Raw genomic sequence first — 56150 nt, forward strand, 5'->3', positions numbered from 1 at the left:
GTCCGCCAGGAAGCCCGCCGCCAAGAAGACGGGTGCGAAGAAGGCTCCGGCAAAGGCGAAGGAGTAGCCCTTGGCGCGAAAGATCTCCGGGCGAAAGTCTGCCGCGCCGGCGAAGCGGCCAGGAGCAGCCTCGTCCGGCGACTTCCGTCCGAGCCGCGATGAACTCCTCGCCTATATCGCCGAAAACCCGGACCTTTCCGGCAAGCGCGAACTCGCCAAGGCGTTTCGCCTCAAGGGCGAGGATCGCGTCTGGCTGAAGGACATGCTGCGCGATCTCCAGGATGAAGGGCTTCTGCAAAAGTCGGCCAAGAAGAAACTGAAGCGGCCCGGCGACCTGCCGCATATGGTGGTACTGGACGTCGTCAGCCGCGACCCTGACGGCCTGCTGATCGCGCGCCCGGCCGAATGGCCCGCCGATCTCGGCGCCGCGCCGCTGGTCGCGATCCGCACGCAGCGCCAGGGCCGCGGCCCGGCGCCGGGGATCGGCGACCGCGTCCTCGCCAAAACCTTTCCCAACGAGGAAAAAGGCGGCCCGACCTATACGGCGCGCGTCGTCAAGATTTTCGACAAGCAGCGCGACGCGGTGCTGGGCGTGCTGCGGCATCTGGCCGATGGCGGGTTCCGCATGGAACCGGTGGAGCGCCGCCAGCCCGAACTGATTATCGACGAGGACGATCTGAACGGGGCGAAGCCCGGCGATCTGATCGAGGTCGCGCCGCTGCGCCATGCCCGCTACGGCCTGCCGAAGGGCAAGGTCGTGGAGGTGGTCGGCTCGCTGACGAGCGAGAAGGCGGTCTCGATGATCGCCATCCACAGCCATGACATCCCGCATGTTTTTCCGAATGCGGTGATTGCGGAAGCGGAAGCCTGCCGCCCGGCGACGCTCGATAGCCGCGAGGACTGGCGCGACCTGCCGCTGATCACCATTGACCCGGCCGACGCCAAGGACCATGACGACGCGGTTCATGCGGCACCGGACGAGGACGAGGCGAATCCCGGCGGCATCGTCGCGACCGTCGCCATCGCCGATGTCGCGGCCTATGTGCGCACGGGGACCGAACTCGACCAGGAAGCGCTGAAGCGCGGCAATTCGTGCTACTTCCCCGACCGCGTCGTGCCGATGCTCCCCGAGCGCATCTCCAACGACCTCTGCTCGCTGCGCGAGAACGAGGACCGCCCTGCGCTTGCGGTGCGCATGGTCTTCAGCGCCGAAGGCCGCAAGATCCGGCATTCGTTCCATCGCGTGATGATGCGCAGCCACGTCAAGCTGTCCTACAATCAGGCGCAGGCGGCGATCGATGGTGCGGCTGACGAAAAAGCGGCACCGTTTCTCGACCATGTGCTGAAGCCACTCTGGGACGGTTACCGCGTCCTGAAGTGCGGCCGCGACAGCCGCCAGCCGCTCGATCTCGACCTGCCCGAGCGCAAAATTCTGCTGAAGGAGGACGGCACGGTCGACCGTGTTGTCGTTCCCGACCGGCTGGACGCGCACAAGCTGATCGAAGAATTCATGATCCAGGCGAACGTGGCGGCCGCCGAGACGCTGGAGGCCAAGCGCCAGCCGCTGATCTACCGCATCCATGACGAACCCTCGATGGCGAAGCAGGAAGCGTTGCGCGAATTCCTGACGACGGTGGGCCTGTCGCTGGCGCGTGGCGCGAATTTGCGCCCTTCGCAGTTCAATGGCATTCTCAAGGCGGTCGAGGGCAGCGAGCATGATGAACTGGTCAACCAGGTCGTGCTGCGCAGCCAGAGCCAGGCGATCTATTCCAAGGACAATGCCGGGCATTTCGGCCTGAACCTGCGCCGTTACGCCCATTTCACGTCACCGATCCGCCGTTATGCCGATCTGATGGTCCATCGCGCCCTGATTTCCGCGCTCGGCCTTGGCAAGGACGGCCTGACCAAGGCCGAAGAAGGCCGGCTGGAGGAGATTTCGGCGCTGATCTCGGCAACGGAGCGCCGCGCGATGGCGGCCGAGCGCGACACGGTCGACCGACTCATCGCCGCGCATCTGGCGACGCGGATCGACGAGACCTTTACAGGCCGCATTTCGGGCGTCACCAAGGCGGGGCTCTTCGTCCAACTGCCGCAGTTCGGCGCAGATGGCTTCGTGCCGGTGTCAACGTTGGGCGACGACTACTATATCTACGACGAAGCGGCGCACGCGATGGTCGGCGAAAAAACCCGAAAGGGCTTTCGGCTCGCCGATACGGTCGAGGTGAAGCTGGTCGAGATCGCGCCGATGGCAGGCAGCCTTCGGTTCGAGATGATGAGCGACCCGGAGCCCGTCTCGGGATCGCGCGCCTCGCTTCACAAAGCCAAGGGCCGGCGACGCGCAGACCAGTCGCGCCGGCCGGGCGGACGTGGATCGACGAGGAGCAGGCGATGAGCGAAATCCATTATGGCGGGGATGCCGCACAGGCAAACCGGCCCCTGATCCGTTCGATGTGGCGCGGCTTTCTCTGCCGCTGCCCCAATTGCGGCGAGGGCAGGCTTTTCGACCGCTTCCTGAAGGTCACGCCGGAATGTGCGAAATGTGGCGAGGAACTGCACCACCACCGGGCCGACGACCTGCCGGCCTATCTGGTGATCTTCATCGTCGGCCATATCGTCATTGCCGGCTTCATGGGCGTCGAGATGACAAGCGGTCTCGGCCTCTGGCAGCATCTTGCGATCTGGGTGCCTCTAACGATCGTCGGCTCGATCGTGCTTCTCCAGCCGGTGAAGGGCGCCGTCGTCGGCCTACAATGGGCGCTCCACATGCACGGTTTCGGCGGCGAGAAGGACATACTCGACGATCATCCGGAACTTTGATCGAACCGTCGCGAGGGGAGTGACATCTTGGAAGGTTTTACGCGCGCCCAGATCGACAAGGCCGAAAGCAAGGATTTCGCGCTCGGCGCCGGCCCGAAGCGGCCGCGCGACGCGGCGACGCTGATTCTGCTCGACCGCCGCGGCAGCGACATCTGCGTGCTGATGGGCCGCCGGCACATGAAGCACGCCTTCATGCCCGGCAAGTTCGTCTTTCCAGGCGGGCGCACCGACCCGAACGACAGCCGCATCGACGTTGCGACGCCGCTCGAACCGGCGGAGGAAACCAAGCTGATCGGGACCGGAAGCCGCGCGACCGCCGCCCGCGCCCGCGCCATCGCGCTTTCCGCCATTCGCGAGACCTACGAGGAAGCCGGGCTCCTGATCGGCCGCCGCGGTCCCTTCACGACCAACAAGGCCGACTGGCAGGGCTTCGCCGAGCACGGCATCCAGCCTTCGCTCGCGGGCCTGCGCTTCGTTGCCCGCGCGATCACGCCGCCCGGCCGCGTGCGCCGCTTCGACACGCGGTTCCTCTCGGTCTGGAAGAACGAGGTCGCCCTCGAACTGGAAGACGGCGGCCCGACGCACGAACTGGAAGAACTGGTCTGGCTGCCGATTGCGGACGCCAAACAGGCCGACATTCCGACCATTACCCGCACCGTTCTCGGCGATCTCGAAGCCCGGTTGAAAGCCGACCCGGACCTGAAACCCGGCGGCGAGGTTCCGTTCTATCGGCTACGGAACAACCGCTTCGAACGCAACATCATCTAGCGCCGGTTTCCCATGCATTCCGGCCTGTCGGTTCCCGGTGACGAGACCATAAGGTGGCTGTCGGTGTCGGCGGCCATCGCCTCGATCAGCGTGGTGGGAATCGCAATCGGCATCGGAATGCCGCTCTTGAGCGTCATCCTCGAGGGCCACGGTCACTCGGCGACCATGATCGGGCTCAACACGGCGATGGCCGGCCTCGCCTCGATCGTCGCCGCCCCATGCGCGACGCCCCTCGCGGCCCGCTTCGGCGTCGTCTGGACGATGCTGGCGATGATCGTCGTCGGCGCGTTTTCCTTCATCGGCTTTTATGCCGCGCCGGAATTCTGGATGTGGTTTCCGTTGCGCGCGGCGCTGCATTTTTCGATCACCATCGTCTTCATCCTGTCGGAATTCTGGATCGCGACGTCGGCGCCTGCGGCGCGGCGCGGCTTCATCCTGGGAATCTACGCCACCGTGCTCTCGCTCGGCTTTGCCTTCGGACCCTGGCTTTTCGCACAGGTCGGCAGCCAGGGCTTCCTGCCTTTCGGTATCACCTTCGCCATTGTCATGTTCGCGGCCCTGCCCGTCCTTGCGGCCTTGAAAGAAAGTCCGCGCATCGACGCCGCACCGACCGGCACGCGCTTCGTCGGCTATATCTGGCTGGTGCCGATGGCGACGGCGGCCGTCCTCGTCTTCGGCGCGGTCGAAACGGGCGGCTTCGCGCTGTTTCCCGTCTATGGCACCCGGATCGGCTATTCGGAAGGCGACGCGGCGTTGCTCCTGACCGCTGTCGGGCTCGGCAACGTGCTGCTTCAGATCCCGCTCGGACTGATCAGCGATCGCGTCAGTGACCGGCGGCATCTGCTGATGATCTGCGCGGCGATCGGCCTTGCGGGCATGGTCGCCCTGCCCTTCGTCGCTCATGACTGGTATCTGACGGCCGGCGTGCTCTTTGTGTGGGGCGGCGTCGTCGCCGGGCTCTACACGGTCGGCCTTGCCCATCTCGGCTCGCGGCTTTCGGGGCGCGACCTGGCCTCGGCCAACGCCGCCTTCGTCCTGTGCTACGGAATCGGCATGTTGCTCGGGCCTCAGGCGATCGGCATCGGCATGGACATCTTCGGCCCGAACGGCTTTGCCTATGCGATCATGATCTTCTTCGCGGCCTATCTCGGGCTGGGCGCGGTGCGGCTGGGTTCGGGCGTCGGGCGGGGTTGACAAACCGCGCCGATCCAGTATGTCTCGCGCCAAGCTTTCCGCCGCCGGGCCCGGCTCCCGTTCGTATGCGGTGATCTCTCTTTCAAAAAACGGACGACCAAAATGGCCAAGGCGACAACCATCAAGATCAAGCTTCTGTCGACCGCCGACACCGGCAGCTTCTACGTCACGACGAAGAACAGCCGCACGATGACGGACAAGATGACGAAGCGGAAATACGATCCGATCGCGCGCAAGCACGTCGAATTCAAGGAAACCAAGATCAAGTAGGCTTCACGCTTCCGATCGATTTCGAGCGCCGCCTTCGGGCGGCGTTTTGCGTTTGAGGATTGTCCAAATGAAAAGGGGCCGGCCGACGGCTGACAGTGGTACGAGGAGGCCACTTGAGTGTCAGTGTCGACCGGCCGACCCCACGGACCCAGGAGATGCGGCGGACCTGAGCATCATGGGGTAGCTTGCCGGGCAGATGCCCTCGTTTGCTGCCCTGATGGCTTCACAGTCGCGCAAGACCGATTGAAAATCAATAATTTCTTAACTTTGTCGCCAAGAGTCGCGCGTTAAGGTAAACACGCGCGGGGACAGACACTGACTGTCTAGAAGACGCCTTGACTAGGCTGCACTTGCGACGACACGATTGCGGCCGGCGTTCTTCGCCTGATAGAGCGCGACGTCCGCCCGCTTCATCATGTCGCCCGCCGTGTCGGGTTCCCCCTTGAGCGACGCAACGCCGATCGAGATCGTGACTTCGAGCGTTTTTGCGCCATCCTCGATGGTGAACGGGTTTCGCGCGATCTGCTCGCGGATGCGCTCGGCGACCTTTTCGGCCAGCGCCGGATCGGTGTCCGGCATGACGATCACGAACTCCTCCCCGCCATAGCGGCAGGCAAGGTCGAAGCCGCGCACGCTCTGGCGAAGGCGCATGGCGAATTCGCGCAAAATGTCGTCGCCGGCGTCGTGGCCGTGCGTGTCGTTGATCGACTTGAAGCGGTCGATGTCGGTGATCAGCACCGAGAGCGGCCTGCCCCGGCTGCGCGCCTTGGTGGCGAGACTCGCCAGATGGCTGTCGAGATAGCGGCGATTGTGCAGCCCGGTCAGCCCGTCGGTCACGGCCATCTCGATGGTCTGCGTGACGGACGAACGAAGCTGGTCGTTATAGCGCTTGCGCTTGACCTGTGTGCGCAGCCGCGCGATCAGTTCCTGCCGGTCGACGGGGCGGGTGACATAGTCGTTGATGCCGAGCTCGAGCGCGCGCACGAGGCGCTGTGTCTCGTCCGGCCCGGCGATCAGGATGATCGGCAGGAAACGCGTGCGATCGAGCGTGCGCAGTTGCGAGCAAAGCCGCAGCGGATCGTGCTCTTCGAGCGTGGTCGAGATCAGAACGCACTCATAGGGTTTTTCCGCCGCTTCCAGAAGGGCGGCTTGCGGATCGGACACGATTTCGAGCGTGCAGATGCCGCGCAGATATTTCTCGATCTGCTCGACCGAAGACGGACGATCATCGACCAGAAGGGCGCGGATCGGCGCATCGGCCGAGATGTCGCGCTTCTTCAGGAGTTCCTCGATGCCGATATTGCGCGTCGTCGAGGCGCGCATCCGCAACTCGTCGGTCAGCATCTTCAGGCGAACGAGACTCTTGACCCGCGTCATGAGTTGGAGGTCGTTGGCGGGCTTGGTGAGAAAATCGTCGGCGCCGACTTCGAGCCCGCGCACGCGGTCGGCCGCCTGGTCGAGCGCGGTGACCATGACGACGGGGATGTGAGCGGTTGCCGAATCCGTCTTCAGGCGGCGGCAGACCTCGAACCCATCCATGTCGGGCATCATGACGTCGAGCAGAACGACGTCGGCGCGGCCGGCCTCGCAGATTTCCAGAGCGTCGCGGCCATTGCTGGCGGTGAGCACCTCGAAATATTCGGCCAGCAGCCGGGCTTCCAGAAGCTTCACATTCGCCGGAATGTCATCGACAACAAGTATCCGCGCCGTCATTTCAACCCCTCGTCCGGCCGCCCGACCGGCTCCTCACGCATCGCCCAGATAGGACTTGATCGTCTCGATGAAGCGCGCGACCGAGATCGGCTTGGAGATGTACGCCTCGCAGCCGCCCTGCCGGATTCGCTCCTCGTCGCCCTTCATGGCGAAGGCCGTCACCGCGATGACCGGGATCGAGCGCAGATCGTCGTCGTCCTTCAGCCATTTGGTGACCTCCAGTCCCGAGACTTCGGGAAGCTGGATATCCATCAAGATGAGGTCGGGACGGTGCTCGCGCGCAAGGTCGAGCGCCTCGAGCCCGTTGCGCGTGCGCACGGTCTCGTAGCCCGACGCTTCGATGAGGTCGCGAAAGAGCTTCATGTTGAGCTCGTTGTCCTCGACGATCATCACCTTCTTGGTCATAAGTCCTCGACAGTCCAGGCGCCGAACGGTTTCGACCCCGCCGAAATGCTAGCGTGATTTGATTGACGAAACGCAAACTCTTGAAAACTAAGCCGACGACGATGCTTGATCGTAACCGGAACGCAGGCTAACCCAGCCGCATGAACAGGACCATGTCGGATTCGGGGCGCAGCGACAAGAAGTTGGCGCGGGAAACAGCCGATGGCATCGCCATTCAGGCGCTCCGCTTCATCGCCGGCGACGCACAATTGCTGCCGCGCTTCCTCGACTTGACCGGCATCGCCGCGCACGACATCCGCCGCGCTGCGGGCGAGCCGGGCTTCATGGCCGGCGTGCTGCAATTCATTCTGGCGCACGAGCCGACATTGATCAAATTCTCCGAGACGAGCGGCGTCGCGCCGCAGGATGTCGGGCGGGCTTTGCGCGCTCTGCCGGCGGGCGACGACAGATACGAGATGTCCTCATGAGCGACGACCCCGAGACGCTGCGCCAGATCGAGGAACTTGCAGCGGACGACCGGCCGCTGCTGATTCTCGACGTCGACGACGTCATCCTCGATTTCATCAAGCCGTTTCCGCGCTATCTCAAGTCGAAGGGCTTCGACCTCAGGCTCGACAGTTTCGCGCTGCACGGCAACATCTTCCATGTCGAGAACGGCAACGTCGCCGAAATCGAGCATGTGCGCACGCTGGTCGACGATTTCTTCCACGGCCAGGCCGACTGGCAGACGGTGACGGACGGCGCTGCCGATGCCATGACGCAGATCGCGCGGAGCGCGGAAATCGTGCTCCTGACGGCGATGCCGCACCGCTTCCGCGATGCGCGGCGGCGCCATCTCGACGCGCTCGGCCTGCCCTACCCGCTCCTGACGACGGAGATGGCCAAGGGTCCGGCCGTCGCGCGCCTGCGCGGCGAAACGCCCCGTCCGGTCGCCTTTGTCGACGATCAGCCGCGCAACCTGATCTCGGCGCATGAAAACGTTCCCGACGGCGCATTCTTCCATCTGATGGCCGACAACAGCCTGCGCGAACTGATGCCGCCGCCGCCAGACTTCGCCATCGTCGTGCATGACTGGGCCGAGGCGCTGCCGAAGATCGAAAATGCGCTCGGCATCGGCCGTCACGACACGGCGGCAAGCGCGTAGCGCATCAGCGGCCGGCCGGCCTTGCGTTCGATGACGGTCTCGAACCCCGCCTTTTCGAAAACGCGCGCCGAGCCAACGAAAAGCCCGATGGAGCGCGAGTCCCTGGACTGCACCATCGGGCACGCCTCGACGAGGCGCGCGCCGTTCTGGCGGGCGAAGTCGAGCCCCGCCGCGACCAGCCGATGCGTCAGTCCCTTGCCGCGCGCGGACGCGCGCAGGAAGAAACAGGAGATCGCCCAGATGGCCTCATCGGCGGACTCGGCATCGAGAGGTGCGGACGCCCTGCCCTTGTTGTTCCATTCCGGTACGTCGGCGCGCGGGCCGATCTGCATCCAGCCGACCGCGCGGCCATTGTCGAATGCCAAAAGACCGGGCGGCGGGCCATCCTCGATCCGCCGCTTGATGAACGCCTTGTTCGCCTCACGGTCGTTGACGCGCCGGGCCGCGGGCGGCAACCTGAAATGAACGCACCAACAGCCGTAGCACGCGCCCTGCTTGCCGAAGAGGTCCTCGAAGGCGGGCCAGAACTCGGGCGTCAGGGGAAGGATGTCCTTTTCCATTGGCTCCTCCATGCCAGTCGATGATGCAACGCAATTCGCTTGCGGTGCCTTGAACATCGGCCTAGGATATTTGTTCCCTTTATGTTCACATCGATGCGCCAAGCTGTCAATCATCCGCTATATGGATTCTGCCGCGATTGCCTGACGCTCCAGCGCGGGAAGGCACCGCGCTGCGATGCCTGCGGAAGCCCGCGCATCGCGCGCCATCACGAGCTTTATTCGCTGCATCTGGCCCATATCGATTGCGACGCCTTCTACGCCGCGGTGGAAAAGCGGGACAATCCGGCGCTGCGCGACAAGCCGGTCATCATCGGCGGCGGCACGCGCGGCGTGGTGTCGACCGCCTGCTACATCGCGCGCATCAAGGGCGTGCGCTCGGCGATGCCGATGTTCAAGGCGTTGCAAGCCTGTCCCGAAGCGGTGGTGATCAAGCCCGACATGGAGAAATATGTCCGCGTCGGGCGCGAGGTCCGCCAGATGATGGAGGCGCTGACACCTCTGGTCGAGCCGCTTTCCATCGACGAGGCATTCCTGGATCTTGGAGGAACCGAGACGCTGCACGGCAAGCCCCCGGCGCTAGTCCTCGGCCAGTTCGCGCTGTCGGTCGAACGCGAGATCGGCATTTCGGTCTCGGTCGGATTGTCCTACTGCAAGTTCCTCGCCAAGGTGGCTTCCGACTTGAGGAAGCCGCGGGGGTTTGCCGTGATCGGCGAAGCCGAGGCGGTGGAGTTTCTGGCAGGACAGCCCGTTTCGATGATCTGGGGCGTGGGCAAGGCGTTCGAGGCGGTGCTCGAACGCGACGGCCTGCGGACCATCGGCCAGTTGCAGAAGATGGAGCGCGGCGATCTCCTGAAACGCTATGGAACGATGGGTTACAGGCTCTACCATCTGTCGCGCGGCGAGGACATTCGGCGCGTCTCCACCGACCGGGAAGCCAAGAGCGTGTCGGCCGAAACGACCTTCGACACCGACTTGTCGCGCGCCGACGATCTCGTTCCGGTGCTGCGCGCATTGAGCGAGAAGGTCTCGCGCCGCCTGAAAAGCCAGGATGTGGCAGGGCGAACCGTCGTCCTCAAGCTGAAGACGCCCGACTTCAAGACGCGCACGCGCAATCGCGCGCTCGCCGACCCGACCCGACTTGCCGAGCGAATTTTCCAGACCGGACTGGAAATGCTGAAGCACGAACTCGACGGCACGCGGTTCCGCCTGCTCGGCATCGGCGTCAGCGATCTGGCGGACGCGGCGCGGGCCGATCCTCCCGATCTGGTCGACCTGCGCGGAGCGAAGGCCGCGAAGGCCGAAGGCGCGATGGACCGGCTGCGCGAGAAGTTCGGCAACACGATCGTCGAGACCGGCTACACGTTCGGGCGGCCGCGCAACGGGCGGCCGCCGAGAGCGAATTGACTATTGGCGCTCGAAGGAAAGCTGCGCGGTGACGACCGGCTCGCCGGTTTCGGGATGCGCTTCGGTCGTCACGATCTGCAAGGCGTTGCCGGTGGACGAGAGTTCCATGCTTGCCTCGCGGCCCGTCTCCGGCCAGGCGACGGCGAGACTGACCGTATCGCCGTTGCGATTGCCCGAAAGGCTGGCCGGACCGCGCGGCGAGCCGATATATGTTCCCGAGTAGCTTGCGCCATTGACCGTCAGGTCCGCTCCGATGGCTCGCGACATGACGATCATCGCGCTGCAACTGCCGTTCATCGACAGGCTGGCGGCGGCGGCATCGGACGCGAGTTCGCAATTCACGTTGACGGGATTCTGTTCGGGTTTGAGGCGGATGGAGCCACCGCCGGACCAATTGCCTTCGAGCGTTTCCAGAAACTCGGCTTCCGATGCGTTGGCAGGGATTGCAACCGTCATGGCTGCAACGATCACACTGGCGTACAAGGCGCGCATGTCGAATCCTCTCGAATTTTGATGTCCTTCGAGACGGACAACGCGCCAAACCGGCGTTTTGGCAACTGTCGACCACACTTAACATGAAGCGACGATACGCCGTGTGATCCTCAGACCAGTTCGACGTCGACCACGCCCGGAACGGCCTTCATCGCGGATGCGATCTGCGGCGACAGGCGGTAGCGGTCGGGAAGCTCGACCTCGATCTCCCCCTGCCCGCCCTCGCGGATGACGACGAAGCTGACCTGCCCCTCGCCGCGCTGCGACAACTGGCCGGTGAGAATCGGGAGGGGCGAGGTATCCCGCAGGAAGATGCGCAGCGCCTTCTGGATGCGGCTCGCCTCTTCTTCGAGCGATACCATGGTCTGGACGCGCAGATTGACGCCTTCGGGCCGGTTTTCCGCAGCGACGGTCACCACCACCGACTTGCCGGGTTCCAGAAGGTCGCGGTACTGCGCCAGCATCTCCGAGAAGAGCACCGCCTCGTATTGCCCGGTCGCGTCGGACAGCATGATGATGCCCATCTTGTTGCCGGTCTTGGTGCGGCGCTCCTGGCGTGAGGTGATCGTGCCGGCGAGCCGCCCCGCCGAGGCGCCGCGCTTGACGGCCGCCTGGAACTCCGCCCAGCCCTGCACGCGCAACTTTTCCAGCGTCGCCTTGTATTCGTCGAGCGGATGGGCCGACAGGTAGAAGCCGACGGCGTTGAACTCGCGGTGGAGCCGCTCAGCCGGCAGCCACGGTTCGGCGAGCGGCAAATGCAGCTTTTCGGGCTCGGCGCCGAGCGCCTGTCCGAAAATGTCGGTCTGGCCGCTGGCGGCATTCTCGCTGGCGCGAGCGGCGAGCCCCATCATCCGGTCGATCCCGGAGGCGAGCGCCGCGCGATCATGGCCGAAGCAGTCGAACGCGCCGGCCGCGATCAGGCTTTCGAAGACGCGCTTGCCGACGATCTTGGGGTCGATGCGCGAGCAGAAATCCTCGAGGCTCTGGAACGACTTCTCCTTGCGCAGCGCCACGATATGATCGACCGCGCCCTCGCCGACGCCCTTGATGGCGGCGAGCGCATAGAAGATTTTCTTTTCGCCGACCTCGAAGGGACGATGGCTCGTCATCACCGATGGCGGCACGACCTCGATCCCCAGACGCATGGCGTCCTGTCTGAAATCAGACAGTTTCTCGGTGTTGTTCATGTCATACGTCATCGACGCGGCGAGGAACTCGGTCGGATAATGCGCCTTCAGATAGGCCGTCTGGTAGGAGACGATGGCGTAGGCGGCGGCGTGCGATTTGTTGAAGCCGTAATCGGCGAATTTGGCGAGGAGGTCGAAGATGAAATTCGCCTGCGGCTTGGTGACGCCGCGCTCGATCGCGCCGTCGACGAAGCGCACGCGCTGCTTGTCCATCTCGGCGCGAATCTTCTTGCCCATCGCGCGGCGCAAAAGATCGGCTTCGCCGAGCGAATAGCCCGAAAGCTCCTGCGCGATCTGCATCACCTGTTCCTGGTAGACGATGACGCCCTGCGTTTCCTTCACCAGATGGTCGATCTTCGGATGGATCGACTCGATCTCCTCCTCGCCATGCTTGCGGGCGTTGTAGGTCGGGATGTTTTCCATCGGACCGGGACGGTAGAGCGCGACGAGGGCGATGATGTCCTCGATGCAGTCGGGCTTCATGCCGACCAGCGCCTTGCGCATCCCTGCCGATTCCACCTGGAACACGCCGACCGTTTCGCCGCGCGAGAGCATGGCGTAGGTCTTCTCGTCGTCGAGCGGGATGGTCGCGAGGTCGATGTCGACGCCGCGTCGCTTGATGAGATCGACGGCGGACTGGAGGACGGTCAGCGTCTTCAGGCCGAGGAAGTCGAACTTCACCAGCCCCGCCTGCTCGACCCATTTCATGTTGAACTGGGTGACCGGCATGTCGGAGCGCGGATCGCGATACATCGGCACGAGTTGCCAGAGCGGCCGGTCGCCGATGACGATGCCTGCGGCGTGCGTCGAGGCGTGGCGGTAGAGCCCTTCGAGCTTCATCGCGATGTCGAGGAGATTCTGGACGATCGGTTCCTTCTCGACCTCCTCGGCAAAGCGCGGCTCGCCCTCGATGGCGTCCTTGAGCTTGACCGGGTTGGCGGGATTGGCCGGCACCATCTTGCACAGCCGGTCGACCTGGCCGTAGGGCATCTGGAGAACGCGGCCGACGTCGCGCAGCACGGCGCGGGCCTGAAGCGTTCCGAAGGTGATGATCTGGCCGACCTGCTCGCGGCCGTACTTGCCCTGGACGTAGCGGATCACCTCCTCGCGCCGGTCCTGGCAGAAGTCGATGTCGAAATCGGGCATCGACACGCGTTCGGGATTGAGGAAGCGCTCGAAGAGCAGCGAGAAGCGCAGGGGATCGACGTCGGTGATCGTGAGCGCGTAGGCGACGAGAGATCCTGCCCCCGAGCCGCGGCCGGGGCCGACCGGAATGCCCTGCGCCTTGCCCCATTTGATGAAGTCCGCGACGATCAGGAAGTAGCCGGGGAACTTCATCCGCGTGATGATGCCGATCTCGAATTCGAGCCGTTCACGATACTGCTCGACCGTATAGCCCTTGGTGGGGCCGTGCGCGGCAAGGCGCGAGTCGAGCCCTTCGCGGGCCTGGCGGGCGAGTTCGTCGGCCTCGGCCTGGAGTGCGGCATCGGCATCGGCCGCGTCGTTGCCGGTGAAGCGCGGCAGGATCGGATTGCGCGTCTGCGGATAATAGGAGCAGCGCCGGGCAATCTCGATGGTGGAGGCAAGGGCTTCCGGAAGGTCGGCGAAGAGGGCGGCCATTTCCTTTTGCGTGCGCAGATAGTGGTCCGGCGTCAGCCGTCGGCGGTCGTCGACGGCGACGACCGAACCCTCGGCGATCGCCATCAGCGCATCATGGGCGTCGTAGTCGGCGGCGGCGGGGAAGAAGGCTTCGTTGGTGGCGACGAGCGGCAGGTCGTGCGCGTAGGCGAGTTCGATCGTCGCCGCTTCCAGCGTGCGGTCGTAACCTGTGGGGCGCTGGAGTTCGACATAGAGCCGATCACCATACCATGCCTTCAATTGAAGAAGGCGCTGTTCTGCAAGCGCCGGCTGCTCGGCCCTGAGCGCCGCGCCGACCGGGCCGCGGTCGCTGCCGGTGAGGCAGATGATGCCGTCCGAGCGGGTCGAAAGCCATTCGGCGAGCACCTGGACGGGCTCGCCCGCAGGCACGTCGAGATAGGATTTCGAAACGAGGTCGACGAGATTGGCATAGCCGGTTTCGGTCGCCGCGATCAGCACCAGTGGCGTCAGCCCGCGATCGTGCTTGCGGCCGTTGCGGCCATTATCCTGCAAATCGCCGAAATTGACGTCGATCTGGCAGCCGACAATGGGCTGCACGCCGTCCTTGACCGCCTTTTGCGCGAATTCGAGCGCTCCGAAGAGATTGTTTGTGTCCGCGATGCCGATGGCCGGTGCCTGGTCCTTGACCGCGTGGCCGACGATCTTGCCGATGGGCAGCGCGCCTTCGAGAAGAGAATAGGCCGAGTGGACCCGAAGATGGACAAAGCGGTTCGAAACAGCGCTGGTCGGGCTGACGGTCATGTCGGGCTTTCGCAAGAAGAGTCGGCAGTCATTGTGTGAGCGGGCGGGAGCGATGTCCACCCTGCCCGCGACCTTTCAACACAAGAGCCTGCTTGAACGCCAGCCGGATTCCTGAAACGTTGCAGCAACAGAAAATCGCCGAGGACACAGGATGAAAACCCGCGCCGCCGTCGCCACCGCCGCTGGAAAGCCGCTTGAGATCATGGAAGTCGACCTTGATGGTCCGCGCGCCGGCGAGGTGCTGGTCGAAATCAAGGCGACGGGCATCTGTCATACGGACGAATTCACGCTGTCGGGCGCCGATCCGGAAGGCATCTTCCCGGCGATTCTCGGCCATGAGGGCGCGGGCGTCGTGGTCGACGTGGGGCCGAGCGTGACGAGCCTGAAGAAGGGCGACCACGTCATCCCGCTCTACACGCCCGAATGCCGCTCCTGCCCCTCCTGCCTGTCGCGCAAGACGAATCTCTGCACCGCGATCCGCGCCACGCAGGGCCAGGGGCTGATGCCGGACGGCACGTCGCGCTTCTCGATCGGCAAGGACAAGATCTTCCACTATATGGGCTGCTCGACCTTCGCCAATCACACGGTCCTGCCCGAAATCGCGCTCGCCAAGGTCAACCCGGACGCGCCCTTCGACAAGATCTGCTACATCGGCTGCGGCGTCACCACCGGCATCGGGGCGGTGATCAACACGGCCAAGGTGGAGATCGGCGCGACCGCCATCGTCTTCGGGCTCGGCGGCATCGGCCTCAACGTCATCCAGGGACTAAGGCTGGCTGGCGCCGACATGATCATCGGCGTCGATCTGAACGACGCGAAGAAGGAATGGGGTGAGCGGTTCGGCATGACCCATTTCGTCAATCCGTCGGAAGTCGACGGCGACATCGTTCCCCATCTCGTCAACATGACCAAGCGCGGCGCGGACCAGATCGGCGGCGCGGACTATACGTTCGACTGCACCGGCAACGTGAAGGTCATGCGCCAAGCGCTTGAATCGGCTCATCGCGGATGGGGCGAATCCATCATCATCGGCGTCGCCGGCGCAGGTCAGGAAATCGCCACGCGACCGTTCCAACTCGTCACCGGGCGAACCTGGAAGGGCACGGCCTTCGGCGGCGCGCGCGGGCGCACGGACGTCCCGAAGATCGTCGATTGGTACATGGACGGCAAGATCGAGATCGACCCGATGATCACGCACACACTGTCGCTCGACGAAATCAACAAAGGCTTCGACCTGATGCACGCAGGCGAATCGATCCGCAGCGTCGTCGTTTATTGACGAAAGTGGCGGCGGCACTTTTCGCCGCGCCGCGCGTTAACGCGCGAGCCGTCCGCCGCGGACGGATCAGCCGCTTTCGCAATCGGGAAAAACAGATGTTCGCAAACAAAGTCCTGCTCGCTGCCGCGGGCGTTTCGCTAATGACACTCGCTGCCTGCGGCGAGGACGAGACGACGACCTCGCAGGCCCAGCCGACGCCGCCGGCGCAGACCGAACCGGCCAATCCCGACTTCGATCGGACATTGGACGACGCCGAGGATGCGGCCACAGACGCGCTCTCCCGGATGCGCGAGGCAGCAGAGGAAGCGGCGAGCGAAGCGGGGCGTCTGGCCGGAGAAGCGCGCACCCGCGCCGAGCAGGCGCTTGAAGATGCTGGGCCGACGCTCGACAGGGCCAGCGAGGTTGCCGGTCAGATCGGCGCTTCGGTGAGCGAGATCATCGAGCGGGCCCGCGGCGACATCGAACGGGCAGCGAGAGAACTGGAAGCGCGCATCAACGAAGCGACCGGCGGCGACGTGCCGGACGAGCCCGTGGGAGACCCGGCCGCGCTGCTGGCTGCCGAAGGCGAACTCAACGCCGATACGCGCGCGGCCGCCCGCGCGTCGATGGCCGGTATCGGCCCCGACTATGTCGGTGTCTGGGCCGAGACCGCGGCAGCCTGCGCGCGAGTGGACCAGGAGCCGATCGAACTCTTCGCCGTCATCACCCCGACCACCATTCGCCGCTACGAAAGCGTATGCAATATCGAGCCTGGCGAGGCGGTCGCCGGAGCGACGACGGTTTCGGCCACCTGTTTTGCTGAAGGCGAGACGGAGGAACGTCAGATCACGCTCGACACGTCGCAGCCCGATACGCTGCGCATCAGCCAGGCGGCCGGCGAGGAAGGCATAGCACTGACCCAGTGCAGCCTGCCGTGACCAGACCTGCCATCTTCGTCGACGCCGATGCCTGCCCGGTCAAGAACGAGGTTCTGAAAGTTGCCGAACGCCACGGTCTCGTCGTGACGTTCGTTGCCAATGGCGGCCTGCGCCCCTCGCGCGACCCGATGGTGCGCAACGTCGTCGTCTCGGCCGGCTTCGACGCCGCCGACGACTGGATCGTCGAGAATGCGGCGGCCAACGACATCGTGGTGACCGCCGATATTCCGCTCGCGGCGCGTGGTGTCGAGAAGGGTTGCCATGTCATCGGCATGACCGGCCAGCCCTTCACGCCGGAGACGATCGGCATGGCCGTCGCCATGCGCGATCTGAAGCAGAACTTGCGCGAAAGCGGCGAAATCAAGGGCTACAACGCCGCCTTCTCGCCGAAGGACCGGTCGCGCTTCCTGGAGACGCTGGACCGGACGATCCGGCGGGCGCTGAACTCGAATTGAGGAACTGATGAAGATCATATCGGAAGCGAAAGCCCATGGCGGTGTTCAAGGCGTCTATGCGCACATGTCGCAGGCTTGCAACTGCGAGATGACTTTCGCGGTCTTCGTGCCGCCGCAGGCGAAGGACGGTCCCTGCCCGGTTGTCTGGTATCTGTCGGGCCTCACCTGCACCCATGCCAACGTTATGGACAAGGGCGAGTACCGGCGCATGGCGGCCGAACTCGGCCTGATCGTCGTGTGCCCGGATACGAGCCCGCGCGGCGAAGGCGTCGCCGACGAACCGGACAACTGGCAGTTCGGCAAGGGCGCCGGGTTCTATCTCGACGCCACCGAGGAACCATTTGCGAAGCACTACCGGATGTATTCCTATGTCACCGTCGAATTGCCGAAGCTGATTGCCGAGAACTTTCCAGCCGACATGGATCGTCAATCGATTTTCGGCCATTCGATGGGCGGGCATGGTGCGATGACGATCGCGCTGAAGCATCCGGACCGGTTCAAGTCGTGCTCCGCCTTTGCGCCGATCGTCCAGCCATCGACGGCGGGCTGGTCGAAGCCGGCGTTCGAGAAGTATCTCGGGACGGACGAGGCCGCCTGGCGCGCGTATGACGCGACAGCTCTGGTCGGGGACGGCGCGCGCTTTGGCGAGTTCCTGATCGATCAGGGCACGGCGGACGGCTTTTTCGACGACGGCTTGCGACCCTGGCTGTTCGAGGAGGCGGTGAAAAATACGGAAATCCGCCTGACCTTGCGGATGCAGGAGGGGTATGACCACTCCTATTTCTTTATTTCCACTTTCATGGACGATCATCTGCGGTGGCACGCGGAGCGGTTATCCGTTGTCAGATGAAATGAGGTGGCGGCGCTAACGCCCTGATCTGGAAGGCGGACCTGCCAAGCGGTTGCGGTTGTCGCCCTGATGCTTCATGCTTGGACGCGCGCTGCCGACCGGCACGCGGCACGATCCAGACCAACATCTCAGGGGGTGGCACAGGTGCCTGACACCGCGACGATCTATTCCGAAAATCCCGACCTCGACACGCTGGGCGGCCGGCTTTCACGCGCCCGCGACGCGGTCGGCATGACGACCGCGCAGCTTGCGCGCCGGCTCGGCGTGCAGACGGCGACGCTTCAGGCCTGGGAAACCGATCGTTCGCAGCCGCGCGCCAACCGGCTTTCGATGCTGGCGGGCGTGCTCAATGTCAGCCTGTCCTGGCTGCTCTACGGCGTCGGAACGGCGCCGGTGGAAGAGGATGCGCGCGACGACACGGTTCGCGCGATCATGGCGCAATTGTCCGAGTTGAAGCGGCTTCATGCACAGAGCGCGGCGGTGATTTCGCAGATCGAGGATGAGTTGCGGATATTCGCCCGCGATGGTGACAAGGCCACCGCAATCGTCTAGCGTCGATTCCGTCAGGGGTGCTCGCACCCCGCCGGTTTGCGGGAGAGAGCGTTTCGGGCCGATGGCCGGGATCGCCGCCGAAGGGGAAATCGCCCGAAATCTCTCAGGCAAAAGAACCGTCTGCCGGTCAAGACGCTCTGGAAAGTCGGGGTTCATCCCCCGCGCCGAAGGTGTAAGCGCTGCCGACAGGGTTCCGGTCGCGCGAGTCTCTCAGGCTTCCGACAGAGGGGCACGAACATGCCGCTGAAGCGGCTGGATGCGTGCGACCTTTGGAGGCCGAATGGCGGAACCGGGCGAACTGAAACGACTCCCACTACACGATCTGCACGCGGATGCGGGCGCGAAGTTCGGCGGATTCGCCGGCTGGTCGATGCCACTGACCTATCCGGCCGGCGTGATGAAAGAACACCTCCACTGCCGCGAGGCGGCGGGGCTGTTCGACATCTCCCACATGAAGCTGTTTGTCGTGTCGGGCCGTGAGGCAGCGGCAGCATTGTCCCGTGCCTGCCCTATCGAGGCCGATGCGCTGGCGGTCGGCCAATCGAAATACACCTTTTTCCTGAATGACGATGCCGGCATCCTCGACGATCTGATCGTCACGCGGGTCGGCGACGAGCGCTTCGTCGTCGTCGCCAATGCTGGAAATGCGGTAGCCGACGAGGCGCATCTGCGCGAAGTCGCATCGGGTTTCGACTGCATTGTCGAGGCGCTCGACCGTGTGTTCCTGGCCTTGCAGGGGCCAAAGGCAGAGGCGGTCGCGCGCGACGCCGGGCTTGAGATCGACAGCCTCGCCTTCATGAACGGCAGGGAAACCGCCGATGGCGGGTTCCTTGCGCGCAGCGGCTACACCGGCGAGGACGGGTTCGAGATCGCGGTGCCGCTCGATGCGGCGCAGGCGCTGGCCGAAAAACTTCTCGCTGACGAACGCGTCGAGTGGATCGGGCTTGCCGCACGCGACAGCCTGCGTCTCGAGGCCGGACTGTGCCTGCACGGTCAGGACATCGCGCCGGACACCGACCCGGTCGATGCCGGCCTGACATGGGCGATCCCCAAGGCGCTGCGCGCCGGCGGAAGCTATATCGGCGCCGACGCGCTCGCCGCCGCGATCGCCGCAGGCCCGTGCCGCAAGCGGGTCGGCCTGAAGCCCGAGGGCCGCCAGCCGGTGCGTGCCGGCGCCGCGCTCGTCGATGGCGACGGCAAGCCGGTCGGCGCGGTCACGTCGGGCGGCTTCGGCCCCTCTTTCGGCGGACCCATCGCCATGGGCAGCGTCGATGTCGACGCGCTCCACAATCCGATTTTCGCGGAGGTGCGCGGCAATCGCCTGCCTCTTTCGCTCCACCCGCTTCCGTTTCAGCCACATCACATGCGCAAAGGATGACGCAGATGGCCCAGACCTACTTCACCGAAGACCATGAATGGATCCGCGTCGAGGGCGACATCGCGACGGTCGGCATCACCAATTACGCGCAGGAACAACTCGGCGATCTCGTCTTCGTCGAACTGCCCGAGAAAGGCCGGACCATCGACAAGGGCGACACCGTGGTCGTCGTCGAATCGGTCAAGGCCGCGTCCGATGTCTATGCGCCGCTCGCTGGCGAGGTGACGGAGGTCAATGACGGGCTTTCGGACAATCCCGGTCTTGTCAATTCGGCCGCCGAAAAGGATGGCTGGCTGTGGAAGATGAAGCTTGCCGACAAGGCCGCGCTCGACGGCCTGATGGACCGCGCCGCCTATGACGCGACGACGGCCTGACGGAGATCGACCGATGAGCACCAGCTTTGCCAATCGCCATATCGGCCCCGGCCCGGCCGACCAGCGCGACATGCTGAAAACTCTGGGCGTCACCTCCATCGACACGCTGATCAGTCAGGCCGTGCCGAAATCGATCCGGCTGGAGGGACCGCTCGACCTGCCGGCGCCAGCCAGCGAACAGGAGGCGCTCGCCGAGCTATCCGGCATGATGGACAAGAACGTCGTCGCGAAAAGCTTCATCGGCGCCGGATATCACGGCACCCATGTTCCGCCGGTCATCCAGCGCAATCTCTTCGAGAACCCGGCCTGGTACACGGCCTACACGCCCTATCAGGCGGAAATCAGCCAGGGACGGCTGGAGATGCTGTTCCATTTCCAGACGCTGGTAACGGAACTGACCGGCCTGCCGGTCGCCTCCTCCTCGCTGCTCGACGAAGCGACGGCGGTGGCCGAGGCAGTCGGCATCGCCTTTCGCCATCACCGGATGAAGCGCCTGAAAATCTCGATCGCGGGCGCCTTGCATCCGCAGACGCTCGACGTGGTCGAGACGCGCGCCGAGCCGCTTGGCATTGCCATCGGGTGTGACCCCGTCGATGACGAGACGGCGGCGCTGATCATCCCCTGGCCGGACACCAACGGCGTCTTTGGCGAGCACAAGGACGAGATCACCAGGGCCAAGGCGGCGGGCGCGGTCGTCATCTTCGTCGCCGATCCGCTGGCGCTGACGATCACGCAGGCGCCGGCCTCGCTCGGTGCGGAAATCGCGGTCGGCTCGATGCAGCGCTTTGGAGTGCCGATGGGCAATGGCGGGCCGCACGCGGCCTATTGCGCCGTCGAGGACAGGTTCACCCGGCTGATGCCGGGCCGGCTCGTCGGCCAGTCGCTCGATGCGGGCGGCCGCGTCGGCTACCGCCTCGCGCTCCAGACGCGCGAACAGCACATCCGCCGCGACAAGGCGACCTCCAACATCTGCACCGCGCAGGCCCTGCTCGCCAACATGGCGGCTGCCTATGCGGTCTGGCACGGGCCGCACGGTTTGCAGGAAATCGCGAACCGCATCCATGGCTTCGCGGCGCGGCTTCATGCAGGGCTCAAGACCAAGGGCATCGAGGTCGCGAGCGACCGCTTCTTTGACACGGTCACCGTGACGACGAAGCACGCCGAAGCGATTGTCGAGAAGACGATGGAGCGCGGCCTGTGGCTGCGCGACTTCGAGGACGGCCGGATCGGCATCAGCTTCGACGAAACCTCGACGGAGGCCGACCTTGCCGCCATCGCCGACCTCTTCGGCGTGAAACTGCCGAAAGCGGCGGATGCGCGACTGCCCGGATCGCGCTCGGGCTCGTTCATGAGCCAGCCGGTCTTCCACGAGAACCGCTCTGAAACCGAGATGATGCGCTTCCTGCGCCGCCTCGCCGACAAGGACCTGGCGCTCGACCGGGCGATGATCCCGCTCGGCTCCTGCACGATGAAGCTCAATGCGGCGGCCGAGATGATGCCGGTGAGCTGGGCCGGTGTCGCCAACCTCCACCCATTCGCGCCGGAAGGCAGCGCCGAGGGCTACAAGGCGATGTTCGACCAGCTCGAAAAATGGCTGGCCGAGATCACCGGCTTCGACGCGGTATCCTTGCAGCCGAACGCCGGCAGCCAGGGCGAATATGCGGGCCTTCTCGCCATCCGCCGCTATCACCGGGCGCGGGGCGACGAACAGCGCACCGTCTGCCTGATCCCCTCCTCCGCCCACGGAACCAATCCGGCCAGCGCTTCGATGGCGGGGATGGACATCGTCGTCGTCAAATGCACCGACCATGGCGACATCGACTTCGACGACCTGAAGGCGAAGGCCGATCAACATGCCGAGCGGCTGGCGGCGCTTATGCTGACCTACCCCTCGACGCATGGCGTGTTCGAGGAAGGCGTCCGCGACATCTGCAAGATCGTCCACGACCATGGCGGTCAGGTTTATTTCGACGGCGCGAACCTGAACGCGATGGTCGGCCTCGCGCGGCCGGGCGACCTCGGCGCCGATGTCTGCCACATGAATCTGCACAAGACCTTCTGCATTCCCCATGGCGGCGGCGGACCGGGCATCGGGCCGATCGGCGTCAAGGCGCATCTGGCGAAGTTCCTGCCGGGCCATGTCGCGGACGGCTCGCGCCATGCGGTGGCGGCTGCGCCCTTCGGATCGGCCTCGATCCTGCCGATCACCTGGATGTATATCCGCATGATGGGTGCGCCGGGCCTGAAGCGCGCGACGGAACTTGCGATTCTTTCGGCCAACTACATCGCCGAACGTCTGGAGCCGCATTTTCCGGTGCTCTATCGCGGCCGCAACGGGCGCGTCGCGCATGAGTGCATTCTCGACACGCGGGTCTTGAAGGAAAGCGCGGGCGTTTCGGTGGAGGACATCGCCAAGCGCCTGATCGACTATGGCTTCCACGCGCCGACCATGTCGTGGCCGGTCGCGGGCACGCTGATGGTCGAGCCGACGGAATCGGAGCCCAAGGCAGAGGTGGACCGTTTCTGCGACGCCATGATCGCCATTGCCGGCGAGGCTGCAAATGTGGCCGACGGCAAGTGGCCGAAGGACGACAATCCGCTCGTCAATGCCCCTCATCCGGCGATCGACGTGATGGCGGCGGAATGGGCGCATCCTTATTCGCGAACCGAGGCGGCCTTCCCGGCCGGAGACGCGAACATGGCGTCGAAATACTGGCCGCCCGTCTCGCGCATCGACAATGTCGCGGGCGACCGCAACCTCGTCTGCTCGTGCCCGCCGATGGAGGCGCTGGCGAGTTGACGTCAGGGGCGCGACCTTCGATTCGGCAAGGCGCGCTCCCAATTGCCTGTGGACGAATCGAGAACGCGCCCCTTCATTTTTGCCGCGATCTCCTGCATTAGACTGGCCGCGGCTAGGATGACAGCCGCGCGAGAACGCTCGATCTGATTCGCGAACGGACCACGCCTCCGCCATGGACGACAACAACGACCTCTTCGGTGACCTCGCTGCCCCGACGCCGACCAAGCCGGCCGCGCGACCTGCCGACCCGATCGTGGCTGCTGCCAGGCGCGCCGGCACCGCGGCACCGGCGGTCGGAGCAAAGGATGCCAGCGACGGCTACAGCGCGGCCGACATCGAGGTTCTGGAGGGGCTGGAGCCGGTGCGCCGGCGGCCGGGCATGTATATCGGCGGCACCGACGAAAAGGCGCTGCATCACCTTTTCGCCGAGGTCATCGACAATTCGATGGACGAGGCGGTGGCAGGCCACGCGACCTTCATCGAGGTCGAACTAGACGCGGACGGGTTTCTGTCGGTGACGGACAATGGTCGCGGCATTCCGGTCGACCCGCATCCGAAGTTCAAGGAAAAATCGGCGCTCGAAGTCATCATGACGACGCTGCACGCGGGCGGAAAGTTCGATTCGAAGGTCTATGAGACGTCGGGCGGCCTGCACGGCGTCGGCGTCTCGGTCGTCAATGCGCTGTCGGACGATCTGGAGGTCGAGGTTGCGCGCGGGCGCAAGCTCTACCGCCAGCGTTTCTCGCGCGGCATCGCGCAAGGCGGGCTGGAATTTCTCGGCGACGTGCAGAACCGGCGCGGCACCAGGGTTCGGTTTCATCCAGACGCGCAGATCTTCGGGGCGAATGCCCGTTTCGAGCCGGCACGGCTCTACAAGATGGCGCGCTCAAAAGCCTATCTCTTCGGCGGCGTCGAGATCCGCTGGTCGTGCGACCCCGCGCTGATCGGTGAGAAGGACAAGACGCCCGACAAGGCGACCTTCCATTTTCCCGGCGGGCTGAAAGACTATCTGCTCGCCTCGCTGGGCTCGGAATATCAGGTTACGCGCGAACCCTTTGCCGGCAAGAGCGAAAAGGCGAACGGGCATGGTTCGCTCGAATGGGCAATCACCTGGCATGGCGGGGACGGTTTCCTCAATTCCTACTGCAACACCATTCCCACGCCCGAGGGTGGCACGCACGAAACGGGCTTGCGCAATGCGCTTTTGCGCGGCCTGCGCGCCTATGCCGAACTGACCGGCAACAAGCGCGTCTCGGTCGTCACCGCCGAAGACGTGATGATCTCTGCGGCAGGAATGCTCTCCGTCTTCATCCGCGAGCCGGAATTCGTCGGCCAGACAAAGGACAGGCTGGCGACCGGCGAGGCGCAGCGCATCGTCGAGAACGCGGTGCGCGACCCGTTCGATCACTGGCTCGCCGACAATCCGCAGGAAGCCTCCAAGCTTCTCGAATGGGTGATCGCGCGCGCCGACGAACGCGTGAAGCGGCGCCAGGAAAAGGAAGTCAGCCGCAAGAGCGCGGTGCGCAAGCTGCGCCTGCCGGGCAAGCTCGCCGACTGCACGCAGAACGCGGCGGCCGGAGCCGAACTCTTCATCGTCGAGGGCGATTCGGCCGGCGGCTCCGCCAAGCAGGCGCGCGACCGGGCGAGCCAGGCCGTGCTGCCGCTGCGCGGCAAGATCCTGAACGTGGCGAGCGCGGGCCGGGAGAAGCTGACCGCCAACCAGCAGATCGCCGATCTGATCCAGGCGCTCGGCTGCGGCACGCGGTCGAAATACCGCGAGGAGGATCTGCGCTACGACCGCGTGATCATCATGACCGACGCGGATGTCGACGGCGCGCATATCGCCTCGCTGCTGATCACCTTCTTCTACCAGGAAATGCCGGAACTGGTGCGCGGCGGTCACCTCTACATGGCCGTGCCGCCGCTCTACAAGCTGACGCAGGGCGGCAAGACGATGTATGCGCGCGACGACGCGCATAAGGAGGAACTTTTGCGCACCGAATTCACCGGGCGCGGCAAGGTCGAGCTCGGCCGGTTCAAGGGCCTTGGCGAGATGCTGGCGAGCCAGCTCAAGGAAACGACCATGGACCCGAGGAAGCGAACGCTCTTGCGCGTCGAAGTCCAGGAGAACGAAGACGCCACCAAGGCGTCCATGGACGCGCTGATGGGCACCAAGCCCGAACTGCGCTTCCGCTTCATCCAGGACAATGCCGAATTCGCGGGCGAACTCGATATCTAGGCGGCTATTCTCACCGTTTCGGTGGCTGCCGAGCGCATCGCGTCAGCTTGCACCTGCCGCAGAAGGCTGACGATCGGACCGGCCTGCGACGCGTTTTCATCGCCAATCGCGTCGATCATCGCCTGGCTGGCCTCGCGCACGCCCGCGATGCGGTCCCCGCGCGCAACCCCGCGCCAGACATGGATGGCGCCGACGAGCGGCCGGTGGATCGGTGCGGCGAGACGCGCCTTGTCGAAGAGCGCGGTGATCGCAAGATCGCGCCCCGAAACGAGGATCGTGCGAACCCGCTCCTGAGGGACGGCGGCAAGGTGAGCAACGAGATGGACGAAGAACTCCATCTTGCCGAGCGCCATGCAGCGCAGGACGAAGGCGGTGGTCAGATGGCCCGCCTCTCTCAGGCGGCTGACGAGGTCGGACATGTCCGCCGGCCGTGTGCCTTCGACGAGGGCGATGGTCGAGCGGGCCATCGCATCGCGGGTGACCCGCGCCGCGCGATCCGAACCGATCACCGCCTTGACGAAAGTCGACTGGCTGAGGACGTCGCCGATGCTGGCGAGCAGGCGGTGCCGGCAATCGACGGGCAGCCGCGCCTGCCGGATCAGGATCTCGCGCAATTCGGCCTCCGTACCGAAGCGCTCGACCATCTGGCGGAAGGCCGAGGGCAGGATTTCGGCATCGTCGTTGCGGGCAAGTTCGATGACGGCTTCGCGCGAACCGAATGCGCAAAGCGCGGCGGCAAGACCGGGCGCAAGAGCGGCGCGGCGGGCGATCACGGCCTGGCCGCGCGCATCGAGCATGACGACGAGTTCGACCAGATCGTTTTCGGTCAGAAGCGGCGAACGCAGGAGGATCGGCGCGGCGACGGACGGCTGGTCCTTGGCCAGATGCAGGACGATGTGAAGCGGCGCGCGGCGGCTGCCCGCGAGGGCGCTGGCGATGGCGCCGCGAACGTTCGGCGACGGGTCTTCGGCAAGAAGGGTGAGCGCCGAAATTGCGGCATGGCGATCCTCGCGCGGCGTTTCAGCGGCGACAACGGTGTTGGCGAGATATTCGGCCGCAGTGGCGCGTTCGCTGGCGCGCGTCGAGCGCAGATATGTTTCCGCGATTGCCGTCGTCACGCCCGTCCCCTTCGCAAACTATGCGTGGACGCTAGCGCGAATTGGTTTACGAACGGTTCACCATGTTCTTTAACGCGTCATGTTCGCGATCAGGAGAAGCCGTTCATGGCAGGACTTTACCTCGAGGAATTCGTGCCGGGACAAATCATCCGGCACACGCTGACCAAGTCCATCACCGAGAGCGACAATATGCTGTTCTCGGTGATGACGCTGAACCCGCAGCCGCTCCACATCGATTTCGATTTCGCGGCGAAAAGCGAATGGGGAAAGCCGCTCGTCAATTCGCTGTTCACGCTCGGCCTGATGATCGGCATCTCGGTGCATGACACCACGCTCGGCACGACGATCGGAAATCTCGGCATGACCGACACGGTGTTTCCGCATCCGCTCTTCCATGGCGACACGGTGCGCGTCGAGACCGAGGTGAAGAGCGTGCGGCCGTCGAAGTCGAAGGCCGATCGCGGCATCATCGAATTCGAGCACCGGGCCTATAACCAGAACGACGTGCTGGTCGCGAAATGCACGCGCCAGGCCATGATGCTGAGGAGGCCCGTCTGATGCGCTCCATGCTCTTCGTGCCCGGCGATTCGGAGCGCAAACTCGACAAAGGGCTCGGTTCCGGCGCCGACGCGCTGATTCTCGATCTGGAGGATTCGGTTTCGGCTGCGAACAAGCCGGCCGCGCGCGAACTGTCACATGACTTCGTCGCGAAGCGCCGGCCGGGCGGTCCGCAACTGATCGTGCGCGTCAACGACCTGACGACCGGCCTCACCGACGACGACCTCGCGGCCGTGATGGCCGCGCGGCCCGATGCGATCATGCTGCCCAAATGCAGCGGCTATGCCGATCTGGAGCATCTGTCGGCCAAGCTGCGCGTCCACGAGGCCGATCACGGCATCGAGGATGGGGCGACGCAGATCATTCCCATCATCACCGAAACGGGTGCCGGCGTCCTCGCCGCCGCGACCTACCGCGCCCATGCGCGGCTCGGCGCGCTGACCTGGGGCGCGGAGGACCTGTCGGCCGATATCGGTGCAAGCGCGACGCGCGACGAGACGGGCGCCTATACGGACCTTTTCAGTCTTGCGCGCGCGGTGACGCTGCTTGCGGCGAGCGCCGCGCAGGCCGCCGCGATCGACACGGTGTTTCCGAATTTCCGTGACGAGGACGGATTTCGTGCCGACTGCGTTGCCGGCATCCGCGACGGCTTTACCGGGCGCATGGCGATTCATCCGGCGCAGGTTCCGATCATCAACGAGGTCTTCACGCCCTCCGTCGAGGCCGTCGCCCACGCCCGCGCGGTGATCGCGGCTTTCGCGGCGGCCGGCAATCCCGGCGTCGTCGCCATCGACGGCGCGATGTTCGACCGCCCGCATCTCAAGCGCGCCGAGCGGCTGATCGCCCGCGCGGCCGCCGCCGGAATCGCCTAATCGGCCTTCCAGCGCGGACGGCGCATGGCGAAGGTCTCGGTGACGGAGGTATAATCCATGTAGCCGAGGCGGGCGAGATTGCCTGCCTTGACGACATCGAAGAGGCCGTTGGTGAGGACATCGTCGTCGATATGGACGCCGACGACCTCGCCGATGACCACGGTCGCGGCGGACGGCTTTCCGTCATGGCCGACGGGTCGGAAGATCTGCGTGACCTTGCATTCGAGCGCGGCGTGGGCGCTCGCCACGCGCGGCGGAGCGACGAGCCTCGACGGCGCGGTTTGAAGCTTCGCGTAGTCGAACTCGCTCATCCCGTGCGGCGCATCGACCGCGCTGGCATTCATCGCCTCGGCGAGATCACGGCTGGCGAGATTGATGACGAATTCGCCCGTCGCGCGACAGTTGACGACGCTGTCCTTCTCGCCTTCCGACGAGAACATGACCAGGAAGGGCGCGGTCGTCAGCGCGTTGAAGAATGAATAGGGCGCAAGGTTGAGAGCGCCCGCGCCGGACAGGGTCGAAACCCAGCCGATCGGCCGCGGCGAGACGATCGCCTTCGACGGGTCATGTGGCAGGCCGTGGCCGTTCTTCGGCTCGTAAAACATCAGGAATCGGCTCCGAATTCGGTGATCAGCGCATCGAGATCGGGGCGCGGGCGCTCGAACGCCTCGCCCTCGAAACTGCCGATATGGACGAAGCCGATGACGCGCTCCGGCGGCTTCAGGCCGAGGATCGCCCGCCCCTCCTCCAGGTCCGAATACCAGTTGGTGATCCAGTTCGCGCCATAGCCCATGGCGCTCGCGGCAACGAGGAGGTTCATCGCGACGGCACCGCCGGACAGGAACATCTCCCATTGCGGAATTTTCGGATTGTCGCGCGGAACGTGGACGACGCCGATCACCAGCGGCGCGCGCGAAAAGCGTGTGCGCTCCTGCTCGCGGCGCGCATCGGTGAGCGGTCCTTCGCGCTTCTCGGCCAGTTCGGCCAGTTTCTCGCCCACCCGCTCCCGCGCATCGCCGCGATAGAGGATGAACCGCCAGGGCGCCAGGCGGCCATGATCGGGCACTCGTGCTGCGATGGTCAGGAGCGTGCGGATCTCGTCATCCGAGGGGCCGGGGCCATTCAACTCGGCAATGGGGGCGGACTTCCTGTTGAGAAGGAATTCGATCGTCGAAGACGTCAAATCGTGTTTTCCTCTTCCAAGGGATTGAATCGGCGGGAATAACGGCATTCGCAAGATGGAAAGCCGACCTCCCCGCCCTGTCGGAGAGCCTTGAAATTGCCACCGCTTTCGGGTTCAACGCAAGGTATGTTTCCTGTGCCAGACCGTTCACAATGCGACTGATCCGCGTCGTCATTCTCGCCTTGCTGACAGGCATCGCTCCGGTTCACGCGCAAGATGGAGGTCCTGGCGGCGGATTTGGCGGTTCAGGTCCCGGACCCGGCGGCAATCTCGGCTTCGGAGCTCCATCCGGCGCAATGCCGCGGCTCGAAATCCCCGGCGCGGCAACGCCTCCCCCTCTTTCACTGCCGCCGATCCAGTCGCAGCCCGATGGGGGCGCTGGAACATTGCCGCAAATCCAGATGCCCTCTCCGTTGCCGCAAATCGAACTGCCGGGCATCACCGGCTATGCGGCGCCTTCGATCGGAGTGCCGCTTGCCATGCCCGGAGCCGGCTCGCTCACCCTGTCCGCCCGACTGACCGGCGACGGCGCCGAGATCGAGCGTGGCATGGTCTGGCGCGTCTTCCGACCCGAACCGGGACCGGACGGAAAACTGCCGCTGATCGCCACCGCACAGGGCGGAACCAGCAATTTCCAGCTCGATCCCGGCAGTTATCTCGTCCATGCGACGTTCGGCCGGGCCGGCGCGACGAAGCGCATCACCATCGGCCCGAATGCGCGCGAGGAACAATTCGTGCTCGACGCGGGCGGGCTCAAGCTCGACGCGGTCATTTCCGGCGGGGGTGGAATTCCATCCGACAAGCTACGCTTTTCCGTCTATGAAGGGGCCGGCGACGCAGCGGGCGAACGCGCGCTGATCGTGCCCAATGTCAGTCCGAAGGCGGTGGTGCGCCTCAACAGCGGCACCTATCACGTCGTGTCGACCTATGGAAACGTCAACGCGGTCATCCGCTCCGACATCCGCGTGGAGGCTGGGCAACTGACCGAGGCAACGGTCGAGCACAAGGCGGCCGAGATCACCATGAAGCTCGTGCGCGAGGCGGGCGGAGAGGCGATCGCCGACACGTCATGGGCGATTCTCACCGATTCGGGCGACATCGTGCGCGAGAGCGTCGGCGCATTCGCGTCGATGGTGCTTGCGGAAGGCGACTATGTCGCCGTCGCGCGCAACCGCGAGCGTCTCTACCAGCGTGAATTCAGGGTCGTTGCTGGCCGGAACAGCGATGTCGAGGTCATCGCCGACGAAAATGGCGGCGACCGGATCGACGCTTCCGGCGGTGGTTAGCGGACGAAGAATTCACCGAGAGTGGCCGGTGCCACAGCCCGCATGGTGCGCTCATCAGCCAGTTCGAAGACGGCCCGGTACATGCGCTCCAGAATCGCCTTGCGCTCACGATCGAACTCGTCGGCGTGAATGACGGGGCCGATCCGCACGTCCATCGGACGACCTGCGCGCCTCGTGAATTCCGGGATCAGCAGCGCGGTTCGCAGCGTCATCGAAAAATGGCTCGCAAGGTGAAACCACCGGCTGTTCTGGCCCTCGAAATGCAGCGGAACGACGGACGCGCGCGCATCGCGAACCAAGCGCGCCGGGAACATCTTCCATTCCAGATCGCTGGCCTTGCCGACGATCCGGGTCGCCGTCGCGACGCCGCCTGCCGGGAAGACGACGATGGTGACGCCCGCCTTCAGGAGACGCAGAGCCTCATTGCGCACGGCCAGATTGGCGGCGACCGCCTCACGGGTTTCGGAAAAGTCGATCGGAAGCGCATAGGGCACCATTTCCGATATCCGCATCAGATCCTTGTGGATCATCACGCGGAACGGGCGGCCGAGCCGCTCGGCGAGCGACAGGATCGCGATGCCATCGGCAATTCCGAACGGATGGTTGGCGACCATGACCAAAGGCGTATCTGGCAGGTGTGCAGGCGGCCAGACGCCCTTGATTCGCAATTCGATACCGACCATGCGCAACATGGTTGAAAAGAGATCGACGCCGCCCGGCGCGACGTCGCGACGCCAGATGTCGTAAAGGGCGGCGAAGCGGTCGCGTCCGCAGAAATGCTCGATACGCTCGATCACAAAGCGTTGCACCCGCCGATGGCTCGCATTGGCGTAGCTGAGTTCGGGAAAGAGGCGCTGGCGGCGGATCGCGATCATGGCCGGCAATGTCGCGCAGCGCCATGACAGCCATGTGAAAAGGGGCGACCGGAGCCGCCCCTCGTTCGATCAGTTCGCGGAAGCGAGCCGCTTCAGGTCCGGCGCGACCGCTTCCTGCCGCAAATGCTCCAGCGCCTCGTCCAGCGGCAGCGACTGCTGGTCGCGCGAGCCGAGGCGGCGCATGTTGACCGTCGCCTCCTCCGCCTCGCGCTTGCCGCACACGAGAATGACCGGGACCTTGGCCATCGAGTGCTCGCGGACCTTGTAGTTGATCTTCTCGTTGCGCAGGTCCGGCTCGGCATGGATGCCGGCCGCCTTCAGCCGGGCGACGACCGATTTCGCGTAGTCGTCGGCGTCGGAGGTGATGGTCGCGACGACCACCTGCACCGGCGCGAACCAGAGTGGGAAATGGCCGGCGAAGTTCTCGATCAGGATGCCGAGGAAGCGCTCCATGGAGCCGCAGATGGCGCGGTGGATCATCACCGGCTGCTTCTTCTCCGAATCCTTGTCGATGTAGAAGGCGCCGAAGCGTTCGGGCAGGTTGAAGTCGACCTGCGTCGTGCCGCACTGCCATTCGCGGCCGATCGCATCGCGCAGCGTGTACTCGAACTTCGGCCCGTAAAACGCGCCCTCACCCGGCATGATCCCGGTCTTGATGCGCCCGCCCGACTGCGCTTCGATCTGCTTGAGAACGTCCATCATGACGGATTCGGCGCGATCCCAGAGAGCATCGGAGCCGACGCGCTTTTCCGGGCGCGTCGAGAGCTTCACGACGATCTCGTCGAAGCCAAAATCCTCGTAGACCGAGAGGATCAGGTCATTGATCTTCAGGCACTCGGCCGCCATCTGCTCGTCCGTGCAGAAGATGTGCGCATCATCCTGCGTGAAGCCGCGCACGCGCATCAGGCCGTGAAGGGCGCCGGACGGCTCGTAGCGATGGACCGTGCCGAATTCGGCAAGCCGGATCGGCAGTTCGCGGTACGACTTCAGGCCGTGCTTGAATATCTGGACATGGCCGGGGCAATTCATCGGCTTCAGGGCGAAGACGCGCTGGTCCTCCGCCTTCGGATCGGCCGACTGCACCGCGAACATGTTCTCCTTGTACCAGCCCCAATGACCGGAGGTCTGCCAGAGCGAGGAATCGAGCACTTGCGGCGCGTTCACCTCGTCATAGTCGGCTTCCAGCCGTCGGCGCATATAGGCCGTCAGCTTCTGGAACATGCGCCAGCCCTTGGCGTGCCAGAAGACGACGCCCGGCCCTTCCTCCTGAAAATGGAAGAGATCCATTTCGCGGCCGAGCCGGCGATGGTCGCGCTTCTCGGCCTCCTCCAGCAGGTGCAGATAGGCATCGAGATCGGACTGCTCGGCAAATGCCGTCCCGTAGATGCGCGTCAGCATCGGGTTGTTGGAATCCCCGCGCCAGTAGGCGCCAGCCACCTTCATCAGCTTGAACGCGTTGCCGATCTGGCCGGTGGAGGCCATGTGGGGGCCGCGGCAAAGGTCGAACCAGTCGCCCTGCGCGTAGATCTTGAGGTCCTGGTCGGCGGGGATCGCGTCGATCAGTTCCACCTTGTACGCCTCGCCCTTCTCGGCGAAGACCTGACGTGCCTTGTCGCGCGTCCAGACCTGTTTCGTGAAGGGTTTGTTGCGGCCGATGATCTCGCGCATCTTCTTCTCGATGACCGGCAAATCGTCGAGCGTGAAGGGCGTGTCGCGGGCGAAATCGTAGTAGAAGCCGTTTTCGATGACCGGGCCGATGGTGACCTGCGTGTCGGGCCAAAGCTCCTGCACCGCCTCGGCGAGGACGTGAGCGGCATCGTGGCGGATCAGTTCCAGGGCGCGCGGATCGCTGCGCGTGATGATCTCGACCGCACCGTCGCCGGCGAGCGGATCGGACAGGTCGCGCACCTGACCGTCGACCGCATAGGCGACCGCCTTCTTGGCTAGCGACCTGGAGATGGAATTGGCGAGATCGGCACCCGTCGCGGCGGCGTCGTGCGCGCGAACGGAACCATCGGGAAATGTCAGGGAGATTTCGGGCATCAAATGCTTCCTATCCAGTCCTGCAAACGAGCGCAGGTGGTTGTCGATGCCAGCGCGTTTAGCCGATCAGGCGAATATCGACAAGATCAGGCCGCGCCGGTCTTGCGGCTGACGCGCCACAAGCGCCACGGCGCATACCATGCCTGGTCGCGGTCGAGCCGTTCGGGGACGAGGTCGATGCCGTGCGTCCCGCCCGGTCCGCACCGCATCACGCGAAAGAGCCCCATGAACCCGCCCCGCCACAGCCCATGGCGCGCGATCGCCTCATAGGCAAATTCCGAACAGGTCGGATAATGCCGGCACGAATTGCCGACGAAGCCGGAAAGCGTGAGCTGATAGAGACGCACCAGTCCGGTGCCGAACAGCCGCCCCGGCGTGCGCGGCCAGGGGCCGGACCAGTTGCGCGAGCGGTTGGTCATCGCCTTCGCGCAGCAAGCCCGCGCCGGGCTTCCTGCGCCAAACGCGGTGAGGCGAACGTCGCGGATCGCCAGATCGACGCGACGCTGACCGAGCCATAACCATGCGCAGTCCGATTGCGCGCCCGGTATGCCTGCTTCAGTTCGAGAAGCGGATAGCGCACCTGAAAGTCCGGATCGATTTTCAGTATTCGCCCCGACGCTTCGCCAACCACTTCGAGACAGCGGATAACTGCATCCTGCACGAGTTTACTTCGTTCGAACGCTTGGTCATAAAGATGTAGGATGTACGCCTCAATCCGCTCGGACCAATGGACGATGTCGGCCAACAGATCGTCAATTGCCTTGTCGTCGGATTGTCGCATCACAACGGCCGAAGGTCGCTTGCCACGCGGCTCGCAACATCTTTCGACAGGTCGGTCCTTAACCGCACATCGACCCTTGTTTTGAGAAGAGCTTCCAATTCGAGTTCAAGATCGGCGAGTTCGAATGTCGACATGGGGGCGCGATCCTCGACGAGAATGTCGATATCGCTTCCTTCCGCATCGTCACCTCTGGCGACCGAACCGAAAAGGCAAGGGTTGGCGAGCGGATAACGGGCGATGACGGCGAGAACCTCATCCCGGTGCCTGGCAAGCGATTCGGATGGCCGCATGTTCTCCCCCTACGCCGCCTGGCCGGCGCGCTTTTTTTCGATCTGGTCGATGGCGTCGACGACGGCGTCGAAGGTCAGCATGGTCGAGGCGTGACGTGCCTTGTAGTCGCGCACGGGTTCCAGATAGCGCAGATCGGCGAAACGGCCTTCTGGCGGCGAACCGTTTTCCTTCAACATGCGGCGCATCGTCTCGCGCACGCTGCGCAATTCGCCAGCGCGGGCACCGACGACATGGCGCGCCATGATCGAGGACGATGCCTGACCGAGCGCGCAGGCTTTCACCTCATGGGCGAAATCGACCACTTCGTCGCCGTGCATCCTGATGTCGATGGTCACGGTCGATCCGCACAACTTGGAATGTGCGGTCGCGCTCGCATCCGGGTCGGAAAGACGGCCGAGCCGCTCGATATTGCCGGCAAAGCCCAGGATTTTCGCGTTGTAGACATCGTCGATCATCGCAGATTCCAACTTTGCGGCGCGGCTGAACAATTCGTCGCCGCTGCCATGCCTTTTCATCGGCCGATGCGAGAATATATAGTGGTTGTGCAATTGACCCGACAAGCCGTCCCCGGCATCACGGTCATTTGTATGCACGCCATTTCGGATCGACGGCACGGTTGGCCGAATTTCCGGGAAAGGCTGTGGTCCGTTCAACTCGTTCCTCCGTAGAGGGGAACTACGGGAGACGCCTTTCATGGACGCAATTGTGAAATCATTCCCCAACCGCGCCGACGCCGAAAAGACGATTGAGCAAAAGCCGCGCCCGACACAGGCCGAAGTGGAAGCGGCGGTGCGCGTCCTGCTACGCTGGACCGGAGACGACCCGGACCGCGAGGGGCTGGTCGATACGCCAAAGCGCGTCGCAAAAGCCTATAGGGAGATGTTTTCCGGCTACGATCAGGACCCGTTCGAGGAACTGGGCCGGACCTTCGAGGAAGTGGCCGGCTATGACGATCTGGTCCTGATCCGCGATATCCCGTTCCACTCGCATTGCGAGCATCATATGGTGCCGATCATCGGCAAGGCGCATGTCGGCTACCTGCCGGATGGCAAGGTCGTCGGCCTGTCGAAGATAGCGCGCGTGGTCGACATCTTCGCCCACCGCCTCCAGACGCAGGAAGCCATGACGGCGCAGATCGCCGGCGTAATCCAGGATGCGCTCACGCCGCGCGGCGTCGCGGTCGTCATCGAGGCCGAGCATATGTGCATGGCCATGCGCGGCATTCGCAAATCGGGCTCCAGCACCATGACATCGACATTTACCGGGGCATTCCGCGATCATCCTGAAGAGCAGGCACGCTTCATGATGTCGCTGCGAGATTTCCGCGCCCCCTGATCTCCATTACCCGCAGGACCAGATGCAGTTCTCATCTCCCCCGACCTCCAAGGCGGCGCTCGAAGAGGGCGCCGTTCTGGCCCCGCGATTCGATGCAGCCGGCTTGATTACCGCCATCGTCACCGATGCGAGAGACGGTGTTCTGCTGATGGTGGCACACATGAATGCCGAAGCGCTTGCCCTTTCCCTGGAGACAGGCATCGCGCATTACTGGTCACGCTCGCGCAACGAACTCTGGAAGAAGGGCGAGACGTCGGGCAATCTCCAGACCATCGTCGAGTTGCGCACCGATTGCGACCAGGACGCGATCTGGCTTCGCGTGGAAGTCGCGGGGCATGGCGCGACGTGCCATACGGGCCGGCGCTCCTGCTTTTATCGCAAGGCCGAACTGGCGGACGGAAGCGCGCGGCTGATCATCGATTCCGAGCCGAAGTTCGATCCCGAAGACATCTACACCAAATAGGCGATTGCTCTGGCGCATCGCTCGTCTTCATTCTTCCGATACCATATCCAGGCAATATGGATCGATCTGAGACGGAGCGACCGATGCTCGACTGGGCGTCCTTCATGAGCAAGCCGGAAGCAGGCGCGCCCTTGCCGCCTTCGCCCGACATCAAGCTCCGGGAAAAGCCGGAGCCGATGGGCATTGCACTGGCGCTGGGCGGTGGCGCGGCGCGCGGCTGGGCCCATATCGGCGTGCTGCGCGCGCTCGACGAGGCAGGCATCCGCATCAACATGATCGCCGGCACCTCGATCGGCGCGCTGGTCGGAGGCTGCTATCTGGCAGGTAAGCTGGATGAACTGGAGGATTTCGCCCGATCGTTGACGAAGCGCCGGATATTCGGCCTGCTCGACTTCAACCTGCGCGGTTCGGGCCTTCTCGGCGGAATGCGGTTGACGGCGCGGATGCAGGAACATCTGGAAGGTTTGACCTTCGCCGACCTTCCGCGGCCCTTCGTATGCGTTGCCGCCGAGATCCGCACCGGCCACGAAATCTGGCTGTCGAGCGGATCGCTGATCAACGCGATGCGCGCATCCTATGCGCTGCCCGGCGTCTTCGAGCCAGTCGTCTGCAACAAGCGCGTTCTGGTCGACGGCGCTTTGGTCAACCCGGTCCCCGTGTCCGTCTGCCGCGCCTACGAACAGCCCCTCGTCGTGGCCGTGAACCTTCACTACGATCTGTTCGGGCGCGCCGCCGTCATCAAGCACTCGGCCGACATGCCGGAGGATGGCGAGGAAATGACCGACGGCAAGAAAACCCCGCTCATCGTCGACAAAGGGCCGCGCGACCGGGAATCACGGCTCGGCATCACCGGCGTCATGGTCGAAGCCTTCAACATCATCCAGGACCGCATTTCGCGAGCGCGGCTGGCGGGAGATCCGCCGGACCTCTCCCTTCATCCAAAGCTCGGCCATATCGGGCTGACGGAGTTTCACCGCGCCGACGAACTGATCAAGCTCGGCTATGACGCGACTCGGGCACAGCTTGCCGAACTCGATCGGCTGCAGAACGTCCTGGCTTAGGTTTTCGCCGCATCCAGAATCCTGAATTGCACCGAGCGCGAGCCGTTCCAGTAGTTGGACGCGATAGAGCCGGCGACATGGACCGTCTGGCCACGGGAAGTCGCCAGAAAACGGCCGAGATCGGTTTCGGCCGAGCGGAACGCCATGGCCTGCAACCGCCCGCCCATTTCCGAGACAAGTTCGACGCGCAGATGAGCGGCACCCACAGCGCGGGCGTCGAGGATGCGGTGGCGCGGCAAGGCAAGAACCGGCTGCGGATGGCCGGCGCCGAAAGGCCCTGCCGTTTCCATCGCGTCGAGGAGATCGAAGCGCGCACCCTCGGCGGAGAGCGCGGCGTCGATCTTCAGCGTCTCGCCGTCGCGAAGGTCCTTGACCTGCGCTGCCGCGCGCTCCTCGAAGAAGGCGCGCAACTCGCCGAGCTTTTCGCGGCGAACGGTAATGCCCGCCGCCATCGCGTGTCCGCCGCCCTTGACGAGCAGGCCGACATCGACGGCGTCGCGGACGAGGCGGCCGAGATCCAAACCGGGCACAGAGCGTCCCGAGCCGCTGCCGACACCGCTGGCGTTGAACGAGATCGCGAAGGCGGGACGGCGCGCGTGATCCTTCAAGCGCGAGGCGAGAAGGCCGACAATGCCCGGATGCCAATTGTCGCTGACGGCGACGAGAACGCCCGGCCCGTCGCCATGGACGAGTTCTGCATCAGCCTGCGCCTTGGCGTCGAGCAGCATGACGGCTTCCATCGCCTGACGCTCCTGGTTGAGCCGATCGAGCGTCTCGGCGATCGTGCCGGCCTCGACCGGATCGTCGCAGGCCAGAAGCTTCGATCCCAATGCCGCATCGCCGATGCGCCCGCCTGCATTGATGCGCGGGCCGATGATGAAGCCGAAATGAAAGACGTTCAGCGGCTCGCCGATCCTGGAAATGCGCGCCAGAGCTGCGATGCCGGGATTGCCGAGCCGCCGCGCGGCGGCCAGCCCCTTGACGACGAAGGCGCGGTTGACACCAGTCAGGGGAACAACGTCGCAGACGGTTGCCAGCGCGACGAGATCGAGCATCGACAGGAGATCGGGCAGATCGGTGCGGCCGCGCGACCGCAGGATGCTGGTGACGCGGACCAGCGTGACGAAAACCACGCCGGCAGCGCACAAATGCCCCTGACCCGACAGATCGTCCTCGCGATTCGGATTGACGACCGCGACCGCAGCGGGCAGCGGACCGCCGACCTGATGATGATCGAGAACGACGACGCCTGCGCCCGCCTCGTTGGCGGCGTCGATGGAGGGCGCGCTGTTGGTGCCGCAGTCGACGGTCACGATCAGCTTCGCGCCGCGCGAAATGAGGTCGCGCATGGCATCCGGGTTCGGGCCGTAGCCTTCGAAGATGCGGTCCGGGATGTAGATTTCGGCCGGCACGCCGAAATGGGCGAGATAACGCGTCATCAGCGCCGACGAACAGGCACCGTCGACGTCGTAGTCGCCGAAGATCGCGACCGGCTCGCGGCGCTCGATCGCATCGGCGATGCGTTCGGCGGCCTTGTCCATGTCAGTCAGCGACGACGGGTTGGGCAACAGGTCGCGGATGGTCGGGTCGAGAAAGCGCGGCGTCTCGTCGAGCCCGACGCCGCGCGCTGCGAGGACGCGCGCGACGATGTCGGGCACGCCATGGGACTGGGCGATGGCGAGCGCGATGTTTTCCTGGCGCGGATCGAGCCGGTGTTCCCAGGCGAGACCCCGCACCGACCGGCGCACGTCGAAGAAGCGACGCCGCTCCAGGGTCAAGGCGCTGCCCGGCGCGCCATCAGCCGGCACGCTCGATGCGGATGACCTGCGGCGTGTCGACGAGGTGGCCGTCCTTCGTCACGCCGTCGATCGCCTTGCGCACGGCCGCTTCCGTCGTCTCATGCGTGACGAGGATGACGGTTTTCTGGTCGGCCGCAGCATCCCGGTCGGAATGCTGGACAATCGATTCCAGCGAAATGTCGTTGTCGGCCATGCGCCGCGACAGGGCCGCGAAGACGCCGGTGCGGTCATAGACCGTCAGGCGGATGAAGTAGCCGCCTTCATGGGCGCGCATCCTCGCCTTCTTGCACGGCGCGAGTTCCCTGGCGGGGCGGCCGAAGACGGGTCCGTGCTGGAAGCCGGGACGGCTTTTGGCGATATCGGCGATGTCGCCGATGACCGCCGAGGCGGTGGCATTGCCGCCGGCGCCGGGGCCGGAGAGCAGCAGTTCGCCCAGAATGTCGGTCTCGATCGCGACGGCGTTGGTGACGCCGTGAACCTGCGCGATGACCGACGCGGTCGGCACCATGGTCGGGTGGACGCGCTGCTCGATTCCGGTCTCGGTCTTCTGCGCGACGCCGAGAAGCTTGATGCGGTAGCCGAGTTCGGACGCGGCGCGGATATCGGCCTGCGTGATGTTCGAGATGCCTTCCATGTAGATGTCGTCGGCGGCGATCTTGGTGCCGAAGGCGAGGCTGGTGAGGATGGCGAGCTTGTGGGCGGTGTCGTTGCCCTCGATGTCGAAGGTCGGGTCGGCCTCGGCATAGCCGAGGCGCTGGGCGTCCGCGAGGCAGTCCTCGAAGGAAATGCCTTCGGCCTCCATGCGCGTCAGAATGTAGTTGCAGGTGCCGTTGAGGATGCCGAAAACGCGCAGCACCGTGTTGCCGGCCAGCGCCTCGCGCATCGTCTTGATGACGGGAATGCCTCCGGCGACGGCCGCTTCGTAGTTCAGCAGCACACCGCGCTTTTCGGCGGCGTCAGCGAGAGCGAGGCCATGCTTGGCGAGAAGCGCCTTGTTGGCGGTGACGACGTGATGACCGGCGTCGAGCGCGGCCTTGACCGATTCGCGGGCCGGCCCCTCATCGCCGCCGATCAGTTCGACGAAGACGTCGATGTCCTTCGACTTCGCGAGAGCGACCGGATCGTCGAACCATTCCATGCCGTCGAGCGAGATGCCCCGGTCGCGCGACTTGTCGCGTGCGGTGACGGCAACGATGGAGATCGGCCGGCCGCACTGGCGGGTGAGTTCGGCCGCCCTCTCGGTGACCAGCCGGACGACGGAAGCGCCGACCGTGCCCAACCCGGCGATACCCACGCGCAATGCTTCGCTCATGCCCCCAATCGTCCTTTCAATACCCAGTTTTGTCGTTCAGCGCCGCGCGCCGATCTGCACCACATTGTCGGGTGCCGGAGCCGAGGCCCCCATGAACTTCTTGATCGAGCGCGCCGCCTGGCGGATGCGGTGCTCGTTCTCGACCAGCGCGAGGCGCACATAGTCGTCGCCATGCTCGCCGAAGCCGATGCCCGGCGCGACCGCGACGTCTGCCTTTTCCACCAGAAGCTTGGAGAATTCCAGCGAGCCAAGATGCCTGAACTGGTCGGGGATCGGCGCCCAGGCGAACATCGTCGCGGCCGGCGCCGGAATGGTCCAGCCGGCGCGACCGAACGCGTCGACCATGACGTCGCGGCGGCGGTGATAGACCTTGCGGACCTCGTCGACTTCAGCGCCGTCGCCGTTGAGCGCGGCAGTCGCGGCGACCTGGATCGGCGTGAAGGCGCCATAGTCAAGATAGGATTTGACGCGCGTCAACGCCGAGATCAGGCGCTCGTTGCCGACTGCAAAGCCCATGCGCCAGCCGGGCATGGAGAAGGTTTTCGACATCGACGTGAACTCGACCGCGATGTCCATGGCGCCCGGAACCTGGAGGATCGACGGAGGCGGCGTGTTGTCGAAGTAAATCTCGGCATAGGCGAGATCGGACAGGATGATAAGGTCGTTCTTGCGGGCGAACGCGACGACCTCCTTGTAGAAGTCGAGCGAGGCGACATGCGCCGTCGGGTTCGACGGGTAGTTCATGATCAGCGCCAGCGGCTTGGGGATCGAGTGCTTGATCGCCCGCTCGAGCGCCGGGATGAAACCGTTATCGGGCTCGACCTGCATCGAGCGGATGACGCCGCCCGACATGATGAAGCCGAAGGCGTGGATCGGATAGGTCGGGTTCGGGCACAAGATCACGTCGCCGGGCGCGGTGATCGCCTGCGCCATATTGGCGAAGCCCTCCTTGGAGCCGAGCGTGGCGACGATCTGCGTGTCGGGATTGAGCTTCACGCCGAAGCGGCGGGCATAGTAATTCGCTTGCGCGCGGCGCAGGCCCGGAATGCCGCGCGAGGACGAATAGCGGTGCGTGCGTGGATCGCGGACCACATCGACCAGCTTGTCGACGATCGCCTTCGGCGTCGGCAGGTCGGGATTTCCCATACCCAGATCGATGATGTCGGCGCCTCTGGCGCGAGCGGAAGCCTTCAGGCGGTTCACCTGCTCGAAAACGTAGGGCGGAAGACGGCGGACCTTGTGAAACTCTTCCATGGGGCAAACCCGGCGCGGCTAGAGGGAATGGACGCGGCTATACACAGTTTCAAAGCGACGGTCGAGACGGACCATCGCCCTCAATTGCGTTCGATGCGACGGATCGCGCCTTCGGCATGAGTGCTGCCGATCTGGCGCAACTGCGCCGCGGAAGACGCCGGCGGCGTTGCCGCAGCAGGGGCGAGGCCATCACGGCGGGCGCGCAATTCGTCTGCCGTCGCCGTGCGCTCTTCCGGCGTGATCTGCGCGGCGGCCGGTTGCAGCGGAACGTTGAGATTGGGATAGGTGCCCGAGCCGACAGATGCGGTTGACGCCGAAACGCCCCGGTTCGCCTGCGGCGCGGCACATGCCGAAAGGGCCAGGACGGCGACCAGAAGCGCGCCCGAAAGCTTCGAAATGAGATGACCGGCCATTCTTCCTCTTTCCGTCATTCCGGCGGTTGCAATCGTTGGACCGCCTGCGTCCCGTCGTGTTAGTCTGTAAAGAAAATGCCGCCGGGAGGAAGCGCAAAAATCATGGCCGGCCCCAAGACATCGCAAGGCGCGCAGAAGGCGGACGCCCCGGATATCGAAGACTACCTTGTGAAGGACCCCGAGGCATTCGCGGTCAACGTCTCGCACATGATGGAGGAAGCGGGAAAGGTCGCGGCTGCATGGACGGCGCCGCGCGAGGCCGGCGAGGTGCGCGACACGCTCGCCGAGCCGATGGCCGACATGGTCAAGACCTTCTCGCGACTCACCGAATACTGGCTGTCCGATCCTTCGCGCGCGCTGGAGGCGCAGACGCGGCTTTATTCGGGCTATATGGAAGCCTGGACGCGATCGATGGCGAAGATCGCCGATCCCGATGCTCCCGCCGCGCCCGAAACGGCCGACAAGCGCTTCAAGGACCCGGACTGGGGCCGCAACGCCTTTTTCGATTTCCTCAAGCAGACCTATCTCGTCACCTCGCGCTGGGCGAACGATCTTGTCGAACATGCGGACGGGCTGGACGAACATACGCGTCACAAGGCGGGGTTCTACGTCAAGCAGATCAGCCACGCGATCTCGCCGTCGAACTTCATCCTGACCAATCCGGAACTCTTCCGAGAAACCGTTTCGAGCAACGGCGCGAATCTCGTCCGGGGATTGAAAATGCTGGCCGAGGACATCGCCGCCGGAAAGGGCGATCTGAAGCTTCGCCAGTCCGATGCGTCGCGCTTCGAGATCGGCAAGAACATTGCGACGACGCCGGGCAAGGTCGTCGCGCGCTCCGACGTTGCAGAGATCATCCAGTACGAGCCGGTCACGAAGGACGTGCTGAAGCGTCCTCTCCTCATCTGCCCGCCCTGGATCAACAAATTCTACATCCTCGACCTCAATCCGGAGAAATCCTTCATCCGCTGGGCGGTCGAACAAGGGCACACGGTCTTCGTGATCTCCTGGGTCAATCCGGACGAGCGGCACGCGCGCGCCGGCTGGGAGGAATATATCCGCGACGGCGTGCAGTTCGCCCTCGATACGGTCGAGAAGGCGACCGGCGAAAAGCAGGTCAACGCGATCGGCTACTGCGTCGGCGGCACCCTTCTCGCCGCCGCTCTGGCGCTGTTCGCAAAGCAGGGCGAGAAACGCATCGCCACCGCCACCTTCTTCACCACGCAGGTCGACTTCACCCATGCCGGCGACCTCAAGGTCTTCGTCGACGAGGAGCAGATCGGCGCGCTCGAACGGGCGATGGAGACACGCGGCTATCTCGACGGCACGAAGATGGCGACGGCCTTCAACATGCTGCGCGCCGGCGACCTGATCTGGCCCTATGTCGTCAACAACTACATGCGCGGCAAGACGCCGATGCCGTTCGACCTGCTCTACTGGAACTCCGATTCGACGCGCATGAGCGCGGCGAACCACTCCTTCTACCTGCGCAACTGCTACCTGGAAAACAATCTCGCATCCGGCAAGATGAAGCTGGCCGGCAAAACTGTATCGCTCAAGGACGTGAAGATCCCGATCTACAATCTGGCGACCAAGGAAGATCATATCGCGCCGGCGAAGTCGGTCTTCGTCGGCAGCGGCCTTTTCGGCGGACCGGTCGACTACGTCATGGCAGGGTCCGGCCATATTGCGGGCGTCGTCAATCCGCCGACAGCGGGAAAATATCAGTTCTGGTCGGGCGGAGCGCCCAAGGGCGAATTCGAAGACTGGGTCGCAAAGGCGACCGAAACGCCGGGCTCGTGGTGGCCCCATTGGGACAACTGGATTCGCACCCAGGACGACAAGACGGCCAAAGCCAGGAAAATCGGTAAGAATACCGAAATTCTGGCTGACGCACCTGGGGATTACGTCAGGGTGCGGGTGTAGACAGACGCCGCGAATTCCCCAATACTCCGCGACGATTGGCGCAGGTGCCAAGCTGTGAATCGCTCGATTCGGCGGCTTGACATCGAAAGTTCGTTCGGCCGGTCAGGTGTTGTGCTCGACAGTCAATTCCGATAGGTCTCGACCCGGCGGATGCTTCGCGATCGCTCATTTAGACGCGAAGGCCAGCCCAAACGAGACGCACCAAGGGGACACGCATTGTCTGCAGAAGGTACGCGCCGCCATAGCGCCCTCAACCGTGCTGTGCTTGCAACGCTGACAGCGACCCTTCTGGCATCCTGCTCGGCCACGTCCGATACCGACATGGCGATGTTCGGCTTCAATCCGCAATATGGCGCAACCGGCGTGGCAATGCCGCAGGCAGCGCGGTCCGCCACCATCGATGATGGAGCGACCGAAGTCGCGGTTGCTGCTCCATCGGCCGTTCCGAGCTTCGTTTTCGACGAGACCGATCCGAACCTTCCCGAGCAGGTCGCCTCCGTGCCGACCATGATCAATCACATGCCTGCCGCCGATCCGGCCGTTCTGCCAGTAGAAGGCGAGGCGCAAGTCGCCGCGGCAATGCCGGATACCGCCCCGGTCGAGGGCACCGTGCAGGAAACGACGAGGACGGAAGGCGATGCGTCGACCGCCGAATTGCAAGGCGACGCGCAGCCGGCACAGACCGCGACACCCGAACCTCAAAAGCGCGGCTTTCTGTCGGCGTTCTTTTCACAACAGCCCGCCCGCGCCACACCCTCGCCGATCGTGCCGCGACAGGCGCCCGTTGCACAATCGACGTCTGCCGAAGAGGTGGCGACCACTGTCGAGACGCCGAAGCCGATCGTCGACCTTGCGGCCAACCGCGCACCCATTTCCACGACAGCGAAGCAGTCGCGTCCGGTCATGATCAGCACGGCTTCGATCAGCGAGAATGCGCTGCCCGGCGTGCGCGACAATGCGAATCTTTTCGAGATCAGCCGACGCAGCGGCATTGACGACGACAGCGACATCGATCTGAATGAGGATGGCGGGCTCTATCAGGTGGCATATGCGCCGGGGCTCGCTCGACTCGCGCCCAACGGTCTCCTGAAGCAGCATGACGATGTCGACGTGTCGTGCCTGCGGCCTTCGCTGGTGCGTGTCTTGAAGTCGATCGAAAGCCGCTTCGGCCAAAAGGTCGTCATCACGTCGGGTTATCGAAGCGCCGAGCGCAACCGCCGCGCGCGCGGCGCGCGCAACTCGCTGCACATGGCCTGCGCCGCAGCCGACATTCAGGTTGCCGGCGTCAGCAAGTGGGCGCTCGCCGAATATGTGCGCTCGATGCCTGGTCGCGGCGGCGTCGGCACCTACTGCCATACCGAGTCCGTCCATGTGGATGTGGGACCGGAGCGGGACTGGAACTGGCGCTGCCGCCGACGCGGCTGACTTCCGGCCCTGTTGCGACGTTGCGTAACGCCGGTTTCAGCGGAAAAAGTATGAAATTCTTGCCCTGCCGGGTTGTGCCTGTCGGCGAAGCTTACTATAAACCGCCTCGTTGTACGCGCCCATCGTCTAGCGGTTAGGACGGCGCCCTTTCACGGCGCAAACAGGGGTTCGATTCCCCTTGGGCGTACCAACACTCTCTCTTTTCATTCGTGAAATCTGACGCGTCCGGGCGACATCGGTTCCAGGTCGATGCCGTGGTCCATGATGGCGCGTTCGGGCGCCTTGCCGAGGATGAGCGCGGCAGCAAGTTTTGCAAGCGCCGGCGCGGTCTGGATGCCATAGCCGCCCTGCCCCGCCAGCCAGAAGAAGCTGCGCTCCGCATCGCCCCAGCCGACGACCGGGTTCTTGTCGGCCGCGAAGGTGCGCAGCCCCGCCCATTTGCTGTCGATCCGGCGCACCTGGATATCGAGCGCCGTTTCGACGCGGTCGACGGCGACGGCGACATCATATTCGTCAGGCTGCGCGTCGCAAGGTTCCGAGGGCGTCTCGTCGGCTGGCGAGATCAGTAGCTTGCCGGCATCCGGCTTGGCATAGAACTCTTCGTCGATGTCGACGACCATGGGCCAGCCATGGCCGGTCATGCCGTCAGGCAAGGCGATCATGGCGGCAGTCCGGCGCTTCGGCGTCAGTCCGACCGTCTTGACGCCGGCCATTCGTGCGACGACATCGGCCCAGGCGCCGGCAGCGTTCACGATTCTGGTCGCGTGGAACCGCTTGCCGCCAGCCTCGATCGTCCAGCCATGCGACGCGCGCTCCAATATTTCGACCCCGGCATTGGCGAAGAACTCGCCGCCCCGCGCCTTGAACTGACGCAGATAGCCATGATGAAGCGCATGGACGTCGATGTCGCGCGCGAAGCGCTCGAAGATGGCCGCAGCGACATGACCCTCGCGCAGCAGCGGGACGTGGACACGCGCTGCGGCTCCATCGAACCGCTCGATGCCCGGCGTGCCGGCAAGTTCGCGGTCCAGCGCATCGAGACTCGCCAACTGGTCCTGCCGCGCAATCATGAGCGCCCCGCGCGGCGTGAGCAACGGGCGGTCGAAGCCCTGCGGAGGATCGTCGTACAAGGATGCCGATGCGCGCGACAGGGCGCGGATCACGCGCGGACCATAGGTGGTGGAAAAGAGCGCCGCCGAACGCCCCGTGGTGTGATAGCCCGGCTGGCTCTCGCGTTCGAGAAGAAGGATGCTCGCCTTGTCGGCCAGTTCGGCGGCAACAGATGCGCCCGCGATCCCGGCGCCGATGACGCAGATGTCGAATGTCGTGCTCATGGCCATGCGCTGCTCCCTTTTCACCTGGCATAGTCGAGGCGGAAGCGGATGCAAGCGCCACATCGGCGAACGTAAGACGCCAAGGGGTTGAATGCCGCCGCGCTTGATGCCAAGTCTGTCCTCATTCAATTCAGACAGCGAGCCTGCGGGTAAACGGCAAATGGTCACCTATCTCGACGCGGAGACAGCCCCTCTGCGCAACACCGGCCAGATCCGGCTTTATAGTGAAGACGCCTTTGCCGGTATGCGCAAGGCGTGCCAGTTGACCGCGCGCTGTCTCGACGAGTTGGCCGCGATGGTCGTGCCCGGCGTGACGACCGAAACCATCGACAGATTCGTCTTCGAGTTCGGCATGGATCACGGCGCGCTGCCCGCGACGCTCAATTACCGCGGCTATACCAAGGCGTCCTGCACCTCGATCAACCATGTCGTCTGCCACGGCATTCCCGACGCCAAGCCGCTGCGCGAAGGCGACATCGTCAATATCGACGTGACCTACATCGTCGATGGCTGGCACGGCGATTCGAGCCGCATGTACCCGGTCGGGCAGATCAAGCGCGCCGCCGAACGCCTGCTCGAAGTCACGCATGAATGCCTGATGCGCGGCATCGCCGCCGTCAGACCCGGCGCACGCACCGGGGCGATCGGCGCGGCGATCCAGTCTTTCGCGGAAGCCGAGCGCTGCTCGGTCGTGCGCGATTTCTGCGGCCATGGCGTCGGGCGGCTTTTCCACGACGCACCGAACATCCTGCACTACGGAAGCGCCCATGAAGGTGTGGAGATGCGCGCGGGCATGATCTTCACCATCGAGCCGATGATCAATCTCGGTCGCCCGCATGTGAAGGTGCTGTCGGACGGCTGGACGGCCGTGACCCGCGACCGCTCGCTCTCGGCGCAGTACGAACACACGGTCGGCGTGACGAAGGATGGCTGCGAGGTCTTCTCCTTGTCGCCTGCGGGGCTCGATCGCCCCGGCCTGAACTGACGCAGACCGAGGGAGCGGCGGATGGGGGAGGCAGACGGCGACGACGAGCGCGGCTTCTTCGCCGAACGGCCGCTGGCCGGAAGCATCGATGGCATTGCAGTCCCGCCATTGCCCGCCGCCGCCGGCAAGAAGGCTGAAAAGCCGCATTATCACGGCCATCGCGACAGGCTGCGCGCCCGGTTCGAACAAGGCGGCGCTTCTGCCCTTGCCGACTACGAATTGCTGGAATTGTTGCTTTTCCGCTCGATCCCTCGCGCCGATACCAAGGGAACGGCAAAAGCTCTCATCGCACGCTTCGGCTCGTTCGCCGAAGTGCTGGGCGCCGATGCTGCACGTCTGGCAGAAGTGAAGGGCGTCGGCGCATCGACCGCGCTTGACCTGAAACTCCTCGCGGCAGCCGGCAGTCTGTTCGCCAAGGGCGAAGTCGGCAAACGTGAACTCCTCGGCTCCTGGAACCAGGTCATCGACTACTGCCGCGCCGCGATGGCATTCGAAACGCGCGAGCAGTTCCGGATTCTCTTCCTCGACAAGAAGAACGTGCTGATCGCCGACGAGGTGCAGCAGACGGGCACGATCGATCACACGCCGGTCTACCCGCGCGAGGTGGTCAAGCGCGCTCTCGAACTTTCCGCAAGCGCAATCATCCTCGTCCACAACCATCCCTCCGGCGATCCGACGCCCTCGCGCGCGGACATCGAGATGACCAAGACGATCGCCGACGCGGCCAAACCGCTCGGCGTCACCGTCCATGACCACATCATCATCGGACGCAACGGGCATGTGAGCATGAAGAGCCTGCGTCTCTTCTGACGGACCCGTTTGGTTTCGGTTCATCCAAGATTCAAATCGCGTTCAATGAGCGCACGCTAATGGCAGGCATCGTTCGAAACGGAACATGCCACCATGACATTCGCTCACCTGATGCCGATCGGCCTTCTGGCCATCTCCAACATCTTCATGACGTTCGCCTGGTACGGTCACCTGAAATATCCCGGCAAGCCGCTGCTCATCGTCATCGGCGTGAGTTGGCTGATCGCGTTTGCCGAATATTGCTTCGCCGTGCCCGCCAACCGATACGGCCATGAGGTCTATTCGGCGGCGGAATTGAAAACCATCCAGGAAGTCCTGACCCTGACCGTCTTTGCGGTCTTCTCGGTCTTCTACCTCGGCGAACAACTCACCCTCAACCACGTCATCGGCTTCGCGCTCATCTGCGCCGGCGCCTTCTTCATATTCAAGGGACCCATCGGCTAGGCGCCGGGGATCGAAGGGACGACATCATGCAACAAAACCCCTCGCAACGCTCGATCCGGGCGCTGAGCGCGATGAATTTCTCTTTGGCCGATGTCCGTGACGGGCTCGGCCCTTTTCTCGGCGTATTCCTCATCGGCCATGGCTGGGCGGCTGACGAGATCGGCTACGTCATGACCCTCGGCGGGCTGGCGGGGATGCTGGCGACAACGCCCCTCGGCGCGCTCGTCGACGCCACGCGCTTCAAGCGGACTATCATCGCCGCCGCCGCCGGGTTGATCATCGTGGGCACGCTGGCATTGCTGATCAGCACCAACTTCTGGGTCGTCGCCGGTTCGCAAATCGGCACCAGCGTGTTCGCGGCGATCATCGCACCGGCAATCGCAGGCTTGACGCTCGGACTTGTCGGCCAGACCGGGCTTGCCCGCCAGCTCGGAAGAAACCAGGCTTGGAACCATGGCGGAAACGTCGTCTCGGCAATACTTGCCGGCGCGTTCGGCTACGTCTTCGGTCTGATCGCAGTCTTCGTCCTGATGATCATTCTCGCAATCGCCTCGATCATCAGCGTCTACCTGATCAAGCCGTCCGAAATCGACCACGACGTCGCCCGCGGTCTCGAACCATCCGCGCAGCATCGGAACCGCGAACCTTCGAGCATCGTGATTTTGCTGAAGTCGCGCGCGCTCGTCGTTTTCGGCATCACGATCTTTCTCTTCCATTTCGGCAATGCGGCAATGCTGCCACTGCTCTCGCAATCTGTCGTTTCACGCGGATTGGCCGACCCGAGCGCCTACACCTCGGCAACCATCATCATCGCCCAGGGAACGATGATCCCCATGGCATTGATCGCAGCGTGGGTTGCGCAAAGGCGCGGGTTCGGCATCGTCGTCATGGCTGCGTTGATCGCGCTGCCCGTTCGCGGCCTGATCGCCGGATACTGGGACAATCCCTGGGCGCTGATTCCCGTCCAGGTGCTGGACGGCGTCGGAGCAGGTCTTCTCGGCGTCGCAACACCCGGCATGGTCGCACGCCTCCTTCGCGGAACGGGCCACGTCAATCTCGGCATCGGCGGCGTGATGACCATGCACAATGTCGGTGCGGCCCTGAGTCCGGCGCTCGGTGGCTTCGTCGCCGCGCATTACGGCTATGCGAATGCGTTTCTGGCGCTGGCGGCAGTCGCAACGGCAGCGCTCATCTTCTGGGCGGTCGGGTCGCGCATGGAAGGCAAAGCCTACGCCGCAACGGCCTGATCGACCAACCAGAACGCGAAAGCCCCGCCGATCGCCCGGCGGGGCTTTTTGATGCGTTCGACTTCTGGGCGAGGCTTATGCCGCTTCGTTCTCGCGCTGGGCGTCTTCAGCCTCGACGCGGGCACGGTCGGCCGCGCCCTTGGCATCGACGTCGCGATCGACGAATTCGATGACGGCCATGGCGGCATTGTCACCGTGGCGGAAGCCCGCCTTCATGATGCGCAGATAGCCGCCGTGACGGTCCGCGTAGCGCGGCGCGATGTCGTCGAAGAGACGCTTGGCAGCGGCTTCCGAACGGGTCGACGAGATGACCTGACGGCGGGCGTGCAGATCACCGCGCTTGCCGAGCGTGACGAGCTTTTCCACGATCGGGCGAAGTTCCTTCGCCTTCGGCAGGGTCGTCACGATCTGCTCGTGCTCGATGAGCGACGCAGCCATGTTGGCGAACATGGCCTTGCGGTGGCTGGCGGTACGGTTCAGCTTACGGCCGGAATTTCCGTGGCGCATGAGCTTGCTCCTTCACATTTGATGCGAGGCTAAGCCTCAATACTGATCTTCGTAGCGCTTGGCGAGATCGTCGATGTTCTCCGGCGGCCAGTCGGCCACTTCCATGCCAAGATGGAGACCCATCGAGGCAAGAACTTCCTTGATCTCGTTCAGCGACTTGCGTCCGAAATTCGGCGTGCGGAGCATTTCCGCCTCCGTCTTCTGGATCAGGTCGCCGATATAGACGATGTTGTCGTTCTTCAGGCAGTTGGCCGAGCGGACCGAAAGCTCCAACTCGTCGACCTTCTTCAGGAGCGCCGGGTTGAAGGCGAGCTCGGTGACCTGCTCGGAAGCGACTTCCTTCTGCGGCTCCTCGAAATTGACGAAGAGGCCGAGCTGGTCCTGCAGGATGCGCGCGGCAAAAGCCACGGCGTCCTCGCCGGAGATCGAACCGTCCGTCTCGAGCTGCATGGTCAGCTTGTCGTAATCGAGAACCTGGCCCTCGCGGGTGTTCTCGACCTTGTAGGACACCTTGCGAACCGGCGAATAGAGGCTGTCGACCGGGATGAGCCCGATCGGCGCGTCTTCGGCGCGGTTACGCTCGGCCGGGACATAGCCCTTGCCCGCATCGACCGTGAATTCCATACGGATCTCCGCGCCCTCGTCGAGCGTGCAGATCACGTGGTCAGGATTCAGGATCTCGACATCGCCCACGGTCTGGATGTCGCCGGCAACGACGACGCCCGGACCCTGCTTGCGCACGACCATGCGCTTGGGGCCCTCGCCTTCCATGCGGATGGCGATTTCCTTGATGTTGAGAACGATGTCGGTCACGTCCTCGCGGACACCCGCGATCGACGAGAATTCATGCAGCACGCCGTCGATCTGGACGGCCGTGACGGCCGCACCGCGCAGCGACGACAAAAGCACGCGGCGAAGCGCATTGCCGAGCGTCAGGCCGAAGCCACGCTCCAGCGGCTCGGCGACGAGCGTCGTCATGGTGCGGCCCTTGGACTTGAACTCGACCTTGTTCGGCTTGATGAGTTCCTGCCAGTTTTTCTGGATCATTCCGATTTCCTTCCGTTTCCCCGGCACCATCCAATCGTGACGGGCAATCTGGAAAACGCAGAGGAGCGCCGCGAACGGCGCTCATGCGATGATGACGAACTAGACGCGGCGCTTCTTGCGCGGGCGGCAGCCATTGTGCGGGATCGGCGTCACGTCGCGGATCGACGTGATCATGAAGCCCGCCGCCTGCAACGCGCGAAGCGCAGATTCACGACCCGAACCGGGGCCGCAGACTTCGACTTCGAGCGTACGCATACCGTGCTCCTGCGCCTTCCTCGCGCAATCTTCGGCAGCGACCTGCGCGGCGAACGGGGTCGACTTGCGCGAACCCTTGAACCCCTGAGCCCCGGCCGACGACCAGGCAATCGCATTGCCCTGCGCATCGGTGATGGTGATCATGGTGTTGTTGAAGGTCGAGTTGACGTGCGCGATGCCCGTCGAGATGTTCTTGCGTTCGCGACGGCGGACGCGTGCGGCTTCCTTGGCCATGGTCTTCCTTTCGATGATCTCTTCGCCGCCGTAATGCCAGCGGCTCCACCTTGCAGTGAATGGTGAATGGGAAAATGGTGAATGGTCAAAGTCAGCCTAGCGGCGAACACACCATTCACTATTCACCATTGACCATTCACCGAATTACTTCTTCTTGCCCTGAATGGCCTTTGCCGGCCCCTTGCGGGTGCGGGCATTGGTGTGCGTGCGCTGTCCGCGAACCGGCAGCGAACGACGGTGACGCAGCCCGCGATAGCAGCCCAGATCCATTAGACGCTTGATGTTCATCGAGACTTCGCGGCGCAGGTCGCCCTCGACCTTGTAGTCGCGATCGATCGCTTCGCGGATTTGCAGCACTTCGGCGTCGGTCAACTGATTGACGCGACGGTCGACCGGAATGCCGACCTTCTCGACGATCTCGGAGGCGAACTTCGCGCCGATGCCGTGAATGTACTGCAACGCGATGACGACGCGCTTGTTGGTCGGAATATTGACGCCAGCTATACGGGCCATCTTCTTCTCCATCTGCTGCCGGCTTTGGCCAGCGTTTCTGTTTATGCCCGCGTCCGGTGGAGGCCGGCCCTTGCGGGTGTTTTCCTGCGCCATGAGGGGCGCCAGCATCAAAGCAGCGCGCCCCGTTCACGAATTGGGAGACGCGCCGCTATAGGGCAACTCGGCAAGCGGGTCAACCCCGCCCGACTTCAGTTCGCCTTGACGAGAATTTCCTCGATCTCGGACGTGACGTTATCCATGTTCTGCATCCCGTCGATGGTGACCAATTCTCCCGTCCGGCGATAATGCGCCGAGAGCGGCGCGGTCTTCTGGCGGTACTCGTCGAGACGCTTGGCGAAGGATTCCGGATTGTCGTCGGCGCGAACCGAACCGCCGGCTGCCAGCGTGTCCGCAACCCGCTTCTTCATCCGCTCGACCAGAGCGGCCTCATCGACCTTCAACTCGATCACCGCATCGAGCTTTTGCCCCTTGTGCGCCAGCATTTCGGCCAGCGCCTCAGCCTGGGCGACCGTGCGGGGAAAGCCATCGAGGATGAAGCCCTTGCGGCAGTCGGGCTCGTCGATCCGGTCGGAAACGATCTGGTTGACGACGGCGTCGGAGACGAGTTCGCCCGAATCCATGATCGCCTTGGCACGCTTGCCGATCTCGGTGCCGTTTGCGACGGCCGAGCGCAGCATGTCCCCCGTGGAAAGCTGCGGTATGCCGTGACGCTCGACCAGTCGCTGCGCCTGTGTTCCCTTCCCCGCGCCGGGCGGTCCAAGCAGTATCAGTCTCATCGTCCCCTCTTGCCCCCCCGGAGCTTCGACTTCTTGATCAGCCCTTCATATTGATGAGCAATGAGGTGGCCCTGCATCTGCGCGACCGTGTCGAGCGTGACGCTGACCACGATCAGCAGCGAGGTCCCGCCGAGATAGAACGGAACGCCAGTGGCCGAAATCAGGAATTCGGGAACCAGGCAGACCACGACCAGATAGATCGCACCGACGGTCGTAATGCGAGTCAGCACATAGTCGATATAGTCGGCCGTGCGCTCGCCGGGGCGGTAGCCGGGAATGAAGCCCGAATGCTTCTTGAGCTGGTCCGCGGTATCTTTCGGATTGAAGACGATGGCGGTGTAGAAGAAAGCGAAGAACGCAATCAGCGCCGCATAAAGGACCATATAGAGCGGCTGGCCGTGGCCGAGCGCCGCGAGGACCGAATTGGCCCAGGACGGCAGGTTCGTCGTATCGGAGAAGCCCGCCGCCGTCGCCGGCAAAAGCAGCAGCGACGAGGCGAAGATCGCCGGGATGACGCCGGCCGTGTTGAGCTTCAGCGGCAGATGCGAGGTATCGCCCTGGAACATGCGGTTGCCCACTTGGCGTTTCGGATACTGGATCAGAAGCCGGCGCTGGGCGCGCTCGAAGAAGACGATGATGCCGATCAGCACGACGGCGAGCGTCAGGATCGCGAGGATGAGCCCCGTCGACAGAGCCCCGGTCCGGCCGAGTTCGAGCGTCCCGGAGATCGCCGATGGCAGACCGGCGACGATGCCGGCGAAGATGATCAGCGAAATGCCGTTGCCGAGGCCCCGCGCTGTGATCTGCTCGCCGAGCCACATCAGGAACATGGTGCCGCCGACGAGCGTGATGACCGCCGAAATACGGAAGAACCAGCCCGGATCCGTGACGATGTTGGCGCCGCCCTCAAGCCCGACGGCAATGCCGTAAGCCTGGACCGTCGCCAGAAGCACCGTGCCGTAGCGCGTATACTGGTTGATGACCTTGCGGCCCTGCTCGCCTTCCTTCTTCAACTGCTCGAGCGTCGGCACGACGGCCGTCATGAGCTGCATGATGATGGAGGCGGAAATGTAGGGCATGATGCCGAGCGCGAAAATCGCCATGCGCTCGACAGCGCCGCCGGCAAACATGTTGAACATGCCGAGCACGCCGCCCGACTGCTGCTGGAATGCCTGCGCAAATGCGTCCGGATTGATGCCCGGCATCGGGATGTAGGTGCCGAGGCGATAGACCAGAAGCGCGCCGAGCGTGAACCAGATACGCTTCTTGAGGTCTTCGGCCTTCGAGAAGGCCGCGAAATTCAGATTTGCGGCAAGTTGTTCTGCTGCAGATGCCATTAGTCTCTCCGAACGCAGGCGGATCAGCCGAGGAAAAGCCGGCGCGCGGAAAACCTGTCACGCACTGTCCGTCGGTGCAAGCCGTGGAAGGCACGACATAAGGCCACGCCCGACAATATGCAAGCGGCGGCTCGAAGGCCGCCGCTCGGGTATTTCAGTTGCGCACCGCGATTACTCGGCGGCGGCCTTTTCCGGCACCTTGACGGAGCCGCCGGCCTTCTCGACCTTCTCGATCGCCGACTTGGACGCGCCGGCGACGTCGAAGGAAACCTTCGACTTGATCTCGCCCGAGCCGAGGAGACGCACGCCGTCCCTGGCGCGGCGGATCAGGCCGGCCTCGACCAGTGCCTCGATCGTCACGGCCTTCTTGCCGTCAAGACGGCCCGAATCGATGGCTTCCTGAACCTTGCCGACCGAGATCTCGTTGAAGCTCTTGGAAAAGGGGTTCTTGAAGCCGCGCTTCGGCAGGCGACGATAGATCGGCATCTGGCCGCCCTCGAAGCCGTTGATGGCGACGCCCGAGCGCGAGCTCTGGCCCTTCACGCCCCGGCCCGACGTCTTGCCCTTGCCGGAGCCGATGCCGCGCCCGACGCGCTTGCGCGAGTGCGTTGCGCCGTCGACGTCACGAAGTTCGTTGAGTTTCATGTCTGTCGCTCCTGCTTACGCCTCGTCCACGACGCGGACGAGGTGCTGCACCTTGGCGATCATGCCGCGAACCGAAGGAGTGTCCTCCAGGGTGCGGCGACGATGCATCTTGTTCAGTCCGAGACCGACGAGCGTCGCGCGCTGTACGTCCGGACGGCGAATGGGGCTACCGATCTGCTCGACCGTCAGCGTCTTTGCCTTCTTGGCCATCTAACCAATCCTTACCTGAGCCCGACTACTCTTCGGACGACACAGCAGCGCCGCGGCGCGCCTGAAGCGTCGAATACTTGATGCCGCGCTGGGCTGCGACATCCTTCGGGTGAAGCTGGTGCTTCAGCGCGTCGAACGTGGCGCGGACCATGTTGTAGGGGTTCGAGGACCCCATCGACTTGGCGACGACGTCGTGCATACCGAGCGTCTCGAACACGGCGCGCATCGGACCGCCCGCGATGATGCCCGTGCCCGCCTTGGCGGTGCGCAGCAGAACCTTGCCGGCGCCGTGACGACCGTTGACGTCATGGTGCAGCGTGCGGCCATCGCGCAGCGGCACGAAGATCATGTCGCGCTTGGCGCTTTCGGTTGCCTTGCGGATGGCTTCCGGCACTTCGCGCGCCTTGCCGTGACCGAAGCCGACGCGGCCCTTCTGGTCGCCGACGACGACGAGAGCGGCGAAGCCGAAACGACGGCCACCCTTGACCACCTTGGCGACGCGGTTGATGTGGACGAGCTTGTCCACGAAGCCGTCGTCACGCTCTTCGCGGTCGCGTCCGCGACCACCTTCCCTACGATCCTGTGCCATATCCTGTCCTTATTCTTTTCCGGA

57 protein-coding genes, 1 tRNA gene and 1 riboswitch are annotated in these 56150 nt (G+C 64.3%); of the genes, 30 read left to right on the top strand and 28 right to left on the bottom strand.

Annotated features, from left to right (window positions below; translation table 11 throughout):
- The first annotated feature begins 82 nt into the window (after nt 1-82).
- From rnr to rpmG, 5 genes are all read left to right on the top strand, one after another.
- A complete protein-coding gene (gene rnr / locus PZ895_RS16510) occupies nt 83-2392 on the top strand; it encodes a ribonuclease R (protein WP_275840281.1) in 2310 nt (769 codons plus the stop codon).
- Nucleotides 2389-2817, top strand: a complete 429-nt coding sequence (locus tag PZ895_RS16515) for a DUF983 domain-containing protein (RefSeq protein WP_275840096.1) — start codon at nt 2389-2391, stop codon at nt 2815-2817. Before rnr ends, PZ895_RS16515 begins: the two co-directional genes overlap by 4 nt.
- 27 nt (nt 2818-2844) lie before the next feature.
- Entirely contained in the window at nt 2845-3585 is a 741-nt protein-coding gene (locus PZ895_RS16520; protein ID WP_275840097.1) for an NUDIX domain-containing protein, read from the top strand.
- 12 nt (nt 3586-3597) lie between these two features.
- Nucleotides 3598-4779, top strand: a complete 1182-nt coding sequence (locus PZ895_RS16525; RefSeq protein WP_275840098.1) for an MFS transporter — start codon at nt 3598-3600, stop codon at nt 4777-4779.
- Nucleotides 4780-4881: 102 nt separating this feature from the next.
- A complete protein-coding gene (gene rpmG / locus PZ895_RS16530) occupies nt 4882-5049 on the top strand; it encodes a 50S ribosomal protein L33 (protein ID WP_024585495.1) in 168 nt (55 codons plus the stop codon).
- Nucleotides 5050-5388: 339 nt separating this feature from the next.
- Here rpmG and PZ895_RS16535 read toward each other — a convergent pair whose 3' ends face one another.
- Together PZ895_RS16535 and PZ895_RS16540 are read right to left on the bottom strand one after the other, a co-directional pair.
- Nucleotides 5389-6762: a PleD family two-component system response regulator gene (locus PZ895_RS16535; protein ID WP_275840099.1), complete on the bottom strand. Its 1374-nt coding sequence runs from the start codon at nt 6760-6762 to the stop codon at nt 5389-5391.
- A gap of 33 nt (nt 6763-6795) precedes the next feature.
- On the bottom strand, nt 6796-7167 hold the full coding sequence (locus tag PZ895_RS16540) for a response regulator (RefSeq protein WP_024585493.1): 372 nt from the start codon (nt 7165-7167) through the stop codon (nt 6796-6798).
- A 140-nt stretch (nt 7168-7307) separates the two neighbouring features.
- Between PZ895_RS16540 and PZ895_RS16545 the strand changes: the two genes are divergently transcribed.
- The gene (locus PZ895_RS16545) at nt 7308-7634 is read left to right on the top strand and encodes a DUF3572 domain-containing protein (RefSeq protein ID WP_275840100.1); all 327 of its coding nucleotides are present in this window, start codon (nt 7308-7310) and stop codon (nt 7632-7634) included.
- The gene (locus PZ895_RS16550; protein ID WP_275840101.1) at nt 7631-8311 is read left to right on the top strand and encodes a hypothetical protein; all 681 of its coding nucleotides are present in this window, start codon (nt 7631-7633) and stop codon (nt 8309-8311) included. Before PZ895_RS16545 ends, PZ895_RS16550 begins: the two co-directional genes overlap by 4 nt.
- On the opposite strand, the gene PZ895_RS16555 is transcribed toward PZ895_RS16550, so the two are convergent.
- Nucleotides 8287-8871, bottom strand: a complete 585-nt coding sequence (locus PZ895_RS16555) for a GNAT family N-acetyltransferase (RefSeq protein ID WP_275840102.1) — start codon at nt 8869-8871, stop codon at nt 8287-8289. The genes PZ895_RS16550 and PZ895_RS16555 overlap by 25 nt on opposite strands.
- Nucleotides 8872-8952: 81 nt before the next feature.
- Between PZ895_RS16555 and PZ895_RS16560 the strand changes: the two genes are divergently transcribed.
- The gene (locus PZ895_RS16560) at nt 8953-10275 is read left to right on the top strand and encodes a DNA polymerase IV (RefSeq protein ID WP_275840103.1); all 1323 of its coding nucleotides are present in this window, start codon (nt 8953-8955) and stop codon (nt 10273-10275) included.
- Here the strand turns inward: PZ895_RS16560 and PZ895_RS16565 are convergent, their stop codons facing one another.
- Together PZ895_RS16565 and dnaE are read right to left on the bottom strand one after the other, a co-directional pair.
- Nucleotides 10276-10767, bottom strand: coding sequence for a hypothetical protein (locus PZ895_RS16565; RefSeq protein WP_275840104.1), 492 nt, complete (start codon nt 10765-10767; stop codon nt 10276-10278).
- 110 nt (nt 10768-10877) lie between these two features.
- Nucleotides 10878-14354, bottom strand: a complete 3477-nt coding sequence (gene dnaE / locus PZ895_RS16570; protein WP_275840105.1) for a DNA polymerase III subunit alpha — start codon at nt 14352-14354, stop codon at nt 10878-10880.
- 151 nt (nt 14355-14505) lie between these two features.
- On the opposite strand from dnaE, the gene PZ895_RS16575 reads away from it, so the two are divergent.
- The 9 genes from PZ895_RS16575 (at nt 14506) to parE (ending at nt 25198) form a co-directional block, all read left to right on the top strand.
- Nucleotides 14506-15633 (top strand): S-(hydroxymethyl)glutathione dehydrogenase/class III alcohol dehydrogenase, encoded by a 1128-nt coding sequence (locus tag PZ895_RS16575; protein WP_275840106.1) that lies wholly within the window; start codon nt 14506-14508, stop codon nt 15631-15633.
- Between the two features lie 95 nt (nt 15634-15728).
- Nucleotides 15729-16550: a hypothetical protein gene (locus tag PZ895_RS16580; protein WP_275840107.1), complete on the top strand. Its 822-nt coding sequence runs from the start codon at nt 15729-15731 to the stop codon at nt 16548-16550.
- A complete protein-coding gene (locus PZ895_RS16585; protein ID WP_275840108.1) occupies nt 16547-17005 on the top strand; it encodes a YaiI/YqxD family protein in 459 nt (152 codons plus the stop codon). Before PZ895_RS16580 ends, PZ895_RS16585 begins: the two co-directional genes overlap by 4 nt.
- 7 nt (nt 17006-17012) lie before the next feature.
- Complete coding sequence (fghA, locus tag PZ895_RS16590) at nt 17013-17855, top strand: S-formylglutathione hydrolase (RefSeq protein ID WP_275840109.1); 843 nt, start codon at nt 17013-17015, stop codon at nt 17853-17855.
- Between the two features lie 144 nt (nt 17856-17999).
- Nucleotides 18000-18407, top strand: coding sequence for a helix-turn-helix transcriptional regulator (locus PZ895_RS16595; protein ID WP_275840110.1), 408 nt, complete (start codon nt 18000-18002; stop codon nt 18405-18407).
- 29 nt (nt 18408-18436) lie between these two features.
- A riboswitch (glycine riboswitch) is annotated at nt 18437-18536 on the top strand.
- A gap of 151 nt (nt 18537-18687) precedes the next feature.
- Nucleotides 18688-19785 (top strand): glycine cleavage system aminomethyltransferase GcvT, encoded by a 1098-nt coding sequence (gcvT, locus tag PZ895_RS16600; RefSeq protein ID WP_275840111.1) that lies wholly within the window; start codon nt 18688-18690, stop codon nt 19783-19785.
- 5 nt (nt 19786-19790) lie between these two features.
- Nucleotides 19791-20159, top strand: a complete 369-nt coding sequence (gene gcvH / locus PZ895_RS16605; protein ID WP_275840112.1) for a glycine cleavage system protein GcvH — start codon at nt 19791-19793, stop codon at nt 20157-20159.
- Between the two features lie 13 nt (nt 20160-20172).
- Nucleotides 20173-22959, top strand: a complete 2787-nt coding sequence (gene gcvP, locus PZ895_RS16610; protein ID WP_275840113.1) for an aminomethyl-transferring glycine dehydrogenase — start codon at nt 20173-20175, stop codon at nt 22957-22959.
- A 172-nt stretch (nt 22960-23131) separates the two neighbouring features.
- On the top strand, nt 23132-25198 hold the full coding sequence (parE, locus tag PZ895_RS16615; protein ID WP_275840114.1) for a DNA topoisomerase IV subunit B: 2067 nt from the start codon (nt 23132-23134) through the stop codon (nt 25196-25198).
- Here the strand turns inward: parE and PZ895_RS16620 are convergent.
- Entirely contained in the window at nt 25195-26316 is a 1122-nt protein-coding gene (locus PZ895_RS16620; protein WP_275840115.1) for a DUF2336 domain-containing protein, read from the bottom strand. The genes parE and PZ895_RS16620 overlap by 4 nt on opposite strands.
- 105 nt (nt 26317-26421) lie before the next feature.
- On the opposite strand from PZ895_RS16620, the gene PZ895_RS16625 reads away from it, so the two are divergent.
- Nucleotides 26422-26874 carry a MaoC family dehydratase gene (locus PZ895_RS16625; RefSeq protein WP_275840116.1) on the top strand — a complete coding sequence of 151 codons (453 nt, stop codon included), beginning with the start codon at nt 26422-26424 and terminating at the stop codon, nt 26872-26874.
- Nucleotides 26874-27746: a CoA ester lyase gene (locus tag PZ895_RS16630; protein ID WP_275840117.1), complete on the top strand. Its 873-nt coding sequence runs from the start codon at nt 26874-26876 to the stop codon at nt 27744-27746. Before PZ895_RS16625 ends, PZ895_RS16630 begins: the two co-directional genes overlap by 1 nt.
- Here the strand turns inward: PZ895_RS16630 and PZ895_RS16635 are convergent.
- Both PZ895_RS16635 and PZ895_RS16640 read right to left on the bottom strand, forming a co-directional pair.
- Nucleotides 27743-28351 (bottom strand): flavin reductase family protein, encoded by a 609-nt coding sequence (locus PZ895_RS16635; protein ID WP_275840118.1) that lies wholly within the window; start codon nt 28349-28351, stop codon nt 27743-27745. The genes PZ895_RS16630 and PZ895_RS16635 overlap by 4 nt on opposite strands.
- Nucleotides 28351-28929: a nitroreductase gene (locus PZ895_RS16640; RefSeq protein ID WP_275840119.1), complete on the bottom strand. Its 579-nt coding sequence runs from the start codon at nt 28927-28929 to the stop codon at nt 28351-28353. The genes PZ895_RS16635 and PZ895_RS16640 overlap by 1 nt, the downstream gene beginning before the upstream one ends.
- A 152-nt stretch (nt 28930-29081) precedes the next feature.
- Here PZ895_RS16640 and PZ895_RS16645 point away from each other — a divergent pair, with 152 nt between their 5' ends.
- Nucleotides 29082-30215, top strand: a complete 1134-nt coding sequence (locus PZ895_RS16645; protein WP_275840120.1) for a hypothetical protein — start codon at nt 29082-29084, stop codon at nt 30213-30215.
- On the opposite strand, the gene PZ895_RS16650 is transcribed toward PZ895_RS16645, so the two are convergent.
- The 6 genes from PZ895_RS16650 to PZ895_RS16675 all read right to left on the bottom strand — a co-directional run bounded on the left by PZ895_RS16650 (nt 30212) and on the right by PZ895_RS16675 (nt 34660).
- Nucleotides 30212-31090 (bottom strand): lysophospholipid acyltransferase family protein, encoded by an 879-nt coding sequence (locus tag PZ895_RS16650; protein ID WP_275840121.1) that lies wholly within the window; start codon nt 31088-31090, stop codon nt 30212-30214. The genes PZ895_RS16645 and PZ895_RS16650 overlap by 4 nt on opposite strands.
- Before the next feature lie 69 nt (nt 31091-31159).
- Nucleotides 31160-33136, bottom strand: a complete 1977-nt coding sequence (gene thrS, locus PZ895_RS16655) for a threonine--tRNA ligase (protein WP_275840122.1) — start codon at nt 33134-33136, stop codon at nt 31160-31162.
- 83 nt (nt 33137-33219) lie between these two features.
- On the bottom strand, nt 33220-33552 hold the full coding sequence (gene yidD / locus PZ895_RS16660) for a membrane protein insertion efficiency factor YidD (RefSeq protein ID WP_275840123.1): 333 nt from the start codon (nt 33550-33552) through the stop codon (nt 33220-33222).
- The gene (locus tag PZ895_RS16665) at nt 33549-33914 is read right to left on the bottom strand and encodes a HepT-like ribonuclease domain-containing protein (RefSeq protein ID WP_275840124.1); all 366 of its coding nucleotides are present in this window, start codon (nt 33912-33914) and stop codon (nt 33549-33551) included. The genes yidD and PZ895_RS16665 overlap by 4 nt, the downstream gene beginning before the upstream one ends.
- Nucleotides 33914-34204, bottom strand: a complete 291-nt coding sequence (locus PZ895_RS16670; RefSeq protein ID WP_275840125.1) for a nucleotidyltransferase domain-containing protein — start codon at nt 34202-34204, stop codon at nt 33914-33916. The genes PZ895_RS16665 and PZ895_RS16670 overlap by 1 nt, the downstream gene beginning before the upstream one ends.
- Nucleotides 34205-34213: 9 nt before the next feature.
- Nucleotides 34214-34660 (bottom strand): iron-sulfur cluster assembly scaffold protein, encoded by a 447-nt coding sequence (locus PZ895_RS16675; protein WP_275840126.1) that lies wholly within the window; start codon nt 34658-34660, stop codon nt 34214-34216.
- 238 nt (nt 34661-34898) lie between these two features.
- Here PZ895_RS16675 and folE point away from each other — a divergent pair, with 238 nt between their 5' ends.
- The 3 genes from folE to PZ895_RS16690 all read left to right on the top strand — a co-directional run bounded on the left by folE (nt 34899) and on the right by PZ895_RS16690 (nt 37064).
- Nucleotides 34899-35540 carry a GTP cyclohydrolase I FolE gene (gene folE, locus PZ895_RS16680; RefSeq protein WP_275840127.1) on the top strand — a complete coding sequence of 214 codons (642 nt, stop codon included), beginning with the start codon at nt 34899-34901 and terminating at the stop codon, nt 35538-35540.
- A gap of 22 nt (nt 35541-35562) precedes the next feature.
- Nucleotides 35563-36003 (top strand): phosphoribosyl-AMP cyclohydrolase, encoded by a 441-nt coding sequence (gene hisI / locus PZ895_RS16685; protein ID WP_275840128.1) that lies wholly within the window; start codon nt 35563-35565, stop codon nt 36001-36003.
- 83 nt (nt 36004-36086) lie between these two features.
- Nucleotides 36087-37064, top strand: a complete 978-nt coding sequence (locus tag PZ895_RS16690) for a patatin family protein (protein WP_275840129.1) — start codon at nt 36087-36089, stop codon at nt 37062-37064.
- On the opposite strand, the gene recJ is transcribed toward PZ895_RS16690, so the two are convergent.
- The 4 genes from recJ to PZ895_RS16710 all read right to left on the bottom strand — a co-directional run bounded on the left by recJ (nt 37061) and on the right by PZ895_RS16710 (nt 41842).
- A complete protein-coding gene (recJ, locus tag PZ895_RS16695) occupies nt 37061-38842 on the bottom strand; it encodes a single-stranded-DNA-specific exonuclease RecJ (protein WP_275840130.1) in 1782 nt (593 codons plus the stop codon). The two genes, PZ895_RS16690 and recJ, sit on opposite strands and share 4 nt — an antisense overlap.
- A 19-nt stretch (nt 38843-38861) precedes the next feature.
- Nucleotides 38862-40175, bottom strand: coding sequence for a homoserine dehydrogenase (locus tag PZ895_RS16700; RefSeq protein WP_275840131.1), 1314 nt, complete (start codon nt 40173-40175; stop codon nt 38862-38864).
- A 36-nt stretch (nt 40176-40211) separates the two neighbouring features.
- A complete protein-coding gene (locus PZ895_RS16705; RefSeq protein ID WP_275840132.1) occupies nt 40212-41429 on the bottom strand; it encodes an LL-diaminopimelate aminotransferase in 1218 nt (405 codons plus the stop codon).
- Nucleotides 41430-41509: 80 nt separating this feature from the next.
- Nucleotides 41510-41842 carry a hypothetical protein gene (locus PZ895_RS16710; protein ID WP_275840133.1) on the bottom strand — a complete coding sequence of 111 codons (333 nt, stop codon included), beginning with the start codon at nt 41840-41842 and terminating at the stop codon, nt 41510-41512.
- Nucleotides 41843-41944: 102 nt separating this feature from the next.
- On the opposite strand from PZ895_RS16710, the gene phaC reads away from it, so the two are divergent.
- From phaC to PZ895_RS16725, 3 genes are all read left to right on the top strand, one after another.
- Nucleotides 41945-43768, top strand: a complete 1824-nt coding sequence (gene phaC, locus PZ895_RS16715; RefSeq protein ID WP_275840134.1) for a class I poly(R)-hydroxyalkanoic acid synthase — start codon at nt 41945-41947, stop codon at nt 43766-43768.
- 216 nt (nt 43769-43984) lie between these two features.
- Nucleotides 43985-45193 (top strand): D-Ala-D-Ala carboxypeptidase family metallohydrolase, encoded by a 1209-nt coding sequence (locus tag PZ895_RS16720; RefSeq protein WP_275840135.1) that lies wholly within the window; start codon nt 43985-43987, stop codon nt 45191-45193.
- A gap of 115 nt (nt 45194-45308) precedes the next feature.
- Nucleotides 45309-45383, top strand: a tRNA-Glu gene (locus PZ895_RS16725).
- A gap of 13 nt (nt 45384-45396) precedes the next feature.
- Here the strand turns inward: PZ895_RS16725 and PZ895_RS16730 are convergent.
- Nucleotides 45397-46533 carry an FAD-binding oxidoreductase gene (locus PZ895_RS16730; protein ID WP_275840136.1) on the bottom strand — a complete coding sequence of 379 codons (1137 nt, stop codon included), beginning with the start codon at nt 46531-46533 and terminating at the stop codon, nt 45397-45399.
- Nucleotides 46534-46687: 154 nt separating this feature from the next.
- Here PZ895_RS16730 and map point away from each other — a divergent pair, with 154 nt between their 5' ends.
- From map to PZ895_RS16750, 4 genes are all read left to right on the top strand, one after another.
- A complete protein-coding gene (map, locus tag PZ895_RS16735; protein ID WP_275840137.1) occupies nt 46688-47512 on the top strand; it encodes a type I methionyl aminopeptidase in 825 nt (274 codons plus the stop codon).
- A 21-nt stretch (nt 47513-47533) separates the two neighbouring features.
- Nucleotides 47534-48322, top strand: a complete 789-nt coding sequence (gene radC / locus PZ895_RS16740; protein WP_275840138.1) for a DNA repair protein RadC — start codon at nt 47534-47536, stop codon at nt 48320-48322.
- Nucleotides 48323-48415: 93 nt separating this feature from the next.
- On the top strand, nt 48416-48766 hold the full coding sequence (locus PZ895_RS16745) for a DMT family protein (RefSeq protein WP_275840139.1): 351 nt from the start codon (nt 48416-48418) through the stop codon (nt 48764-48766).
- 26 nt (nt 48767-48792) lie between these two features.
- Entirely contained in the window at nt 48793-50013 is a 1221-nt protein-coding gene (locus tag PZ895_RS16750; protein ID WP_275840140.1) for an MFS transporter, read from the top strand.
- A gap of 75 nt (nt 50014-50088) precedes the next feature.
- Here PZ895_RS16750 and rplQ read toward each other — a convergent pair whose 3' ends face one another.
- The 9 genes from rplQ to rpsE form a co-directional block, all read right to left on the bottom strand.
- Nucleotides 50089-50520 carry a 50S ribosomal protein L17 gene (gene rplQ / locus PZ895_RS16755; protein WP_275840141.1) on the bottom strand — a complete coding sequence of 144 codons (432 nt, stop codon included), beginning with the start codon at nt 50518-50520 and terminating at the stop codon, nt 50089-50091.
- A 36-nt stretch (nt 50521-50556) separates the two neighbouring features.
- Nucleotides 50557-51567, bottom strand: coding sequence for a DNA-directed RNA polymerase subunit alpha (locus tag PZ895_RS16760; RefSeq protein WP_024585447.1), 1011 nt, complete (start codon nt 51565-51567; stop codon nt 50557-50559).
- 99 nt (nt 51568-51666) lie between these two features.
- Nucleotides 51667-52056, bottom strand: a complete 390-nt coding sequence (rpsK, locus tag PZ895_RS16765) for a 30S ribosomal protein S11 (RefSeq protein ID WP_275840142.1) — start codon at nt 52054-52056, stop codon at nt 51667-51669.
- A 144-nt stretch (nt 52057-52200) separates the two neighbouring features.
- On the bottom strand, nt 52201-52569 hold the full coding sequence (gene rpsM / locus PZ895_RS16770) for a 30S ribosomal protein S13 (RefSeq protein ID WP_275840143.1): 369 nt from the start codon (nt 52567-52569) through the stop codon (nt 52201-52203).
- Between the two features lie 188 nt (nt 52570-52757).
- On the bottom strand, nt 52758-53345 hold the full coding sequence (locus PZ895_RS16775; protein ID WP_275840144.1) for an adenylate kinase: 588 nt from the start codon (nt 53343-53345) through the stop codon (nt 52758-52760).
- Nucleotides 53342-54682: a preprotein translocase subunit SecY gene (secY, locus tag PZ895_RS16780; RefSeq protein WP_275840145.1), complete on the bottom strand. Its 1341-nt coding sequence runs from the start codon at nt 54680-54682 to the stop codon at nt 53342-53344. Before secY ends, PZ895_RS16775 begins: the two co-directional genes overlap by 4 nt.
- Before the next feature lie 171 nt (nt 54683-54853).
- Entirely contained in the window at nt 54854-55327 is a 474-nt protein-coding gene (gene rplO, locus PZ895_RS16785; protein ID WP_275840146.1) for a 50S ribosomal protein L15, read from the bottom strand.
- Nucleotides 55328-55342: 15 nt separating this feature from the next.
- Nucleotides 55343-55537 carry a 50S ribosomal protein L30 gene (gene rpmD, locus PZ895_RS16790; RefSeq protein WP_275840147.1) on the bottom strand — a complete coding sequence of 65 codons (195 nt, stop codon included), beginning with the start codon at nt 55535-55537 and terminating at the stop codon, nt 55343-55345.
- 25 nt (nt 55538-55562) lie between these two features.
- Nucleotides 55563-56126, bottom strand: coding sequence for a 30S ribosomal protein S5 (gene rpsE, locus PZ895_RS16795; RefSeq protein ID WP_024585440.1), 564 nt, complete (start codon nt 56124-56126; stop codon nt 55563-55565).
- Nucleotides 56127-56150: the final 24 nt, after the last annotated feature.

The sequence above is a fragment of the Mesorhizobium sp. YIM 152430 genome (assembly GCF_029210365.1).
Classification (GTDB): domain Bacteria; phylum Pseudomonadota; class Alphaproteobacteria; order Rhizobiales; family Rhizobiaceae; genus Aliihoeflea.

Coding starts and splice junctions, on each gene's coding strand:
- PZ895_RS16515 (WP_275840096.1), top strand. CDS start 2,389: ATGAGCGAAATCCATTATGGCGGGGATGCCGCACAGGCAAACCGGCCC.
- PZ895_RS16525 (WP_275840098.1), top strand. CDS start 3,598: ATGCATTCCGGCCTGTCGGTTCCCGGTGACGAGACCATAAGGTGGCTG.
- rpmG (WP_024585495.1), top strand. CDS start 4,882: ATGGCCAAGGCGACAACCATCAAGATCAAGCTTCTGTCGACCGCCGAC.
- PZ895_RS16535 (WP_275840099.1), bottom strand. CDS start 6,762: ATGACGGCGCGGATACTTGTTGTCGATGACATTCCGGCGAATGTGAAG.
- PZ895_RS16540 (WP_024585493.1), bottom strand. CDS start 7,167: ATGACCAAGAAGGTGATGATCGTCGAGGACAACGAGCTCAACATGAAG.
- PZ895_RS16545 (WP_275840100.1), top strand. CDS start 7,308: ATGAACAGGACCATGTCGGATTCGGGGCGCAGCGACAAGAAGTTGGCG.
- PZ895_RS16550 (WP_275840101.1), top strand. CDS start 7,631: ATGAGCGACGACCCCGAGACGCTGCGCCAGATCGAGGAACTTGCAGCG.
- PZ895_RS16555 (WP_275840102.1), bottom strand. CDS start 8,871: ATGGAAAAGGACATCCTTCCCCTGACGCCCGAGTTCTGGCCCGCCTTC.
- PZ895_RS16560 (WP_275840103.1), top strand. CDS start 8,953: ATGTTCACATCGATGCGCCAAGCTGTCAATCATCCGCTATATGGATTC.
- PZ895_RS16565 (WP_275840104.1), bottom strand. CDS start 10,767: ATGCGCGCCTTGTACGCCAGTGTGATCGTTGCAGCCATGACGGTTGCA.
- dnaE (WP_275840105.1), bottom strand. CDS start 14,354: ATGACCGTCAGCCCGACCAGCGCTGTTTCGAACCGCTTTGTCCATCTT.
- PZ895_RS16575 (WP_275840106.1), top strand. CDS start 14,506: ATGAAAACCCGCGCCGCCGTCGCCACCGCCGCTGGAAAGCCGCTTGAG.
- PZ895_RS16580 (WP_275840107.1), top strand. CDS start 15,729: ATGTTCGCAAACAAAGTCCTGCTCGCTGCCGCGGGCGTTTCGCTAATG.
- fghA (WP_275840109.1), top strand. CDS start 17,013: ATGAAGATCATATCGGAAGCGAAAGCCCATGGCGGTGTTCAAGGCGTC.
- gcvT (WP_275840111.1), top strand. CDS start 18,688: ATGGCGGAACCGGGCGAACTGAAACGACTCCCACTACACGATCTGCAC.
- gcvH (WP_275840112.1), top strand. CDS start 19,791: ATGGCCCAGACCTACTTCACCGAAGACCATGAATGGATCCGCGTCGAG.
- gcvP (WP_275840113.1), top strand. CDS start 20,173: ATGAGCACCAGCTTTGCCAATCGCCATATCGGCCCCGGCCCGGCCGAC.
- parE (WP_275840114.1), top strand. CDS start 23,132: ATGGACGACAACAACGACCTCTTCGGTGACCTCGCTGCCCCGACGCCG.
- PZ895_RS16625 (WP_275840116.1), top strand. CDS start 26,422: ATGGCAGGACTTTACCTCGAGGAATTCGTGCCGGGACAAATCATCCGG.
- PZ895_RS16630 (WP_275840117.1), top strand. CDS start 26,874: ATGCGCTCCATGCTCTTCGTGCCCGGCGATTCGGAGCGCAAACTCGAC.
- PZ895_RS16635 (WP_275840118.1), bottom strand. CDS start 28,351: ATGTTTTACGAGCCGAAGAACGGCCACGGCCTGCCACATGACCCGTCG.
- PZ895_RS16645 (WP_275840120.1), top strand. CDS start 29,082: ATGCGACTGATCCGCGTCGTCATTCTCGCCTTGCTGACAGGCATCGCT.
- PZ895_RS16650 (WP_275840121.1), bottom strand. CDS start 31,090: ATGATCGCGATCCGCCGCCAGCGCCTCTTTCCCGAACTCAGCTACGCC.
- yidD (WP_275840123.1), bottom strand. CDS start 33,552: ATGACCAACCGCTCGCGCAACTGGTCCGGCCCCTGGCCGCGCACGCCG.
- PZ895_RS16665 (WP_275840124.1), bottom strand. CDS start 33,914: ATGCGACAATCCGACGACAAGGCAATTGACGATCTGTTGGCCGACATC.
- PZ895_RS16670 (WP_275840125.1), bottom strand. CDS start 34,204: ATGCGGCCATCCGAATCGCTTGCCAGGCACCGGGATGAGGTTCTCGCC.
- PZ895_RS16675 (WP_275840126.1), bottom strand. CDS start 34,660: ATGATCGACGATGTCTACAACGCGAAAATCCTGGGCTTTGCCGGCAAT.
- folE (WP_275840127.1), top strand. CDS start 34,899: ATGGACGCAATTGTGAAATCATTCCCCAACCGCGCCGACGCCGAAAAG.
- hisI (WP_275840128.1), top strand. CDS start 35,563: ATGCAGTTCTCATCTCCCCCGACCTCCAAGGCGGCGCTCGAAGAGGGC.
- PZ895_RS16690 (WP_275840129.1), top strand. CDS start 36,087: ATGCTCGACTGGGCGTCCTTCATGAGCAAGCCGGAAGCAGGCGCGCCC.
- PZ895_RS16700 (WP_275840131.1), bottom strand. CDS start 40,175: ATGAGCGAAGCATTGCGCGTGGGTATCGCCGGGTTGGGCACGGTCGGC.
- PZ895_RS16705 (WP_275840132.1), bottom strand. CDS start 41,429: ATGGAAGAGTTTCACAAGGTCCGCCGTCTTCCGCCCTACGTTTTCGAG.
- PZ895_RS16710 (WP_275840133.1), bottom strand. CDS start 41,842: ATGGCCGGTCATCTCATTTCGAAGCTTTCGGGCGCGCTTCTGGTCGCC.
- phaC (WP_275840134.1), top strand. CDS start 41,945: ATGGCCGGCCCCAAGACATCGCAAGGCGCGCAGAAGGCGGACGCCCCG.
- PZ895_RS16730 (WP_275840136.1), bottom strand. CDS start 46,533: ATGGCCATGAGCACGACATTCGACATCTGCGTCATCGGCGCCGGGATC.
- map (WP_275840137.1), top strand. CDS start 46,688: ATGGTCACCTATCTCGACGCGGAGACAGCCCCTCTGCGCAACACCGGC.
- radC (WP_275840138.1), top strand. CDS start 47,534: ATGGGGGAGGCAGACGGCGACGACGAGCGCGGCTTCTTCGCCGAACGG.
- PZ895_RS16745 (WP_275840139.1), top strand. CDS start 48,416: ATGACATTCGCTCACCTGATGCCGATCGGCCTTCTGGCCATCTCCAAC.
- PZ895_RS16750 (WP_275840140.1), top strand. CDS start 48,793: ATGCAACAAAACCCCTCGCAACGCTCGATCCGGGCGCTGAGCGCGATG.
- rplQ (WP_275840141.1), bottom strand. CDS start 50,520: ATGCGCCACGGAAATTCCGGCCGTAAGCTGAACCGTACCGCCAGCCAC.
- PZ895_RS16760 (WP_024585447.1), bottom strand. CDS start 51,567: ATGATCCAGAAAAACTGGCAGGAACTCATCAAGCCGAACAAGGTCGAG.
- rpsK (WP_275840142.1), bottom strand. CDS start 52,056: ATGGCCAAGGAAGCCGCACGCGTCCGCCGTCGCGAACGCAAGAACATC.
- rpsM (WP_275840143.1), bottom strand. CDS start 52,569: ATGGCCCGTATAGCTGGCGTCAATATTCCGACCAACAAGCGCGTCGTC.
- PZ895_RS16775 (WP_275840144.1), bottom strand. CDS start 53,345: ATGAGACTGATACTGCTTGGACCGCCCGGCGCGGGGAAGGGAACACAG.
- secY (WP_275840145.1), bottom strand. CDS start 54,682: ATGGCATCTGCAGCAGAACAACTTGCCGCAAATCTGAATTTCGCGGCC.
- rplO (WP_275840146.1), bottom strand. CDS start 55,327: ATGAAACTCAACGAACTTCGTGACGTCGACGGCGCAACGCACTCGCGC.
- rpmD (WP_275840147.1), bottom strand. CDS start 55,537: ATGGCCAAGAAGGCAAAGACGCTGACGGTCGAGCAGATCGGTAGCCCC.
- rpsE (WP_024585440.1), bottom strand. CDS start 56,126: ATGGCACAGGATCGTAGGGAAGGTGGTCGCGGACGCGACCGCGAAGAG.